Raw genomic sequence first — 55322 nt, 5'->3', positions numbered from 1 at the left:
GTGATCGGTTCGACCTCCTCGCGCGTCCCGGGACCGTGGATGGCGGGCACACCGGTCACGGTCACCGTGCCGCCGTCGGGACGGTCCAGCTCGATGGACTCCCAGTCCTCAAGGCCCTTGGCTCCGCTCCCCAGACGGCCCGCGCCGCTGGGGGTGGTGAGCGTGAGCGCGACGTCGGCGAGCAGGGCCCGACCGGAGTTGTCGAGATTGTCGGCGTGCTCGTCGTGCGAGAGCAGGACCACGTCGACGCGGCCGAGGTCCGCGGGGTCGACGGAGGAGGGTGTCGTCTTGGTCAGGACCGGACGGCCCGGCGCCCCGTACTCGCCGGGGGCGTCGAAGGTGGGGTCCGTCAGGAAACGCAGCCCGCCGTACTCGAAGAGGGCGGTCGGTCCGCCGAAGACGCGTACGGGGAACTGCTCACTGGTCGTGCCGGCAACAGCCATGAAACACCTCACGGATGGGAAGCGGTCTATCCGTGAGAGACCGTAGTCGGTTCTCACGGATGGGCGCAAGCTGTAACATGAGACCCGTGAAGGAGACCGTGACCGCCGAGTCCGCCGTGCCACCGGCACCGGGTGCGGAGCAGTACCCCGCCCTCGACTTCGCCAACAGCGCCATGGCACTGACCGGCGGCCAGTTCCTCGACCTCCTCGGGACCCCCGCGGCCGCCAATCAGTGGCTCATCGAACGCGACCTCGCCCCGGCGGACGCCGGATTGCAGGAGATGTGTGCGGCACAGCTGCGGACGCTGCGTGAACAGATCCGCGCCCTGCTCGCCTCCCGGGTCGACGGGCACCCCGCTCCGTCGAGCGCTCTCGCCGCCGTCAACGACGCCCTGACCCGGGCCCCCGCGGCGTCTTTGCTGCACTGGGATCCCACTCGCGGCCTGTACCGCGCCGCCGCGCACCCCACCGCCCAGATCGTCGACCACGCCCTGGCGACCCTCGCCGCCAGCGCCGCCGACCTGCTCACCGGCCCCGACGCCGAGCGCCTCACGGCCTGCGGCTCCACCCCGTGCAACCGCTACCTCTTGCGTCACGGCCGCCGCCACTGGTGCTCCACCCGCTGCGGCGACCGCGCCCGCGCGGCCCGCGCCTACGCCCGGCGCACCCAACCCAAAGCCGACTGAGACCGCCTCGAACACATCACGACCGGCAGATGAGTCAGACGGTCCGATCCCGCACGCTCAAGCGTCTTGCCGGGCAGCGTGACTCATCCAGCAACTCGTCATCTGGACCGCCGAGGTGGGCAGCCCCAGCCACGACGGACTCCGCGTCCTCGCCTCCTGGGCCGCCGATCAGGCGGGCGGTGCCGTCAACTCGTAGCCAAGGCCGGCGGAGGATCCGGGGCCTGGGCCGCGTCGGCAGCACAGCGCCGCGGCTGAGGAATTCCGCCGGTCAGCGCTCATCCGCCCGGCCCGACTTCCGCTGTGCGCTCCGGGCCAAGGAAACGTGCACCCGTTGCTAACGACGGCTCCGCTCGGCTCCAGCATCGTGGTCCGTGCCCGAAAGGCGAACACGTCACATCGCATCCGCGAAGCATCCGTCCTCCCATCAGGAAGACAGGGGAAACGCATGAAACTGTGGACCCGCGCGGCCGTCGCCACGGCTGCCATCGGAGCTGTCGTCGCAGGCGTGCCGATGGCCACCGCCGCGACCGCCGCGCCGACCGCCGCCCGAGGCGCCGCGGCGGAGGTGAAGGGCGCCGTCAGGCTGCAGCCCGACCCGGTCAAGGACGCGCCGGCCATCCGCACGTTCCGGCACCTCGTCAACGCCGGCACCGGCAAGTGCCTGGCCGTCCCCGGCGGCAGCAAGGAACAGGGCACCAGGCTCATCCAGTGGGGATGCGGTGCGTGGGCCGACCACGACTGGGACATGGTGCCCTACACGATCGACGGGACCAAGTACTACAAGGTGATCAACCGCAACAGCGGCCAGTGTCTGGCCGTGCCCGGGGCGAGTACGAAGCAGGGTGAACAGGTCATCCAGTGGCCGTGCGGTGACTGGGCGGACCACTTCTGGCGGTTCGACAACGTCGGGCCCAACAAGTACCGGGTGGTGAACCGCAACAGCAGACAGTGCCTCGCGGTCGAGGGCGGAAGCGGCGCCGCCGGTGCCCGTGTGATCCAGTGGCCGTGCGGAACATGGCCCGACCACTACTGGAACCGCGTCTGACGTTCCGGCGGACGACGGAGCGGACCCGGGCCGGCCGGGGACCGCTCCGTCACGCTGCCGGGCCCACTCACCTCAGGAGGCGGCCGATCTTCGGCGGCCGACCGCTGTCGTTGGTGTCTCCGTGCTCGCCGGTCAGTTCTTGACCGGCCACTCCAGCGGCTTCTTGTAGTAGCCCTGGGTCAGCTCCACCGCGGCAGGCTTCTGGCCCTCGGGGATGAGGAAGGCGGTGCAAATCTTCTCCGACTGCCCCGCGCTCATCTGCTTGCTGGTGTCCGGTGCCGGGCAGTCGGGCCACTTCGCCTCGCCCATCAGGACGAGGAGGGCACGGGTCCGCCGACCCGCGTCCGTCCTGATGACCAGGTCGTTGTCCATGTCGCCCAGCTCCATGGTCTTGCCGCTCTTGTGGGTGAGCGTCGACCAGACGTAGACGGGAATCTGCGGGCCCTCGTCCTTGTCCTTCTTCAGGCCGGAGTTCTCCATGTCGGCCTTGGTGCCGGTCTGCACCTTGGTCGGTGTGACCGTGAACTTGGCGCCCGCCGACTTCTGCATGGTGCTTTCCTTCTCCGGGCTCGTCTCACCCAGACGGAAGGTCTTCTTGCCGTCGGATGCGTCCGAACCGGAGTCCGACGAGTGGGAGCCGGAGCTGTTCCGGTTTTTCCCCGAACCCGAGTCGTTGCAACCGGTCATCGCAAAGGCCAGGGCCAGAGCACCTATCGTCGCCGGTACGGCACGAGTCCACGTACGCATCTGTTCTCTCTTTCCCCGTTGAATGTCCCCGTGGCCCGGCTGGGGCAGCTCAGCTCGCCCGCACGACCGGACCGCCGGATCTGCGGCCGATCCTGCCAGAGAAGGATCAACCCCTCGCGAGGGGCCCCGGCCGCTGAGTCGGCCGGCCCGGGTCACCGAGCCGGCGGAGCACACGGCTCGCCCGCACCGTCCCGATACCCGTCGCCGACCGGTGCCGGTCCCCGCGACGTGCCGGTCGGCGCCCCCCGAGGGCTCGCCGCGTGGATTGACGAGGAACGTCAATCCACGGCCCCCACCTGCGGAAAGAGAGGCATCATAGGGATCATGAGCGTGACCATCGAGATCGCGGGACTCCCACCCGAACGCCTGCTGTTCAGCCCGTCGCCCCTCGCCGAGCTGTGCGCCGCGCTGCACGCCCTGGCCGAGCCGGGGCATCACCCCGGGCTGCACGGTTGGACCACCGCGACGAACGCCGCCCTCAAACCGGCCCTCGCGGACCGGCTGTGCGAGGCGGACTTCCTGTGGAACTCCACCTTCTCCGACATCTCGATGCCGTTCGCCGCGCTGCCGGACTCGCACGGCCGCCCGGGGGCCACGCTCGCCGAGGACCTGGACCTGCTGGACCGGCTGGACGACGACGTCTTCGTCGACGCCGCCCTGGAGATCTCCTGCACCAGCAGCTACAGCAGGGGTGGCCCGTCCCCGCTCGTGAACGCCAAGGCTCGCGCGCGGGCCCTGGAACGCGCCACGGCGCGCGGCCCCCGGCAGGTGGAGTTCGCCAAGCGACTGCTGGAGGACCCGCCGGCCCTACGGGCCTGGATCCGCCGCCTGTTCGAGGACTGCGCGGAGGCGTTCTTCGACGACGTCTGGCAGCGGGTGCGCGTCCAGCTCGCCGCCGACGCCCGGCACAAGACGGAGTTGCTGCAGCGCAAGGGGTTGGCCGAGGCTCTGGCCGAGGTGTCCTCCGCCGTGACGCTGGAGGGCGGCGGGTCCCGGATCAGCGTCGACAAGATCGGCACCGGCCGTGCGAACGCGCTCGATCCGGCCGTCGGCCCGGGCGTCACCTTCGTCCCGTCCTCCTTCGGCTGGCCCCACCTGTGGGTGCTGCACGCGCCGCGCTGGCGCCCGGTGGTCCACTACCCGGCCGCCGCACCCGAAGTGCCGGGCCCCGGGTCCCTGGACCTGCTCAAGCTACGGCTGGAAGCCCTCTCCCACCCGATGCGCATCCGGATGTGCCGCTACCTGGCCCGGTCCGCCTTCACCACCACCGAGCTGGCCGCCTCGCACGACATCAGCCCGCCCGAGGTCTCCCGGCACATCGCGGTCCTGAAGAAGGCCGGCCTGATCACCACACGTCGGCGCGGCCGCTACGTGCTCCACCAACTGGACCTGACGGTGGTCGCCCGGCTGGGCAGCGACTTCCTGGAGGGGGTACTGCGCTGAGGTGCCCCGCACGGCTCGTGGACTTCCCTCACGGCTGGTGAACCTCCCTCACCTCAGCACGTTCCGTAACCGGGGCTCCGACCTTTGGCCTGGTCCTCAATCGCCGTACGGGCTATCGCCGTACGGGCTGTGGCGACGGGGCGACTCCAGCCACTGGCCGCGCGAGTAAGTGTCCGGGCGGGTCAGGTGGTGATCTCACTGCCCCGGGCCAGCAGCAGGGTCACGCCCACCGCCGCGACCGCCACGGCCGCGGCGAAGGGGGCTCTCGCGTGCGTCCGGCTCAGCACCGCCCCGGTGAGCGCTGTCGCCGCCGCCGTGACCAGGGCCGCTGCTCCCGAGGCGGGGAGCGGGCCCGGCGGACCGAGGGCCAGGGCCGCGGTCGCCGCTACGAGCGGCACCGGCAGCGCCCGGCGTGTCCCGGTCGTCCCGAGCCGGTGCGGCAGGCCGCGCACCCCCACCGTCAGATCACCGCCGATGTCCGGCAAGGTGTCGGCCAGATGGGCGCCCACACCCAGCAGGGCACCGGCCACCACCACCCACCACGGGGGCCACAGGCGCGTGTCCAGGCTCAGGGTGACGAAGGCCGGCAGGCTCGCGAAACCCACCGCGTAGGGCAGCCAGGACCAGACCGTGGCCTTCAGCCGGAGGTTGTACGCCCACGCCGCCCCCACACCCGCCAGATGCACGCTCCCCGCGAGGGGGCCAGACATCAGTGACAGTGGTACGCACAGCGCGAGCGCGGTGTGCGCGGCCGCCCATACCGTCTGCGGAGACACCGCACCCGTCGCGACGGGCTTGGGACGGCCCGCTGCGGCGTCACGGCGCGCGTCGAACGCGTCGTTGCACCAGCCCACCGACAGCTGACCGGTCAGCACCGCCGCCGCGAGCAGCGCGCAGCTGCCCGCGGAGTGCCCGGCGGCGCCGGCCAGCGCCGTCACCAGAACGGTGACCGCCGCCGACGGCCCCGGATGGCACGACGCGGCCAGGGCCACGACCGGCCGGCCGGTCCGGTTGGTGGTCTCCCCGGCGATCGGCATCCGGTCCGTTTCCACCACGTGATCGTAGAACGTGGAACGGACAGGCGGGCGGCGGAGGCCGCCGGACGGGCGACTGGGGGCGCACCCCCGCACATCCGCATTCCGCACGGGGAACAACAGTGCCGTCGGACACCCCGGCGCCCCTCATGGCGGGAGACGTATGACGACCCGGATCGCAGCCGTCCACGGCCTCCTGGCCCCCCACCGCCAGCCCCAGAAAGCCATCACCGATGAGGTCCGGAGGGCCTGCCTGCCGGAGGGGACCGGCCGCGCGGTCCTCGACCGCCTCCACAGCAGTACCCAGGTGCGCAGCCGCCACATGGTGCTGCCGCTGGAGGACTACGCCCGGCTGGACGGCTTCGGCGGCGCCAACGACGTCTTCATCCGCGCGGCCACCGACCTGGGTGCCCGGTCGGTCCGCGGCGCGCTGCGGACCGCCGGACTGCGGGCCACCGACGTGGACCTGCTGATCTTCACCTCCGTCACCGGCATCGCCACCCCCTCCATCGACGCCCGGCTCGTGGGACGCCTGGGGCTGCGACCGGACGTCAAACGCCTCCCCGTCTTCGGCCTGGGCTGCGTCGCGGGAGCGGCGGGCATCGCCCGCCTGCACGACTACCTGCGCGGCTGGCCCGACCACGTCGCCGTCCTCGTCTCCGTCGAACTGTGCACCCTGACGTTCCAGCGCGCGGACTCCTCACCGGCCAACCTCATCGCCACCGGCCTGTTCGGCGACGGGGCCGCGGCTGTTGTCGCCTGCGGTGCACACCGGCCCGCCCAGGGACCGGCGGTCGTGGCCACCCGCAGCCACCTGTACCCGGACACCGGGCACGCCATGGGCTGGGAAGTCGGCAGTTCCGGATTCCGGGTGGTGCTCGATCCGGTCGTGCCCGAGCTGATCCGCCGCAACCTGGCCGACGACGTCCGCGGCTTCCTGGACGAACACGGCCTGAAGACCAAGGACGTCACCGCCTGGATCTGCCACCCGGGCGGCCCCAAGATCCTGCACACCATCACCGAGACCCTCGACCTCCCCGCCGGCGCCCTCGACCTCACCTGGCAGCACCTGGCCGAGGCCGGCAACCTCTCCTCGTCCTCCGTCCTGCACGTCCTGCGCGACACCCTGGCCCGCCGCCTCCCGCCACCGGGCTCCTACGGACTGCTCCTGGCCATGGGGCCGGGCTTCTGCTGCGAACTGGTCCTGCTGCGCTGGTAGAAGGGAGGACACATGCTCTGGTACACAGCCCTGATGCTGGCCGTCGCGGCCGAACGCACCGGTGAACTCCTCCTGGCACGCCGCAACGCACGCTGGAGCCGGGCCCGCGGCGGCACCCCGGCCGACCACGGCCACTACCGGTGGATGGTCGCCCTCCACACCGGGCTGCTGGTGGCCTGCCCGCTCGAAGTGCTGGTCGCCCACCGGCCCGTCCCGCCGGAGCTCACCTGGGCGATGCTCACCGTCGTCCTCGCCGCCCAAGCACTGCGCTGGTGGTGCATCCGCACGCTGGGAAGGCAGTGGAACACCCGGGTCATCGTCGTCCCCGGACTGCGCCTGGTGACCGCGGGCCCCTACCGCCGGCTTCGCCACCCCAACTACGTGGCCGTGGCCGCCGAGGGCCTGGCCCTGCCCCTGGTGGGCGGTGCCTGGGTGACCGCGCTGGTGTTCACGGCTCTGAACAGCTGGCTCCTCACCGTACGCGTCCGGTGCGAGGACGCCGCACTGGCCACCGTCGCCGCGGGCGCGCGCACATGATCGACGTCCTCGTGGCGGGCGGCGGCCCCGCCGGCCTGGCGGCCGCCATCCACGCCGCGCTGCACGGCATGGAAGCGGTGGTCATCGAACCCCGCCAGCCTCCCGTGGACAAGGCGTGCGGGGAGGGCATCATGCCCAGTGGTGTCGCCGCCCTGCACGCACTCGGCCTGGACGTACCGGGCCGCCTCGTACGGGGCATCCGCTACGTGGACGGCGACCACAGCGCCGAGGCCGAGTTCCGCCACCACCCAGGACTGGGGGTGCGCCGCACCGTCCTGCACGCCGCCCTGCACCAGCGAGCGGCCGAGCTGGGCGTACGGTTCGCCGCGACCAGGACCGGGGCCGTGCGCCAGGACGAGCACGGCGTCAGCTCCGGGGAATGGCGGGCACGCTGGCTGATCGCCGCGGACGGCCTGCACTCTCCGCTTCGCCGCGCCCTGGGCCTCCACCTGCCCGCCGGCGGGCCCGCCCGTTACGGGCTCCGCCGCCACTACCGGATCGCACCGTGGACGGACTGCGTGGAAGTCCACTGGTCGGCAGGGGGAGAGGCCTATGTGACACCCGTGGCGCAGGATTGCGTGGGCATCGCCGTGCTCAGCCGCACCCGGCGCCCCTACGACGAACACCTGCGGGCGTTCCCCGCTCTGGCCGCCCGGGTGCACGGCCGGCCGGCGAGCGCCGTGCGCGGGGCCGGCCCACTGCACCAGCGGGCGCGCCACCGGGTGGCCGGCCGCGTCCTCCTCGCCGGTGACGCGGCGGGATACGTGGACGCCCTGACCGGCGAAGGCATCGCACTCGCCCTGGCCACAGCCCGGGCGGCCGTGGAGAGCCTGGCCGCCGGCACACCCCACACCTACGAAGCGGCCTGGGCCAGCCTGACCAGACGTCACCGCCTCCTCACCCACGCACTGCTCCGGGCCGCCCGGTACCCCGCCACCGCCCGCCTCGTCGTCCCGGCCGCCTCCCGGCTGCCCTCGGTGTTCACCGCCGCGGTCCGCGCGCTCCAATGACACGGGTGGTGGTGATGTCAGCACTGTTCCCACGCCGACGATCTCGCTCACCGCCCCGACGGGCTGGCGCTGACCGGCGCATACCGCCGTTTGGTCCTCCACCGCGGCGGCAACCGCAAGCCCTGTTCGCTCGGCCGCGGCCCGCGACGCGGGCGTGGTCTCGGCGGTTGCCGGGCGGCACCCGGTCAGGCGGCCGAGCCCCTGCCCGCCTCCGCCAGGAGGATCGCGCAGACGATCAGGACGGCGCCGGTGAGGTTGACGGCGGTGAAGGTGTCTCCCGACAGCCAGTAGCCACAGAGCCCGGCGAAGACCGGTTCCATGGTCATAATCAGCGCTATGCGGTGGGGCGACGAGGACGCGAACGCCTTGCTCTTGATGAAGAAGGCCAGGGCCGAGCCCGGGATCGCTGTGATGGCCAAGGCCGACCAGACGCTGCCCGCGCCGGGAACCATGAGCGCTCCGGTGGCGGCGGCCCACAGCAGACTTCCCATGCCCACCACGGTCAGCTGTACGAAGGTGAGGAGCGCGGTGCGGGCGCCCGGGCCGATGTGCGCGAGAACCACGTTGTGCACCGTGAACGAGAGGGCGCAGCCGAGCATCAGGACGTCACCGCGGTTGGCCGACAGCCCTTTCAATGTCAGCAGTGACAGGCCGATCAGGGCCACGGCGGCGGCCGCGGACCGGCGTGGTCGGGGTGCGATGCGCAGGACAAGTGCCCCGAGCAGAGGGGTGAAGACCACGGCGAGGCCGGATATGAACGCGGCGTTGGAGACGGTGGTGTGCTCGAGGCCCGCGGTCTGCAGCGCGTAACTCGCGAAGAGCACTCCTCCGGCGACGGTGCCGGCCCGTGCTTCCCGTGCCGTGATCCGGCTCGATCGGCCGACCTGGAAGAGACCTACGACGGCTGCGGCACCGAGGAAGCGGTAGGCGAGGAACGTCTGGACGGGGATGAGCGCGACGGCGTCCTGGACGACGACGTAGGTCCACCCCCACAGCGCGGTGACACCCAGCATGGCCAGCGCCCACCTGGTGGAGCCGCTACCGACCGGCGCGCGCGGTGGACGCGGGGGCCTTTCCGGTAACCGCAATCAGATACCTCTCCACGGATTGGCGGGAAAGGTAATCAGCGCGCCAGGTGAGGTCAAACCTGGGCGGTACGTCTCCGCCATGCGGAGCCGTGTTCCGCTGGCTGGAAACCGCTCCTGAAATTTCCGTACTGCCGACGGTACGGTGGACGGATGCCCCGGTGGCCCCTGCTGGGAAGAATGAGATACCGGAACCGCTCATGTTTCTGTGGAGGTGGGGAAGCCATGGATCCGGTCAACAATTCGGAACTTGCCGTACCTTCGGTGGATCTGTCCTCGGAAAAGGCCGCCTCCGAGATCGGTGAAGCATGCCGGCGGGGTGGGTTCTTCTTCGTGCGTCATCACGGCGTGCCGGCCGAACTCGTAGCGGCGGCGTTCGAGGAGACGCGAGCGTTCTACGGCAGGCCGCTCCAGGAGAAGGAGACGTTCGCGGCCGGCGCGCACTCGCAGTTCCTGGGCTACCGGAGAGTGGGCCAGGAGAGGAGCACCTCGCACGCGGGCGGGGAGGCCTGTGAGCAGTACCGGATCGGGATGACGAGCGGCGCCCTCGCGTCGGGCCGGCCTCCCGACTTCTACCACGAGCCCTTCCGGCGATGCACTGATCTCTTCGAGCGGATGGCTTTGTTGGGCGACGCGATTCTGTCGGCCTGTGCCGCGGACCTCGGCTTGGACGGCACATTTTTTAAGCCCTACATGAAGTCGCCGATGCACCGGCTGGGACTCAACTACTACAAGGTCGGATATGGCGACGAGATCGCCAATACGGTCGACTACGCGATGTCGCCGCATGTGGATCACGGCCTGTTCACCATTCTGGCCCACGACGAGCCGGGGCTGGAAGTACGCGATTCCGGCGACTGGGTTCCCGTACCCGTACGCACCGACGCGCTGTTCGTATTCCTTGCCGATTACCTGGAGCGGTGGACGAACGGCACGTACCGGGCGGCGATGCACCGCGTCGGTCCAGTGTCCGCCGACAGAATGTCCATTCAGTACAAGCACCGGCCTTCGTACAGCACGGTCGTCGCGCCGCTGGAACCGTTCGTCGACGAGGCGAATCCGCCGCGCTACGAACCGTTCGACACGGGGAGTCAGTACGCGTCCCTGCTGGCATCCCTTCTCGGGGAACGCGAGATCGCATCCTGAGACCGTTCAGGCGCGGCAGCGCAGCATCTCCAGTGGAGGATTGGCGAGATAGTCCGCCCAGAAGACCGCACCGACCTCGCGCAGGCCGGCGTCGGACACCTTCAGTGGGACCCAGGTCACCTCGCCGAATCCGGCCGCCCGCAGACAGTCTTCGTGGACCTCGCGGCGCGGGCAGGTGGTGACGAACGAGATCGGCGGGTCGAGCAGTGCCGTGATCCGGACCCGTGGTCCGGTCTCGCTCTCCTCGCCGGTCGGCTCGCTGAGGAAGCCGTATTTGCCCATGGACGGCCCGTCGAAGCGGTAGTCGGGTGACTGGTTGAGCACGAAGAACTCGGCGCCGGGCGCCAGGCTCCGGTGCACGTTGCGGCACATGCGCTCCATGGTGGCGACGTCCTCCGCGTAGTTGAGCAGTTGGACCGCCGTGGCGACGTCGAAGCGCTGCGCCCCCGCCGCAGCCTCTGGCGGGCAGCCTTCCCCCACCCCGGCAGACCGTCGCACTGGCAGAAGCCACAAAGATGCGGACATCGTCCCGGGCTCCTGTACAGGCGGACGGGTCGGCCCCGCCTGCTCCGGTGGGAGGGCGAAGCGTGCTCGAGATCCACCAGCCCGGTGCTGTCCTCGAAGGTGACGAGCCGCTGCGGTTGGTGTCGGCGCGCTTGCGGCAGGTCGTCTCATCAGCCGACCTTAGGGAGTCCCCTCCTGGGTCACGCCGATGTGCGTCCAGTTCCCGAACTGTCCAGCTGGAAAATCCTTGAGGTTGATGTAGTCGCCGTTGGCGTCGAGCTCGCCCGAGGCGGCAGCTCGCGTGTCCTTGTTGTAGAAGAAGAGCCTGCGGCGCGCGGGGGTGATGTGCGTCCAGTTCCCGAACTGTTCAGCCGGGAAATCCTTGAGGTTGATGTAGTCGCCGTTGGCGTCGAGCTCGCCCGAGGCGGCGGCCCGCGTGTCCCTGCTGTAGAAGAAGAGCTTGGAGCCACCTTCGTCGAAGGCGATGTGGGTCCAGTTGCCGAACTGTCCGGCGGGGAAATCCTTCAGATTGACGTAATCACCGTCGTCATGGAGGTCGCCCGTCGCGGCGGCTCCCGTGTTCTCGCTGTAGAAGAAGAAGCGGGGGAAGAGATCTCCGCCGGCGGAGACGATGTGAGTCCAGTCCCCGAACTGTCCAGCTGGAAAATCCTTCAGGTTGACGTAGTCGCCGCTGCCGTCGAGTTTGCCCGAGGCGGCAGCTTGCGAGTCCTTGCTGTAGAAGAAGACCAGGACGCCGTCGGGCGCGATGTGGGTCCAGTCCCCGAACTGCTCGGCTGGGAAGTCCATCAGGTTGACGTAGTCGCCGTTGGCGTCGAGTTTGCCCGAGGCGGCAGCTCGCGTGTCCCTGCTGTAGAAGAAGAGCTGGCCGTCGCCAGGAACGACGTGCGTCCAGTCCCCGAACTGCTCGGCGGGAAAGTCCATCAGATTGACGTAGTCACCGCTGCCATCGAGCTTGCCCGAGGCGGCAGCTCGCGTCTGCCTGTCGTAGAAAAACAAAAACACGGCATTGCCTCCTGTTCCTGCCATCGATCCGTTCATGTCAGCGCGGATGGCCGAGCAGATTTTGCCCGGATATGCCAACCCGAGCCCCCAGGGTCACCCTGCGATGGGAAATGCTCTACGGCCGCCCCGGAGACAATAGAACGCACAGACAGGATTATTGCTCCCTGGCAGCAAGAGGTCATGCGAGCGGGGCCGTGTGGGTGATAGGGGCCTGTCGACGGCGAATGAACGGCTGCCGTAGCCCGCGCCGACCCGTCGCACCGTTCCAGCCGCTGCGCCGGACGGTGTGACGACCAAGGGACGCGTGCAGGTTCTTGCGAAGGCGCGGAGGTGTTCGGTTGTGGAGGAAGCGGATCGCTGCGACGACGGCGGCCTTCCACGATGCGGTGGATCGATAGTCGGCTTTCCCGCAGCATGGTGTCGGCCGCAGCCCCCGCCGTTCGGCTTGGTCGAGAGCTCGGAGGCCGAGAAGGATCGGCACGTGACTACGCCGAATCCGCTCAGCTCACCGCAGGCGGCGCATGAAGACGTCGCTCGCCCCGTTGCCGTCCTTGGGCACGAGATTGCTCGCCGTGCTGTCGAACACGGCCGTGCGTCCGGCCAGGTCGACGCTGAAATTCAACGTGAACTCGTTGGCCTGCGTCCCGTCGGACGCGACGTTGACGCGCTCCACCGCGCCGGTGCGCAGGTCGCGTACGAAGACGTCCTCGTGGCCGTTGGTGTCGCCCGGCACCAGGTTGGAGGCAGTGGATGTGAAGAACGCGCGCCGGTTGTCGGCGCTCATGGCCACGCGCCCGTAGGACATGCCGTTGGCCTCGGCGCCGTCGGCAGCCACGCTGAGCCGCCGGGTGACGCCCGTGCGCAGATCCGTGGCGAAGGCGTCCGGGGTGTGATTGGTGTCGCCGGCGACGATGCCGCTGTTGAGGCTCATGAACAGCGCGTAGCGCCCGTCCGGGCTCAGGCCGATGTCGCTGAGGACCGCCACCTTCGAGCCGGTGAGGGTGTGCGCGGCCAACTGGGTGCGGCCTGTGCGCAGGTCGTGCGCGTAGAACACACGGGCCCGCGGCCGCGCCAGCAGATCCTCGTCGGCGCCCGCCCCGGGGACCAGATTGGACGCCCTGCTCTTGAACCCGACCCGGCTGCCGTCCGCGCTGATCACCGGGGAGATGGAATAGCCGTCCCCCTGCGTGCCGTCGGAGGCGACGCTGACCCGTTTGACGGTGCCCCGCCACCGGTCCTTCACGAACACATCCTGCGCATTGTTGGTGTCCCCGGGCACCAGGTCGCTGCGAGTGGAGATGAAGGCGACAAAGCGGCCGTCCGCGCTGATCGATGGTTCGCTGTTGTCGACACGCTCCTGCGCCCGGTCCCCGATGAGGATTTCGGTGCGCCCGGTCCAGCGGTCGCGCACGTACATCTCCGTACTGCCGGTGGGGTTGCCACCGGGCACGAGGTTCGTCGCGTCGGAGCTGAAGACGACATACCGTCCGTTGCCGCTGATCGCCGCGTCCCCCGTCGAGCCGTCGGCCGGTGTGCCGTCGGTGGCCACGCCGACCCGCTCGACCCTGCCGGTGCGCAACTCCTTGACGAAGAGGCCGCCCTTCCGAGGGTCGCCGGGAATCAGATTGCCCGCCCCCGAAAGAAAGAGGACGACGCGGCCGTCGCCGCTGATCTTCCCCTGCCCCGACTCGCCGTTCGCCTCCGTGCCGTCGGCGGCGACGCTCACCCTCTCGGTGCGCGCCCGGTGCCCCTCCGTCGCGACAGCCGCCGGCAGCACCACGGTCGCGCAGGCCCCTAAGACCGCCGTTACGACGACCGTGCGTCTGAAATGGCGCATGCGAATCCCCTTGTTGAAGCAGTGGATGGTGTACGAGCCGGGGGAAGCCAACCGCGAGGCTCCGGCCCGGGTCAACAGGGAGGGACCGGCTCCGGCCCGCACCGGCCGGTGATCAGCGGATACGGCAGGCATCATGTCCACCCTTGGGCTCAACAGCAAGAGGGACGGCATGGCCGTCGGGCGCGAAGTGCCTATGCGACGATCACGACGTGAACGATCTGCACTTCCGCCTCGCCGACGACACCGACCTCGCCACTCTCGTCCGCCTGCGCGACGACTCCGCCCGCTGGATGCTCGCCCAGGGCATTACCGGCCAGTGGCGGCCCGGCGAGCTGGACGAGGACCACTTCCGCCGGATCATGGCGAGTGGCGAGGTCTGGCTCGCCGAGGCCGACGGGCGCGTGGTCGGGGCCTGGGAGCTGTGGTGGGCGGACGAGGACGCCTGGGGACCGCAGCCGCCAGTGGCCGGCTATGTGCACCGGCTGATGGTGGACCGTGCCAACGCCCGGCCGGGGACGGGGCGTCTGCTGCTGCGAGCTGCGGAGCGCCGCGTGGCCGTGGCGGGGCGAGAGTTCATACGTTTGGACTGTCTGGCCGGCAACGCCCGCCTGAACGCCTACTACTTGGACGACGGCTACCAGCGCGTCGGCCACAAGGCGGGCAAGCCGCAGCCGGGCGGCGCACCCAAGTCGTTCACGCTCCTTGAGAAGAACCTGCGGGCCGGCCACAAGGGTTGAGCAATCTCGGCCAGGGCGGCGAGCCCGCTGAGAACGGCCATGGCGCACGGGAGGCCCCGGATAGCGCGGCCGCTCGCGGCATCCGGTCTGCCGCAACAGCGTCGTCAGTCGTCTCGGCCGTGAGGAGTCCGATCGCTGTGTCGTCGTTCGCCCCCGTGCTTCCGTATGCCCTGGTCCGGCTCGTCGGGTCGGGGGCGGAGGTGGAAGCGGAGGAAGGTGGAAAGCCATGGGGGAGCGCGCGAGTCACCGGACGCTCCGTCAGGCCGAGAGAGCGCCTCAACGCGCCTGCCCCTACCGCGTATGATCCGGGCCGCCCCGCGAAAGAACGAGGCATGAGCAGTGAAGCGGAATCGCCGGGCGCTCCCGTCGCACCGGATTTCTGGGACCGACTCCCTTTCGACGTGCGCAGCGAGGCGTTCCACGCCGATCCCTACCCGTTCTACGAAAGGCTGCGGGCCGCCACCGGACCGGTGACGCCGCTGCCCGACGGTGCGCTGGCCGTCACCGGCTATCGGGAGAGCCTTGCGCTGCTGGGGGATCCACGGTTCGGATTCGGTGATTTTCCGCTGGAATCGACGTCGTTCCTCCTGGTCGATCCGCCGGAGCACCGAAGGCTGCGGGCCCGTGTCGCCGCTCCCTTCGCGGTCCGTTCTGTGGAGCGGCTGCGTCCGGCGATCCGGCAGAAGACCGATGCGCTCCTCCTCCGGGCCGCCGACCGCGGCGAGGTGGACGTGGTCGCCGATCTCGGCGTCCCTCTGGCCCTCGACCTGATCTGTGCCCTGGTGGGTGTGCCGCTCGACGCCCGGTCGCGGTGGCACGGGGCGCTGTCGTGGCTCGCTGCCGGCTTCGACCCCGAGTCGCTGCGCGACCCCGCCACCGGGGCTCGCGTCGAACCCGCCAGGGTGGAGTTCGCCCAGTACCTCGATGCCCTGATCAAAGAACGCCGCCGGTCGCCGCACGACGATCTGGTCAGCGCCCTGCTGGCTCCGGCAGCGGACGGCACGCGGTTGACGGACCACCAGATCATCAGTGCCGTAGGGCAGTTGGTCGTGGCGGGCTACGAGCCCGTGGTCAATATGATCGCGAACGGGCTGCACGCGCTGCTTCGCCACCCCGAACTGCTGGAGCGTCTCGCCGGGAACCCGGCCGCCGCGCCCTCGGTGGTGGAGGAACTGCTGCGCTACGACCCCCCGATCCAGCTGCTGGCCCGGCTGGCGCTGACGGACGCGGACGTGGGGGGCGTGGGCGTGCGCGCGGGGACGGTGGTGGGAGTGCTGCCGGGTGCCGCCAATCGCGACCCCGCGGTCTTCGCCGACCCCCACCGGCTCGATGCCGGCCGTTCCCCGCAGCACCTGGCGCTGGGCCATGGCGAACACTTCTGTCTGGGGGCCCGGCTCGTCCGCGTGCAGGCGCAGGTCATGCTGAGCGCCTTGGCCCGTTGCCGGCCGGTGCCCACCGGAGAGCCGGTGCGCTACAAGCCGACGCTCGTCAGCCGTGGTGTCGAGAGGCTGCCCGTGGTCCTGACACACCGTTCGGACGAGGACGGCGACGGGGGATGGGCGTAGTCGGGCGGCTGGTGGTCAGGCGGGGGCTCCCGGCCTGTCCCGGCCGAGCCGTCGGACGCAGCTCCGCGCGAGACCGGTGACGTTCCCGCTGTTGAGGATCTCCATGGCGGGAAGGGCACAGCCGAGCTGCTGATGGATCGCGGTCATCAGTTCCGCCCCCATGAGCGAGTCCATGCCGAGCTGGTCCAGGGGCTTGTCGGGCGGAATGCGGTGGGGCGTGGTCTGCAGGATCCGGGCGAGAACGCCGGTGAGTACCTCGGTGACGAGGACCAGCGCCTCCTCCGGCGTCGCCGTCGCCAGCGTCTGGACGACCCGCCTGCCGGTTCGACCGGTGTCGTTCTCCTCGTCCGGCCGGACGGCGCAGAAGCGCGGGGCGTCGATGGTCGTGGCACCGTGTCGCGTCCGGCCCCAGTCGACCCCGGCCACGACGGCGACCTCGTCACCCCGGCCGATCAGTTCGCCCAGAGCGGCGAACGCCTCGCGCGGAGTCACCGGGTCGAGGCCCAGGTGCCTCATGAAGTCGGTCAGTTCGTTCCGCGCGACATAGCCGACTTCGGCCATGGCTCCCCAGGCGACCGCGAGGGAGGGCCTGCCGGAGCACCGCCGGGCGCGGGCGAGGGCTTCGAGGAACAGGTTGGCGCCGACGTAGTTGGCCTGGTTGTGGCCGCCCAGCACCCCCGTGATCGAGGAGTACGACACGAACAGGTCGAGGTCACGGTCGCGGGTCAGCCGGTCCAGGACGTCCGCGCCCAGAGCCTTGGGCGTCAGCGACCGCCGGACGCGGTCGTCGGTGAGCTCCACCAGCGGAGCGTCGTCGAGCACCATGGCGGCGTGGACCACTCCGCGCAGGGGGTGTTCCGGCCTGTCCACCGAGTGCAGTACGGCGCTCATCGCCGCCGCGTCGGCCGTGTCGGCGGTGTGGGCGGTGACGGTGACGCCCCGGTCCTGGAGCTCCTTGAGGAGAGCCGGGGCCTCGGGGGTGCCGGCACCGCGCCGGCCGACGAGCGCGAGGCGCCTGGCGCCGCGGTCGGCGAGCCAGCGCGCGGTGGCGGCACCGAAGCCGCTGAGACCACCGGTGACCAGATAACTCGCCCGCGCGTCCGCCCGGAAGGGCGCGGGCCTCACCCGCAGGCGTGGCGGCGTCTCCAGGGAGACGACCACCTTGCCGATATGGCGGGAGTGCTGAAGGGCCTCGAAGGCGTCCTCGACGCGGTCGGCGGGGTAGACGTGGTGGAGGATCGGGCGGTAGACGCCGTCGCGTACGTGCTGAACGACCTCCGCGAAGCACGCCGCGAAGGCCTCCGGACGGTCATGGGCGAGCGTCGCGAGGTCGGCCGTACTGAAGGTGATGTTCCCCAGGAAGGGCCGTAGCAGCAGCCTGCTGTTGGCGTACAGGTCTCGCTTGCCCAGTTCGATGAAGCGCCCGCCGGGCCGGAGCACCTCCAGGCCGCGGCCGATGGCCTCACCGGCCAGGGAGTTGAGCACCACATCGACGCCCCGGCCCCCGGTGAGGGACTTCACCCGCTCGGCGAACCCCAGGCTGCGGGAATTGAGCACATGCCGCACGCCGAGCAGCCGGAGCAGGTCACGCTTGGCATCCGTGCCGGCGGTTCCGATGACCTGGGCTCCGGCATGCCGTGCGCACTGCAGCGCGGCCAGCCCCACGCCACCCGCCGCCCCGTGCACCAGTACGGTCTCTCCGGGGGCCAGCCGCGCGAGATCACACAGGCTGTGATGGGCCGTCAGGAATACCACCGGCAGCGTGGCGGCCTCCTCGAAGCCCATGTCGTCGGGGATGCGGGCCACCGTGGCCCGGTGCACGGCGATGTGGGAACGCAGGGTGCCGCTGCCGAAGGCGAGGACGCGGTCGCCCGGGGAGAAGGACGTGACCGCGGAACCCACGGCCGTGACGGTGCCCACACACTCCATACCCATGTCGATGTCACCGGCGCGTTCGTCCTGTGTTCCGTCGAGCGTGATGGCGCCCAGGGCCTGAAGCACATCACGGTAGTTCAGCGCGGCCGCCCGTACCTGGACGACGACGTCGTCCGGGCCCGGATCCGGGAACTCGGCCGGCGACCAGACCAACTGGTAGGAACGGCCCGGCTCGCGCAGCCCCAGGGCGAAGGCGGACGTCTCGGACCCCGGCCGGTTCTCGCCGAGGTCGTCCCTGGCCCGCAGCCGGGGCACGAACCGCCCCGAGCGGGTGAGCAGCACCTCGTCCTCGGCCGTGGAACCGGTGAGTTCCGCCACTAGCCGAGTGGCGTCCGTCGCCGGTCGCCCGCAGAGCTCCAGGGAGATCCGGCGGACAGCGATGTCCGGGTGCTCGTTGGTGACGCAGCGGGCCACACCCCAGGCAACCGCCGTGGTAGGAGCCAGCGGCACCTCCGGCGCGGGCAGAACGCCGGAGGGGGGCGTCACCAGCCAGATCGCCACGTCCGATTCGTCGATGAGTCGGCCGGCGGCGACGGCGAGGGCGCGCAGCGCCGCCGTGTGCGTCAGGGCACGGTCCAGGTCCAGCCCACCGCCTGGGTCGGCACCAGGGGAGGCGCCCTCGTCCAGCAGGATCACCACACCGGTCCGTACCGTCCGTTCGGCCCGCCCGGCGAACAGCGCGGACCAGGCGTCGGCGTCGGTGGCGAGACCGGTACGGGCCACGGAACGCCCGGCGGGCGCACCGAGCCGCTCGGCGAGGGCGGCCGCCAGCTCCTCGCGGCCGGGCTCCGCCGCGACGATCCAGGCCCACGCACGGCAGCCATCGGACGGCGGCTCCCCGTCCGGCGGGCGCTGCCTCCTGGACGGGGCCGTGCCCGAGACCAGATCCGCCGGTGCGGCGCGGTGTACCTGTTGGGCGAGCAGGACCGCACTGTCGGCCTCGCCGGTCCGCCTGCCCCCGCCCGCGACCACGTCGCGCGGAACGACGGCGGTGTCCCGATAGCCCGTCTCCGACAGCAGGCGCACCCAGGCGTCGGCGTCCAGCAGCGGCCCGGCCGGGCGTGCCTCCGTGTCCTGCCCGCTCCAGAAGCTCGGCAGCTGTCCGAAGAGAAGAGCCAGCGCGGCGGGATCGTGTGTTTCGGCCATGAGCAGATGGCCGCCGTCGGCCAGCAGCCGACCGAGGTGCTCCAAGGAGGGCCGCAGGCGCCGGGTGGCGTGCAGGACGTGCCCCGCCACCACGACGTCGAACGAGCCTTCCGCCATGCCCTGGCCGACCGGGTCCCGATCCACGTCCAGAACCCGGTAGTCCACGAAGTCATAGGCGGCGAAGCGGCTCCGGGCCCGGGGGAAGAAGGCCGCCGAGACATCGGTGAACACATAACGCGTGCGTTCCGGGGGCAGTACCGGGAGCAGGAACGCGGTGGTTCCCCCGGTCCCCGAGCCGACCTCCAGGACACGGAGCGGCCGGTCGGCCGGCCACTGGCCGACGAGGGCCGCCATGACCGTACGAGCCGCCCGGTTCGTGGACCACGCCATGCCCGAATCGGTGTAGAACTCCTCCAGAAGGTGCCGGTTGGCATCGGAGAAGACCTGCTCCACGGGATCGCGGTTGCCCCGCAACACCTCGACGAGCTGCGTACCGCAGGTGCCGAGAAGGGTCAGTTCCACGGCGAGTCCGGGGCACTCTTCGGTGAACGCGCGGAACCTCTCCAGCGGTGCCGGGGCCCGCACCGCACGCCAACGGCGGTCTATCGGCGGTGTGTCGGCGAAGGCACCGGCCTTCAGGGGCTCGACGAGGCCGTGGGCGTGCGCGGTGCGGAGCATCAGGTCGAGGGCGCGGGCGTACTGAGGGAGGGCGCCCGCGCGGATGAGGTCGCGGCAGGTGAAGGCGGTCCGGCGGTCGGCGGCGTCCGGAAGCAGGGTGGCCACGGCCGCCGCGCCGAAGTGCGCCGCGAGTTCCCGTGCCACGTCGAAGGAATCCGCTTGACCGCTGCGCTGCCAGGCCGACCATGTGTGGCGCAACTCGTCGCGGCAGACGCGTGCGATCTCGCCGGGGGCCGGCAGCGGGGCGGCCCCCAGGTCCTGGTCGCGCGGAGCGGCCCGCATCACGGTCGTGTAGTGCGGGCCGGGCACGCGCGCGCCCTCGTCGAACTGCCGCAGCCGGCAACCTTCAAGGAGCAGGCAGACCAGGCCATTGGCGCTGAGCACGGTCACATCCCACAGCGGCTCCCGGTCCGTCCGGGCCCGGGCGCGCACATGGAACCAGCCGGTGGCGGGCATGGGGCGCCAGGCGCGCACACGGTCGATGGACACCGGCAGGAAGCGGATGCCTGCGGTGCCGGCCCGGTCCAGCAGGGGCGCGCCCGCCTGCAGCGCGCCGTCGAGCAGAGCGGGGTGCGCCTCGTAGCCGGAGCGGTCCGCCTCCCCGCCGTAGCGGGCCAGCACCTGGTCGTCGCCGTACAACAGGTCACCGGTGAGCACCCGGAAGGCGGGACCGTAGGACAGGCCGATCCGCGTGGCGCGCCGGTACCGCTCCTCCGAACTGCTCCGCCCGGTCAGGCTCGCCGCGATCCGGTCGATGTCGACGAGCGGGGGCGTGGGGGTGTACATCCGGCGGACCCGGCCCCGGGCGTGCTGCTGCCACGTTTCGCCGCCCTCGACGCGGCCGGCGATCTGCACCACGCCGTCGTCGGCCGAGACCGTGGTCTGGAGCTCGAGCTGCGGCCCGTCGTCGAAGGGCAGCAGCAGGGCTCGCGGAATGGTCAGGTCCGTGATCTCCACGCTCGCGTCGTGGATCCGTCGCCCGGCGGCCAGCACCATCTCCACCAAACCCGTGGCGGGCATGACGACCGTCTCCCCGACCTTGTGGTCGGCCAGCCAGGGTACGCGCGCCGGATCGAACGATCCGTGCCAGGCGGGCTCCGCGAAGGCGGCGCGTTCCCCGAGCAGCGGGTGGTCGATGGTCCCGTCGCCACAGCCGCTCACCCAGTCGGTGGGGCGGTACGTCCAGTGGCGCTCGCGTTCCCAGGGGTAGGCGGGCAGGTCCACCACCCGGCCGGGCCGGGGGAAGAACGCGTCGGGGTCGCTGCGGGCACCGGCGGCCAGCAGGTGACAGAGGGCGTGCCGGACGGCCGCCGGGCCCGGGGTGTCCCGGCTCAGGGCCTGCAGTACGGCGGCGGGCGGCGCGCCCTTGCGGGAGCCGGTCAACCGCCGCAGATAGCCGCGGAGCACGGGGTGCGGCCCCACCTCGACGAAGATGTCGCAGCCCAGTTCCAGCAACTGTCCGGCCGCCGCCGCGAACAGTACGGGCCGGCGCAGGTTGCGCCACCAGTAGGCGGCGTCCAGCTCCCGGCCGTCCAGCAGGGTCCCCGTGGTGGCGGAGGCGTAGTGAAGGAGTGCCCGCTGGGGCTCGAGGCCGTTGAGGGCGTTCGCCAGCCGGCCCTCCAGCGGGTCCATGGCGTGACTGTGGAAGGCGTATCCCAGGCCGAGATCGTGGAAGAAGACCCCCTGTGCCCCGAGCTTGTGTCCCAGCCGGGCCAGGGCGGCCCGGTCACCGCTGACCGTGACGTCCCGGCCGCTGTTGATCCCGGCGATCTCCAGCAGGCCCTCGTACGGAGCGAGATGGCGCCGTGCCTCATCCTCGTCGGCGCCGATGGCAGCCATGCCCCAGTCGCCGCCCGTGGTCGCCTGCGCGCGGGAGCGTTCGACGACCACGCGAGCCGCCGCGTCCAGGCCGAGGGCTCCGGCCGCCCACGCGGCGGCCATTTCGCCCGAGCTGTGCCCGACGACTCCGGTGGGCCGGACGCCGTGCGCGCGCAGCAGCGTCACCAGGCCCACTTGCACGGCGAAGAGCAGGGGCTGGGCGACGTCGGTGGTGTCCGGACGCCGGTGCCCGGGCGGTGCGGTGAGCTCCTCCAGCACCGACCAGCCGAGCACCGGACGCAGGGCATCGGCGGCGTCGGCGACGGCCGTACGGAACACCGGCTCCGCCTCCAGCAGGTCCGCGCCCATGCCCGGCCATTGCGAGCCGTTGCCCGAGAAGGCCAGGGCGACGCTGCCGCGTTCGGCGGCGGGCACCAGCGCGCCGGCCATCGGGTCGTCCCCGGCGGCCAGCCGGCGCAGCAGGTCCGCGGCTTCCGGCGGATCGGCGGCCAGGACCGCTGCTCGTTGCTCGTGCCGGCCGCGCCGCCGGGAGGCGGTATAGGCGAGGTCGTAGAACTCACCGGGATCGCACCGGTCGAGCCGGTCGGCCATGCGCCGGGCAGCCGTGATGGCCGCGCCACGGGTCCGGGCCGAGACGACGACCGGCAACCGCGTGCCCGCAGGGAGCTCCGGTGGCGTGGCCTCGGCGGGCTCCGGACCCGCTGTGAGGACGACATGCGCGTTGGCACCGCCGAAGCCGAAGGAATTCACGCCGACCACGGCCCGGCCGGAAGGCACGGGGGCGAGGGGACGGGTCTCGGTGACCGGGGCGAGGCGCAAGCCGGCGAAGTCGATCCCGGGGTTGAGCGGGTGCGCGTGGAGGCCGGCGGGCACCTGGCCGTGCCGGAGCACCAGCATGGCCTTGAGCAGGCCGGCCATGCCCGAGGCCGGCTCCAGGTGGCCGAGATGGCTCTTCACCGACCCCACCGGCAGCTCCCTGTCGGGCGATCGGCGCATCCCGAGCGCCCGGCCGACGGCCCGGCACTCCACCGGGTCACCCACGGGCGTGCCGGTGCCGTGCATCTCCACGTAGGCGACGTCGTCGGCGCTGACGCCCGAGGTCGCGTACACCTGGCGCAGCAGGGCTTCCTGGGCGTCCGCGCCGGGCTGGGCGAGCCCGGGGGTGCGGCCGTCGGTGTTGACCGCGCTGCCGAGGATGACGGCGTGCACCGTGTCGCCGTCCGCCGCGGCGCGGGCCAGCGGCTTGAGGACGACAAGGCCGCCGCCTTCCGCACGGACGTAGCCGTCCGCTTCGGCGGAGAAGGGGCGGCACCGCCCCGTGGGCGACAGCATCGACGCCTGTGCGAAACCGATGAACTCGAAGGGGCTGAGCAGCACATTGACCCCGGCCGCCAGCGCCATGCCGCAGTGGCCCGCGCGCAGGGTCTCGCACGCGTGGTGCAGCGCCACCAGCGACGAGGAGCAGGCGGTGTCCACGACCAGGCTGGGTCCTCGCAGGTCCAGGAAATGCGACACCCGGTTGGCGATGATCGAGGCGGCGCCGCCCGTCATGGTGTAGGCGTTGCTCGACCGCGGCGTCATGCCCTGCAGGTAGGCGAACGCCTGGCTGGAGGCCCCGACATACACCGCGGTGTCCGAGCCCGCGAGAGCATCGGCCGTGATACCGGCGTGGTCGAGGGCCTCGACGGCCATTTCCAGCAGCATGCGTTGCTGGGGGTCCATCCGGCCGGCCTCGCGCGGGGACACGTTGAAGTACGCGGCGTCGAAGGCCTGGATGTTTTCGAGGAAGCCGCCGGCCGTGACGTAGGTCTTGCCGGCGCGTCGCGGGCGCGGGTCGAGCCAGCGCTGGGCATCGAACCGGTCCGGAGGGAGCTCGCCGATCAGGTCGCGTCCGTCGACGAGTGCGGACCACAGGGCGTCGACGGTGCTGATGCCGCCGGGCAGCCGGCAGGCGATGCCCACCACCGCGATCGCATCGTTCCCCATGAACTCCCCCGATCGTTGCCAAGATCATGGCCGGAAGGCGATACGCCAATAGGGGGGAATTCTTTCCGCCGCCATCTCGATGAAGCACCTCATCGAGAATTCATATGAACCGATGAAATGACATACGCCCCTGCGGGAACGGCCGAATCTTCCGACTGATTCCGGGCAGACCCCCTCGGGGAGGGGATTACGATGGGAGAACACGCACAGGAGGGCAACGGCGCGTTCATCGCCGCCATTTCGGGGTGTGCGCCGGACATTCATCCCACAGCGTTCATCGCGCCGACCGCGGTCGTCCTCGGCCGGGTCGCTCTCGCGGCCCGGAGCAGCGTGTGGTTCCACGCCGTACTGCGCGCGGACGGCGATTCGATCACCGTGGGAGCCGCGTCGAACATCCAGGACGGTGCGGTTCTGCACACCGACCCCGGGTACCCCATCCGCCTCGGCGCCCGGGTCTCCGTCGGTCACCACGCGACCCTGCACGGCTGCGAGGTGGGAGACGACGTGCTGATCGGCATGGGCGCCACCGTGCTGAACGGCAGCCGCATCGGCTCACGCTGCGTCGTGGCGGCGGGCGCCGTGGTGCGGGAGAACCGCCGGATCCCGCCCGGTTCCCTGGTGGCGGGATCCGATACGCCCGTCGTCCGCCCGCTGGACGACCAGCACTTCGACCTCATCGAGGCAGCCGCTCAGTGGTACCTCGCCCTTCCCGGGCTTCACCGGTCCACCGGAGACCCGCCGTCCGGAGCGGATCCCCACCCATGACCGGGGGAGTCACCGACGACCGGGCCACCACCGTCCGACGACCTCGGTACGTCCTCGGCGTGCTCTCCAGTTCCGTGTTCATGGCCATGCTCGACAACCTCGCGGTGAACAACGCGCTGCCCCACATCGGAGCGGAACTGGGCGTAGGGGTCAGCGGACTCCAATGGGTGGTGGCGGGCTACACGCTCGTCCTCGCGGCCACCCTGCTGTCCGGATCGGCCATCGGCGGCCGGATCGGCCACCGGCGGGCGTTCCTCGTCGGGCTGGTCGTCTTCATCGTGGGCTCCGCCTTCGGCGCCGCGGCGGCCGACTGGCCCTCCCTCGTGGCCGGCCGCGCGGTGCAGGGCCTGGGGGCCGCCATGGTTCTGCCGGCGAGTACCGCCCTGCTCCGGCATGCCTTCGCCGAGGACCGGCGGCGCGCCCGGGCCTTGGGGATCAGAGGCGCGGCCGGAGGCCTCGGCGTGGCGCTGGGTCCTTCGGTGGGAGGACCACTGGTCGACTGGCTCGGCTGGCGCAGTGTGCTGTGGATCAACATCCCCATCGGCGCTGCCGCACTGGTCCTCGCGCTGTGGGTGCTGCCCCGTCCGGCCCCGGCCCCGGCCCGCTGGGACCCTGCCGGGCAGTCGCTCGCCGTCCTCGGCCTGGGGAGCCTGGTCTACGCCCTGGTCCAGGGCCCTGTCGACGGCTGGCGGGCCCCTCCCGTCATCGTCACTCTCATGATGGCGGCGCTGGCACTGCCCGTCTTCGTCCTCGTCGAGTCACGAGGCGCCGATCCCCTGCTGGATGTGCGGCTGCTGTACGACCGGCTGTGGGCGGGAGCGGCCCTGGCGTGCTTCACCGCCAGCGCGGGCCTGTTCGGCGGCCTGTTCTTTCTGACCCTGTATCTCCAGGGCATCCTCGGCTGGTCGGCCACGGGGGCGGGCCTGTTGTTCCTTTCCGCCTCGGCGTTCATCATTCTCACGGCCCCCGCCGCCGGGGTGCTGACCGTGCGGTACGGGGCGCGGACGCCCCTTGTCGCGGGGCTGGCGCTGTGTGCCCTGGCCCTGGCGGGCATCAGCCGGTACGGCCGGGACGCCGCGTACGCCGAGTTCTGGTGGCTGCTCCCGCTCCTCGGCGCCGGGACCGGGCTGGCCTTCGTCCCCGCCGTGGTCGCCGTCGTCCAGCGGTCGCCGGTCGATCGGACGGCCGTGGCATCGGCGGTCATGGACACTCTGAGGGAGCTCGGCGGGGTCGTGGGTGTGGCCGCACTGGGCGCGGTCCTCACCGCCCGGATGCGCCAGTCGCTGTTCGAACGGGCCGCAGAGGCCGGCCTGTCGGACCCCTCGGCTCATGAACTCGTCCGGTCGGTCGTCTCCCTGGGCTCCGCCGCGAACCTCGACTCGCCGGGCGCGGCCCCGGTAGCGGCGCGGGTGGCAGGCTGGGTGGAGGAGTCCTTCGTCGAGGGCCTGCGGCTGGCGTTGTGCTGCACCGCGGCGGCCCTCGGGTGCGCCGCTGTCGCGGTCACGATCCTTCTCCGGGAGCCGCGGCCCCCTCGCGGTGGCCGTGTGCGATGACGGTGGCCAGCATGGCCCTGCCGAGTGCGGTGTGCGGATTCCCCACATCACAGGGGAGGCCGAAGTGGCTTCGTGTCGCCCCAATGGCCGTGCGGAGTTACGATATTTCCGAGTGTATCGCGATCCCATGGGCGGTTTCCGGGGGAGAGTCATTCGTCCCGGCCGGCGCCAGGGGCGGCGGCTCCAGTCGTGCTCGTGCCAGAACTGGCCGCCCCCAGCCGTGCCCATAAGGCGAATCTCCAAGGCGAATCCAAGACGAATCTCCCCTCCACACCTGTTGAGGAGGGCATCATCATGGCCCAGGAATACGGCGACCAGCAACGGAACCAGCCCGGCCCCGAAGCCGGGAAGCCTCTGAGGATGGTTCCTGATGTGGGGGAGCACACCGACGATGCGGGCGTGCTGCGGAAATACGTCGATCCGGGAGCGACGCTGACGCGGGCGCCGACCGCCCGGAAAGCCATTGAGCAGTTCCTGAAGGCGCGCACGGGCGACCTGAAGTCCGGGACCATCGATCTGCGCGAGGTGGAAGCGAGTGAAGGCGCGGCAACGCTGAGGATTCGCTACCAGCAGTTCCACCACGACATCCCCGTGTCAGGTGCCACCGTGCAGGCCGTGGCCGACGTCAAGCAGGCCGGCGTCATTCAGGTCGATCACGGGGGAGAGCTCGATATGACGGATGCGCCCGATCCGGGCGCCGCCCAGGCCCTCGATGCTCTCAAAGAGGTTGCCCTCGCACCTTTCGACGGGGAATTCGAGGCCGCAGAGGTGATCAAGGACGAACTCGCCTACATCCGGGACACGTCCAGGCCCACCGTGCCGCACACTGACTATCCCAGCGCCTCGACCGCGCTGCTGCAGAAGGGCGAGAAGCCCGACGACGCGCTGCATCTCGTGCGGGATTTCCTCGTGGAGACCACCGGGCCCTTCGAGCACTTCCGCGTCGTCGTGGACGCCGTATCCGGCGAACTGCTGTGGATCGCGCTCGCGGGCAAGTACGTGACGGCGACCCTCAAGGTCTTCTCACCGGACCCGGTGACCGAGTCGGACGACAGCACGCTGCACGGAGCGTCCAGCGCGGCGACGCTCGACGCTTTCCGTCATGACGTCCAAGCCGAGATCGCTCCCGCCGACGGCGGCAAATTCCGACTCGACGGACAGTGGTTCCAGTGCAAGGACTGGGACACCCCCGTCTTCGCGCAACCGCAGGAGACAGCGCCCAGCTTCGTCTACCGGACGTTTCCGATCAATCGCGCCTTCCTGAGTGCCAACGCCTACTTCTGGCTCGACTCCGCCGCGCGCTATCTCCGCGGCCTGGGGAACACGACGCTGAACGCCAACATGGAGAAGGTCGAGGTCGACGCCCAGGCGTTCAACGGTCAAGACAACAGCCAGTGGTTCGGGACGACGACGCCCCCGCGGATCCGCTTCGGCGAAGGCGGCACACCCGATGCCGCCGACTTCGGTGTCATCGTCCATGAGTACACCCACGGTGTATTCCAATGGCTCGGTTCGGACCACGGCGGGTCGGGGTCGTACGAGCACAGCGTCTGCGACGCCCTGCCCGCCATCTACCGGGACAGGTTCAATCCCTCCGGGCACCGACGCGTCGAGACGTTCCCCTTCGACAACAACGCCACCAACCAGTGGAGCACGGTGCGCCGGCTGGACCGCGCCGAGCGGTTCGACGACGCGGAGTTCGACACTGCTTTCGATGACCCCGACCTCCGCAACTCGATGCTCGGCACAGCACTGTGGCGGTGCTACCTGGGCATGGGAGGCGACTCATCCGATCCCGCCGAACGGATCGAGGCGGCCGATGCCATGATCAAAACGATGATGGAGATGCTGCTCATCGTGCCGGACGCCCAAGACAACAGCGCGGCGCATGCCCGCAGCATGGCCCAGGGCTGCGTCGCGGCGGACACGACGCTCACCGGTGGCCTGTTCAGCAAGGTGATGGACGAGGCCTTCATCGGCCAGGGACTGTGGAAGCGGCGCCCCGTGGACGTCTATGTCGCGGACAACCCGGCCGACACCGGGGCCCTGCCGAGCCCCCGCCCGCAGCTGGCCTCTCCCGACATCTGGGTCCGCAACAACGACATCAGTACGGGCGACAATCCCGACCTCGGGCACCAGGCGCCCGTCAACGACCAGCCGAACCACGTGTACGTGCGCGTCCACAACCGGGGAACCCAGGCGGCCGCAAGTGGAGCATTCCAGCTCGAAGTTTTCCGGTGCGACCGGGGCTCCGGGATGATCTGGCCGACGCACTTCCAGTCGATCGGCACGCTGGTGATCGACCAGGCGATTCCGGCCAACGGTTCGGCGCGCGTCGGCCCCCTGACGTGGACGCCCCACCTCGCGGATCACGAATTCCTGGCGGCGGTCGTGCACGGCGCCCCGGATCCGGCCCTCACCGCCACTCTCAACGGACCGGTGCCCGCCGATCGGATCGTCCGGTTCGACAACAATGTGGGGATGCGCGATGTCGCCTCCTGACACCCCGTATGAGGGCCAGCCGTTCCCCGTCCCGGACAAGCGTCGACCGCCGAGCCCGCCCGTACGGATCGCGCCGGCCACACGCAAGTGGACCGGCACGCTGCCGGACAAGTTCATCGCGACACTTGTCGAATTGGTCTCGGCGGAGGCTCTCCGCGACACAGTGGAGGCACTCGCGGCCTTTCACACGCGACACACGTTCTCGCCGCACCTCGGGGAGGCCGCCGCACGGATATCGGACCGGTTCACGGCGGCGGGATACACAGACGTGGTCAGACGCCCCTGGTCCCATGCCGGTCACAGCGGGGACAACGTCGTCTGCACCAAGCCGGGGACGGGAAGCGGCAATCCCGTCGTCATCGTGTGCGCCCATTACGACTGCCGAATGGAAGATCTGGAGAACGCGACCGCACGCGCTCCAGGAGCCGACGACAACGGCAGTGGTGTGGCGGCGATCCTGGAAATCGCGCGCCTGCTCGCGCCGGTCGCTCTGACCGCCACGATTCGCTTCGTGGCCTTCTCCGGAGAGGAACAGGGACTGTGGGGGTCCACGGAGTACGCCGCGCAGCTCCACGCCACGGGCTCCGACGTCTACCGGGTCATCAACCTGGACATGGTCGGAAGGCCGCCGGAGGACGGTTCCGTGACGGTGGAGCGCGACGAGGGCAACGCCGTCCCGGGCAATGACGCCGCCTCGCAGGCGCTCGGTACGGTGATGGCGCAGGCCGCCGCGTCCTACACGGCGCTGCCGGTCAAACTCGGCCCCATCTACGCCAGCGACTACATGCCCTTCGAAGCGCACAGCGACGTCACGGTCGGCGCCTACGAAGGAGAGGGCAACCCGCACTACCACCGGACCTCCGACAAGCCCGCAACGCTCGACTACGGCTATCTCGCCGCCGTCACCAAGACGGTACTGGCGACCTTGCTCGCCGAAGCGCTGGACGTCGCAGACGAAGCGAGTTCGGCCGTGGACCTCTACATCCGGGACAGCCAGGCCGACACCGGATCCCAACCGAGCGGTGCCCCGAACGGGGCCTCTCCCGACCTCTGGGTCCGCAACAGCGACATCACGGTCGGCGACGACCCCGAACTCGGCCACCAGACACCCGTCAACGGCGTCCCCAACTTCCTGTACGTGCGCGTGCGCAACCGGGGCACGGCCGCTCTGGGAGGTGGCGTGGCTCAGGTCCGCACGTATCAGGGTGACCCGGGCGCCGGGGCGACGTGGCCGACACGCTTCCAGCCGATCGGCACGCTGGTGATCGACCAGGCGATTCCGGCCGGCGGCTCGGTGCGCGTCGGTCCCTTCGAATGGACACCTGGCAGCGTGGACGACCACGAACGCCTGCTGGCGATCGCGTCGGCCCCCTCCGACCACTCCGTTCCCGATGTCTACACAGGCGAGCTCGACACCGACCTACTGGTCCGGTTCGACAACAACGTGGGTCGGCGCGATGTGGCGCCGGAGGGGTAGGGGTAGACCTGGGCTCACCAGGCATCCTCCTGGGATCCGCACGCTGATCCAAAGAGCGGCCCTAATCTCCGGACGGACTTAGAAGTTCTTCCAACCGCCGCACCTCGACAGGGAGGAGCCGTTCCATTCGCAGACCCGGGCCCGTTTGATGTTGGAGCTGTACCGCGCCTCCACGATGTCGTGGCTTTGGGTCACGATTCGGGGGGAACCGCCGTCATACGTTCTGATGTCGAGTGCTGCTCCGATGCTGTCCCAGCTCTGGTCCCAGATCGTTGCGTAGTTTCCGTCGACGTAGCCCCAGTCACAGGAGTTGCCGTCGCAGCTCGACCAGCGGGTCGAGGCGCTGGCGGGGCCGGCGGTCAGGAGTATGGTCGCCGCGAGGGCAGGTATTACCGTCGCCGCTATGCGCTTGATCATGAAATCCTCCTCTGGTTGTTTTCAGGCGAGGACCGTAACTTTCATGTCCTGGTGAATGGACCACCTGAACCAGACAAATCTTGCACTGCGTACGAAGGTTTCCTTTGCGACATCACCATTCCCAACGCTGCGGGCGGGTCGGAGCAGGCAAGCGGGTGAGGCCCCCCGGGGGCTGGGGTGTGGTCGGGGCGCTCGATGTCCGGTAGCTCGTCTGGCTCCGTCCAGCGACTCAGTTGGCGGCGCCGCCCTTGGGGAAACGGGGGGAGCAGTCCCGACCGTAGGAGTGTGTGTTGCCGTCGGCGTCGTTGTCCTCAGGGTCCGGCAGGAGTTCCTCCGCGATCACCGCCCGCATGCTGCCGTCGGGGCCGGTGCACCGGGCTTCGCGGATCTCGGCGGCCTCCTGGGGGTCGGCGTGCGCGGCGACGGCACAGGCGGGTCCGGCGCCGGCGGTAACAGGGGGGCAATGCCACCAGCGGTAATGCCACGCACTCACCCACGCCGCGTGCGCCGCGGGTTGGACGTCAGCCTTCCCGGCCCCCGGCCGGGGAAGAGCGGGCGGCCGGTCAGAAGTGCGCGATCAGGAAATCCCGGAGCTCGGTGTGGGTCATCGGCCCCGCGCTGCGTGCCGCCACCTCACCTTCCTTGAGTAGGACGACGGACGGAGCCCCGGTGACGCCGTACCGCTTGGTCGCCACCGGACAGCGGGTGATGTCGATCTTGACGGCCGTCAGGAGGTTCGCGTACTCCTCGGCGATCCGACCCACGACGAGGTCCATTGCCCGGCATGCCTCGATCGCCTTCGGCCACGTCCCCGAGAAGTAGGCGAGAACCGGGCCTTCGCCCATCCTGAGGACAAAGTCGACCTCCGCGTCCTCCAGTGGTTGATGCACCCGTCTTGGCATCGGAGCTCCTGACCTCGTGATCGACGTATCGGGCACCATCATCGCCTGTGACACGCGGAGCCGACTTACAGGTCATCGCAGATGAGGGTGCAGGCGCGATGCCGGCGATGCTGGTGAAGGCCAGGAAGCGCTCGGCTTTGCGCTCGTAGCGACGGTGGAGACGGCGGCGGCCGGCGAGCCAGGACATCGTGCGTTCGATGGTCCAGCGGTGCCGGCCCAGTCGTTGTGAAGTCTCGATGACCTCACGAGCGCATGGGCCGACTGTCCGCAGAGCGGTGCGTGGCCGCGCCAGTGCGCTCCGCAAGGCACCGCGTCCGGGTCGAGGTGAACGTCAAGACGCACCTGCTGCGTCGTGGGCCGGCCGGCGCGTGGCGTGCCGACGTGTTGGGCGGGTGCCGCCGCGAGCAGCGCGGTGGTCCCCGTCCGTCCCGCCCGGCCGCGGTGCGGCGTGGGTGGTGCCGCCGCCGGTATGGCGGCGGCCGGAGCCGTCCCGGCGCGAGGCTCACCCGCCGATGCGCACCGCCTGCCCGGTGACGCGTACGCGCGCGTCGGCGGGGTCCACGGTCACCAGCAGATCGCTGGGGCGGCCCATGTCCTCGCCCTGGCGAATGCTGATCGCCGTTTCCTGGCGGATCTGTCCGGTCGCCCGCAGATAGCCGCCCAGTGCGGCGGCCGCCGCGCCCGTGGCCGGATCCTCCACCACGCCGCCCACCGGGAACGGGTCGCGCGCGTGGAAGAGAAGTTCGCTCTCCCGCCACACCAACTGCACGGTGGTCCAGCCGCGCGCTCGCATGACGTCGGCCAGGGCGTCGAAGTCGTAGGCCAGGTCGGCCAGTCGCGCGCGGGAACCGGCGGCCAGCACGAGGTGTTCGTTACCGCCGAAGGCCACGTGCGGCGGCAGCGCCGGGTCCAGGTCCTCGCGCGTCCAGCGCAAGGCGGCGAGCGCCGCGTCCAGTTCGGCGTCCTCGGTCGGCCGGGAGCGGGTGGGCGCACTGGTGAGGGTCGCCCGCACCGCGCCCCGCCCGTCGACGACCGTCTCCACCCGGATGTCACCGACGGGCGTGTCGAAGACCATCTCGCCGGGGCCGAGGCGCTCGGCGAGCGCCACCGCGGTCGCGACGGTGGCGTGACCGCAGAACGCCACCTCGGCCAGAGGGCTGAAGAAACGCAGCCGGAAACGGCGCGAGGACTCGTCGCCGGCGGTGATGAAGGCGGTCTCGGAGTACCCCACGCCCGCGGCTACGGCCAGCATCCCCGCCTCGTCGAGCCGGGCGGCGTCGAGGACGACGCCCGCGGGGTTCCCACCCGCCGGGTCGGAGGTGAAGGCGGCATAGCGCAGGATCTCGACGGAACGGTCGGCAACGGTCTCGGTCTCAGTCGTCATGAGGCTTACTCTCCCGCCGAAAAGGCATCATGACAAGCGATTGATCATGATGAAACCCATCGATGTATCCGATGGATGCCGCTAGGCTCGCCCGTATGGACACCCGACTGCTGCGCACCTTCACCACCGTGGCCGGCACCGGCAGCTTCACCACGGCGGCCGCCGAGCTGCACCTCGCCCAGTCGACGGTCACCGCGCAGGTCCAGACGCTGGAGAAGGAGCTGGGCACCCGGCTCTTCGACCGGCTGCCCCGGGGTGTGGCGATCACCGAGGTCGGCAGGCGGCTGCTCGCGGAGGCCGAAGGCGTACTGGACGCCGAGTCACGGCTGCGCGCGGCGGCCGCGGCCGACGGCCCTCCCGTCGGCCGGGTCGTCATCGGCGCGGGCGAGACGCTGTGTTCGGCGCGGCTGCCCGGCGTCATCGCCGCCCTGCGCGGGATCCACCCCGACCTCGAGGTCGACTTGTCGCCCGTAGGAACCGCCGAGGCGGCGGAGGGCCTGCGCACCGGCCGCCTCGACATGGCACTGATGCTGGAGGAGGACGTCTTCTTCCCCGACATCGACACCGAACACCTCGCGCACGAGCCGCTGGTGCTCCTGTGCGCCCCCGGACATCCCCTCGCCCACCGGACGGATCCGGTCACCTGGGAGGAACTCGCACAGGAAGCGTTCTTCCTCCACGAGCAGGGCTGCTCCTACAGCGACCGGCTCGCCCGCCGTCTCCTGTCGACCCCGGGCGTACGACCCCGCCTGACCCGCTTCGGCAGCATCGAAGCCGCCCGCTCCTGCGTGGCAGCCGGCCTCGGCCTCACCCTCCTGCCGCGCTCCACCGTCGAGCACGCCCTGCGGGAAGGCCGTCTGGCCGAGGTGACGGGACCGCCGATCCCGGACGTGCCCGTACAACTGGCGCGCCACCGCAGGCGCTGGACCTCTCCCGCGGCACGGGCGGTCGTGGCCGAGCTCGTACGGAGTTTCCGGGCCGGCGAGGAGAGCATTCCCGCGGGCCGGCCTTAGACGTCGTCTAGCCCGCACCACTGACAGTCGGGCATGGCGGCGCAGGGCAGGCCGATATCCGCCCCCGCCACGTGTCCGCACCTGTGGACGCCGCCCACGGGTGCGGATCAGCCGCGTACCTGGAACCGGGAGTCGCAGGGGGTGGGCCACGGGTGTGAGTAGTCGCGGTACAAAAAGTGCCGCCGAGGTTGATCATGGTCCGGCTGGCGTCGAGGTGAGCGGGGCATCCGGCCGCCGGATGCGGACTCGGCGGGAGCAGGTCTCGTCGGCGTCCTGGAGGTCGGCGAAGCCGCCGCGGGCCGCCGCGACGGCTTCGGGGTACGCCTCCCTCTTCTCATGCTCGGCGAGCGTGCGGTAGATGCTCGCGACGCTGGGGGCCTGTCCCTTGCGTTTGCCCGCCGTTCGCGCGGCGACAGACCGCCCGGCCCGCTGGGGCCGTGCCCGGACGCGGGTGCTGATCTTCTCGGAGAACACCTTGTCGCGCGGGATGCCGTGCTTGGCGAGCGCGTCGAGCTGCGACTGGAGCGCCGGTCGGACCGACAGGGGCGGGTCCACTATCTGGTGTGCGGCGGGGGCCCGGGGGGTCGTACCATGAGCGGGTTCCTGTGCCGAGGTGTCGGTGGCAGTGACCGGATTTCCTGTTCCATCTGTGTCGATCTTGAGGTGACGACCTATTAACCAGGCCATGTAGTCGTCCGCGTTCCCCACGTGCTGTTTTGTCGCACGTGTCCGGGGGCGGACGTCGCGCTGGCCTGAGTTGCGTCACCCTCCCCCGCAGTTTTCCGTCTTTCCCGGGTGCAGCTCTGCCGTCTGCCCCGGGTTTCGTGTTTTCCGGCCCCGGCGCGGCTGTCGGCAGGGCTCCCCGATTCCTTTGGATCAGGAGTTCCCGTCGTGTCTTCCTCCGCGCTCGGTAACGAGCCGCAGCACACCACCCAGCCCCCGGAGCACCCAGCACCTCACCACCCGAAAATGGCCTTGGCGGCCCGGATCGCCCTCTTGGTGCTGCTGGTCGCCGAGCTCATGGACATCCTCGACCAGTCGGTCGTCCTGACCGCCCTGCCCGCGATCCAGGAGTCGACCGGCGCCGGACCGGCCGCGGTGCAGTGGCTGACCACCGGCTATTCACTGCCCGTCGCCGTCGGACTGATCACCGGCGGGCGCCTCGGCGACCTCTACGGCCGGCGCAGGATCCTCCTCATCGGCACCGTCGTGTTCACCACGGCCTCGCTGCTGTGCGGCCTTGCTGCCGGGCCGGGCGTGCTGATCGGCGCCCGCGGGCTCCAGGGCGTGGGAGTGGCCCTGATGATCCCGCAGGTCCTGGCCACCCTCCATGTCACCTTCGAGGGGCAGAACCGCAGCAAAGCGTTCGGTCTGTACGGCGCCGTCCTCTCCCTCGCCAACGTCCTGGGCCCGGTGATGGGCGGTCTGCTCACCGAGGCCGACCTGTTCGGGCTGTCCTGGCGACCGATCTTCCTGGTCAACGTGCCCGTCGGCCTCACCGTGCTCCTCCTGGGCCGCAAGTTCATCCCCGAGTCGACCGTGAAGAGGGCCGACCGGCCCGACCTGACCGGCATGGCTTTGTCCGCACTGGCCATCGTCCTGATCGTCTTCCCCCTCACCGAGGGACACCTCCATCACTGGCCGCTGTGGTGCTACGCCCTGCTCGCCGCAGGTCTCCTCACGCTGGGCGTCTTCCTGCGCCACCAGCAGCGCAAGCAGGACAACGCCCCGCTCGTGCCCGTGTCCCTCTTGCAGGGGCGGCAGTTCTCCGGCGGCATGGCCGCGCAGCTGACGCACGGCCTGCTGTGCGGCCTGTTCTTCATGACCTGGACCCTCTACCTCCAGCGCGGCCTGGGCATGAGCCCCTTCCACGCGGCCCTGGCCTTCGTATTGCTCTCCCTCGGAGAGCTGGCCGGCGCGACGATTGCGGCGAAGAGCAGCGGGCGCTTCGCCCGTCGGTTGCCCCAGGCCGGAGCCCTCATCACGCTCGCTGCGATGGCCGCCTACGGACTCCAGGCCCACCGAGGTCAGGCGGACCTGACCCTGCTGGCGATGACCGCTCCGGTGGTACTGATCGGATTCGGCCTCGGCATGGTCGGCGGCCCGCTCGCCGACATGTCGCTCGCCAAGGTCCCACACCAGGACGCCGGGTCCGCATCGGGCCTGTTCAACACCGCCATGCACCTGGGCATCGCCCTCGGCACCGCGCTGACCGCCCTGGTGTTCTTCGCCACCACCGACGGCTCACCCGACGCCGGACTCAATCGCGACGCGTTCATCACCGTGCTGTGGTGGGTCGGTAGCCTCCTCGCCCTGATGTGGGTCCTGATGTTCTGCCTCCCCAAGCAGGCCAACAGCCGGGCCGACTGAGCCACTCCCGGGCTCCGGCCACGACGTCGGCCGGGGCCTGGGCCCTCAGCCTTCCTCGACCTCGCCGTCCTCGGCGGCATCGGGGTCCCGGAAAGGGCGCAGGCCCCGGCCCGGTCCGCTGGCGGTGATGTTGAACAGGTAGCGGCCGAGAGAGTTGATGTGCCGGTCCCTGAGCGGGGAGAGGCGGGCGACGTCCTCGTCCTTGATGTCGTGGCCCTCCGCGGGAAGGGCGGCGATGGCCGCGTCCAGGTAGCGGGTGTTCCACAGCACGACCGCGTTGAGGACCAGGCCCAGGGCGGCGAGCTGGTCCTCCTGGCCCTCGCGGTACGCCTGGCGGATCTGGCCCCGGCCGCCGTGGCAGAGCGCGCGGGCGAGCCGGTGGCGGGATTCCTGGACGGTGAGCTGCCGGTTCATCAGGCGCCGGTAGGTGTCATCGACCGGGTCGACCAGGGCGAGCAGGTGCATGGTCTCATCGATGCCCGTACTCGGCGAACGCCGCCCCAGCGGGGTCGGGTGCCCTTCGCGACCGAACATCCGCAACAGGTCGTAGGCCCTCACTCCGACACCCCCGGCAGCAGCACCCGGTTCTTCCGCAGCCACGTCACCGCGTGGTTGAACAGCGCCACCGGCCCCTCCGCTGCGTCAACGCCCGCCCGTACAGGAACCCGCGGAACTCCCGCCCTCACCGGCGGTCGGTGAAGTCGCGGTACCGGCACCGCTCCTGGATCTCCTCCGCGTGCTCGTACGGCGTCCTGCGCCGCTCGGGATACCGCTTCACGCACGACGCGTCCTCGATGCCGAGCTGCCCGGTCAGGTACTCCACGCCCCCAACGGCCACCGCCAGCGGATCGTCGCCCAGGAACCGGCCGATGTAGCGAACGGTGCAGATCCGCACCGCCATGCCCAGCCGGTGCGCGTCCGTACGCCGCAGCGCGATCAGGTCACGGTCGTCGTCATCGAGGAAGGCACGGACGGCCTTTTCCTGCAGCTCCGCCAGGAGCCCCGCGTCGGCTCGCCCGGCTCCCTGTTCAGGTCGTCACGAGCGAGAACTGTTTCATGGAGCAGGTGCCAGTCCGCGGAGCCGAGGAGGCCGACCACGACGTGCCGGAGGTCCGATGGCTCGGCCATGACCTCGGCCAGGCCCTGGAACTCCACGCTTTCCAGCCGGGCTGGACGTAAAGGGTGACCTCGGGTTCGCCGTCCACGGTCTGCGCGGTGCGATACGCCTCGACGCCCGAGGCGACATCAAGGCGGTCGACCTCGATGATGACCGGCTCGTCGGGCTGGGCTACGACGCGGACACGATGGGGATCAGGGTAGGGGCTCACGAAAGCGACCATAGGTGCGACTGGGGGTAGGTACGAGACGGTGCCGCCGATGGAGCCGCGAGCGGTTCCATCGGCGGCACCGCCGCCGTACCGAGCGGGACTTACGGCCTACAGGAGGGCGTACGAACTCGCCTGGTCGTTCATGGCATCGCCCACATAGGGCGTGGAGTCGCGGTACTCCTGGTGCGTGCCGGTCTGGTGGGGGTCGGCCCAGAGCTCGACCCAGCAGGCGACGGGGATGACCGAGCTGAACGTGTCCGCCCAATCGGTGAACTCACCCACGTAATCCCGGCCGTTGCCGCTCTGGCATGCGTTGCCGTTGAGAATGATCGACTTGCCGCCGAAGTTCCAGTCCTGGTAGAGGATGGCGAGCTCGGTGCTCGGCTTCCCGCTCGCGGCGGAGGACACCCGGAGTCTGTCGACCAGCCCCCGATCCCGTGCGGCGTCCTTGCCGGACAGAGGCGCATCGGTGATCCGTCCCTCCGTGGAGGCGGCGACGGCCTCACGGAACGTACCGAAGCACCGGGTGGTGTTCGTGTCGACGTTGACCAGGCAGGTCCCGGCGCCGGACACAGGCTCCGTCCGGGCCTGCGCGGTGGCGCTCCCGGCGGCCAGGACCAGCAGGCCGGCCCCGGCCGTGATGGCGATACGTGTCACACGTGAACTCATGGGGCAACTCCCGAATCTTGGAAGGTCTGCCAACACCGGGATCCGCTCCGCCGCGCCAGGTAGATCCGAGCACCGCCCCGTCCGGGGGGGGGGTCTGTCTTCCGGCCCGTCGGCGGCCCGGCGTGGCAGGGTGGGTGCCATGTGCGGCCGCTACGCCTCGACCCGCAGCCCCCAGGACCTGGCCGGGCTGTTCCAGGTCACGCGCTGGAATCCGGAGCATCTCCTGGAACCGAGCTGGAACATCGCTCCGACCGACGAGGTGTGGGCGGTGCTGGAACGCACCGACCGGGGGAGCGGTGCACTGGAGCGGCAGCTGCGTGCGTTGCGGTGGGGCCTGGTGCCGTCCTGGGCGAAGAGCCTGGACGCCGGCGCGAAGATGATCAATGCCAGGGTGGAGACGGTGCATGAGAAGCCGGCCTTTCGCCGCGCTTTCGCCACACGCCGCTGCCTGCTCCCCGCCGACGGGTTCTACGAGTGGGTCGCTGTCCCGGCGACCGCGACGGCGAAGGCCCGCAAGCAGCCGTATTTCATCAGCCCCGCGGACGGCCAGGTGATGGCGATGGCGGGGCTGTACGAGTTCTGGCGCGACCCCGCGGTGGCCCAGGACGACGATCCGGCGGCGTGGTGGACCACCTGCACCATCATCACCACCGAAGCCACCGACACCGCCGGCCGGATCCACCCCCGCATGCCGCTGGCCATCGCCCCGGCCGACTACGAGGCCTGGCTCGACCCCGCGCACCAGGACGCCGACGAGCTCCGCGCGCTGCTGGCCACGCCCGCCCAAGGCCACCTCGACGCCCGCGCGGTGACCACCGCGGTCAACAACGTCCGCAACAACGGCCCCCACCTCCTGGACAACGCCCCCGATCCGGACCCCCGCACCTGACCACACACCGGAACAAGCGCGGCAGCGCCGGCGCCGCCTCCGACCGAGTGCCACCCGCCCGGATCCTCAGCCGACGGCCGACCAACAAGACCCTGGCCTGGCGGGTGTGACCGTTCCCGGGGTGCTCACGCTGATCGTGGGCGATCCGGCGCATAGGTCCCGAGCTGTTGGAACGGCTCACCGCGCGGCGCGCGGAACGGGAGAACGCGAAGAACAGCCGGCCGAGGTAGGGACTCAGCGAGGTGCGGCCAGGAGGTTCTCCCTCAGTCAGATGTTCTTCGTCGAGTGACGTAACTTCAGGATTCCTGAAGCGTTCTCGCTGTCTCCGACCATCCTTCGATCGAGGCGAAGATGAGGGCTCGGGTTGGTCGCGGGGAGCCGGACGACCGGGAGCCGGCCAGGGAGCATACGAACACGTGAGCCTGGCCAATGATCGCTCGCCGGGTCAGGGGGTCTGGCCGGGAGCCTGCAGGGAGTCGAGCCAGTGCAGGAGGCGGGCGCCCTGGCGGGTCATGATGTCCGGGTCGCGCAGGGCGTTGGCCAGGAGCGACATGCCCTGGTAGCCGGAGATGAGGGTGACGGCGAGGTCGTCCGGGTCGGGCAGGCCCAGGGCGCGGAACTGGTGTCCGGCCCAGTCGAGCAGCCGCCGGATCACCGCACCGGCCTCCGCGTCCAGGGTCCCGTCCGCGCGCTTGTCGACCTCGACGGCCAGAGTGCCGGTGGGGCAGCCATAGCGGGCGGCGGTGTCGCGCTGGCCGACCCAGGCTTCGATCAGGGCCTTGAGGCGGTCGAGCGGGTCGGGCAACTGGTCCAGTCGGCCTGTGAGTTGGTCCAGGTGGGCGCTGTGCTCGGACAGTGCGGCCCGGACCAGTTCGTCCTTGGTCTTGAAGTAGTAGTAGACGTTCCCGACGGGGACATCGGCCACGCGCGCGATGTCGGCGAGGGTGGTCCGCTCGACGCCCTGCTCGTGCAGGACCTGGGCCGCCGCGGCCGTGAGCCGTCGGCGCTTGTCGGCCGCCCGCGCCGCCCGGGGCTTCACTGAGTCAGTCACCCAACCAACTATAGACAGCGCCCCTTGGGGTCATGCTAGATTCCTTCCAAGTCAGCCAACTAACTAACTTGGGGGATCGCAATGATCGTGGTGACTGGTGCGACCGGCAACATCGGGCGGACGCTGGTGCCGCTGCTGGCCGAGGCGGGCGAGGAGGTCCTGGCCGTCTCGCGGCAGCCGCAGCCCGCCGGGCTTCCGGCCGGTGTCCGGCACGCCCAAGCCGACGTCGGGGACGCCGCGAGCATGCGGCCGGTTCTCAAGGGCGCCGACGCCTTCTTCATCCTGCTGGGCGGCGAGCTCAATGGCCACGGCGAAAGCCCGCAGGCCCTTCTGGACGCGGCCGCGGCCGCCGGGGTCAAGCGGGTCGTCCTGCTCTCCTCCCAGCTCAACTCCACCCGGCCCAAGGCCCTTTCGCACGCCCGCCTGCGCGAGTTCGAGGCCGCCGTGCACGCGTCCGGAGTGGACTTCACCATCCTGCGCCCGGGTGGCTTCGCCTCCAACGGCTTCGCCTGGGCCGAGTCGGTCCGTACCAAGCGCACGGTCTTCGCCCCGTTCCCAGATGTGGCACTGCCCGTTATCGACCCGGCAGACATCGCCGAGGTCGCCGCTGCCGCGCTGCGCGAGGACGGCCACGCGGGCCGTACGTACGAGCTGACCGGCCCCGAGGCCATCAGCCCGAGGAGGCAGGTCGCGGTGATCTCCGAGGCCCTGGGCGAGGAGGTGGCCTTCGTGGAACTTTCCCGCGAGGAAGCCCACGCCCACATGGCGCAGTTCATGCCGCAGGAGGTCATCGGCGGCACCCTGGACGTCCTCGGTGTCCCGCTGCCGGCCGAGCAGGAGATCAGCCCCGACGTGGAGAACGTCCTCCGCCGTCCGGCCAGGCCCTTCGGCGCGTGGGTCGCGCGCAGCCTGCCGGCCTTCCGATAGAACCTGCCCCGGGCGCGTGGAAAACGGTGCGCGCCCGGGACAGCGCCTTTGGCGGCCGGGCTGAAGCAGGACCGGTCCCGTGAGTTGACCCCGAACCCACGGGTCTATCCCGCCACGGACTGCCGGTGCGGAACCACCACATCACGGCGTTGAACTGCCGCCGTAGGTCGGGGACCGGGCCCCGCTCGCCCAGCGGCGGGAGGTGCGGCTCGACCAGGGCCCACTCATCGTCCGTCAGATCGCCACGCGCCATGCCCCCGGCCTACCAGGCTGCGGGACAGGGCGCAGCCGAATCCACCAATCCCTGATCGCAACTACGAACACGCTCTAACGGCGTCCAATGGTCATGAGGGTGGTGCCGCCGGTGAGGCGCAGTGCGCGCTGGACCAGGTCGGGGCCGTAGATCCACTCAAGGGCGGTCCGCCCGAACGAGTCGACGGTGTGGGTGACAAGGGTGGTCTCGCCCGCCATGCACTCCAGTTGTGCCTGGGTCTTCATTTCTTGCCGGAGCTCGGGGGGCAGGTCCTCAAGGCCCGTGAGCTCCGGCAGGGTCTCGTCCTCATGGACGGCCGGGGCGGGGCCTTGGGGGGGCGAATGCTTCGTCGACCAGGCGCTGGACGGCGTGGGACTTCGGTCCCTGCCAGTTGCCCTCCCACTCCTGGTGACGGGCCTTTTCCGCGCGGCGGGAGTCCCGGTAGGCGCGCCCGGCTCTCCGGCGTCGGCCACAGGGTCACCGCCCCCGCCAGCCGCCGGGCGAGGAACCCGGACGGACGGTGCACCTGGTCCGGGGCGTCACCGCAGTCCAGGAGGGCGATCACATCGTCGGCACTCCACCCGGCATCGGCGACCTCCCGCAGGATCCAGGCGATCCGGGGCACCGAGGCGCGGCCCATCCATGGCAGCTGGCGGATCAGCTCTCCGGCCAGTTGGAAACGGCGCCCGACGTCGTTGAGCGACGATCTGCAGGGCCCACCAACACGCTGCGGGTGCCCGTCACCCCCCGACGGTACCGGGCAGACGAGCCCGGCCAGACCACCACCGGGACGATGAAGGCCTTGGCCGCTCCTGCGGCGGCCTCACCACAAAGATCCACGTGGTGGGTGAGGGCGGCCTGCGGCCCCTGGCCCTACTGATCACACCCGGACAATGGGGCGACGCGCCTCAGATGATTCCGGTCCTGGAGCGCATCCGCGTCCCGCGGCCGATGGGCGGGCACCCGCGCACCCGCCCGGACCACCTGAGCGGCGATCGTGCCTGCAGCTCTCGGCGCAATCGCCGTTACCTGCGGCGCCGACAGATCAAGCACACCATCCCTGAGCCGAGGAATCAGCAGGCCAATAGCTTGCGCCGTGGAAGCCGAGGTGGCCGGCCCACCAGCTTCGAGAAGGCCCGCTACGTTCGCAGGAACGAAGTGGAGCGGTTGATCGGAAAGTTGAAGATGAATCGAGCGGTTGCCACGAGGTTCGACAAGCGGGTCTATGTCTTCTGCGGCACTGTGACCGTCGCGGCCATACGCCTGTGGCTTCGTGCATGACCCGTCAGACGGAACCTGGCTGGCCCCTGGTCTGCCTCCCCGGGTGCCCGGGGAGGCAGATCCGCCGCCTACGCGTCGATGATGACCTCGAACGCCTCGCCCTGCATGATGCGGTCGGACGTCACCGCCCTCCCGAACTCGGAACCCGCAGCGGAGTTGTCCTTTTCGTCGACATGGGCCCGGATGCAGGGCGCGTTGGGCGGGGTGCCCCGGTCGACAGTCACGTTCGCCACGTCCCACACCCCGCCGACCTCGCGCGGGGTGATGTCGATACACAGTTCACCCTCGTTGCCGCCCTGCACCGACTTGGCGAACGGGTACTCGTCACACGAGTCGTTGGGGATGCCCGTGGCGCCCCGGGGGAACTTGTACTTCCCACGGTCACAGGTCAGGGCACGCCTGCCCTCGGCCTCCGGGTCAAGCGGGTCAACATACCACCGGTTCAGCAGGTGCCCGGGGGTGCCGAACTTGCCCGTGAGGTTCTTCTGCGCCCACTCGTAGGCGACGGCCGCCCCCTTGTAGAGCGACCGGTGGAGTGTCACGTTGGCCGTGTGCCCGTCGACAATGCATCCGGGCGGCGATCCGTCCTTCGGTGAGACCTTGTCGTCACAGCGCACCTTGGGGCCGGGCCAGTCCAGGAACCTGTTCACGGGCCTCCCGCCGCCCTTGACGGTGATAATGGTCCCGTTCACGTGGTAGGAGGGCTGGACGATCGTGTCAAAGCCCTTGCCGACCGACGAGCTGTAGGAGAGGGTTCCGTCCTCCCTGCCCTGGCCGTTCTTCAGGAGCACGGGCGCGCCGCCCCAGGCCGGTGCCCCCGCCGTGCACTGGCCGCTGCACGTGGCGCTCAGAGCCATCGTCACAGCGGCGATATTGGGCGTCATGTCGGTGACTTGGATCACGATGTCCTCCTTCCACTGTGCATTGGGCAGGGAGTTCATGGCCGCTGCGGCGAAGACCAGGACATGGGCCTGGCCGTTCACCTTGTTGTCCTCGCCAAGGGTCACGTACTCGGCCAGGTACCGCATGCAATACGCCTTGCGGTTCGAGGGGATGGGCTCGATGGGCTTATTCGGGTCGGGGTCTTTTTCGAGGCAGAGGTCCGCCCCCGGGTTGGCACGGGCGACCCGGGGGGCTGCGGCGGGCACGGCGGCGAGGGCGGAGGCGGTGGCCGGTCCCGTCTTGATGCAGGTCCAGGTCATGCCCTCGCGCCGGAGGTCGGGCCCGGCTTCCGTACAGTCGCCGTGGCCCTGGGGGACTGTACGGCTCGTGGGCGGTTGGGCGGCGGCCGGTTGGGCGCCCACGGTGCACAGGGCTGCGGTGAGGGCGAGCGAGGCTATCGCTGCCAGGCCGCGTCTGACGTGTTTCAAAAGGTGGTCCCTTCCTCGGGTGGCCCCGTTGCGGGCACACCGAAGGCATGGAACCGGTCAACTCCCTTCATGCCAACCGAGAACGCGACAGTTCGTGATCGTATTTGGCCAGTTGTGGTACAGACCTGCCGCCCCCGACGGCGCTAGTTTCACTCACACTCACCTCACAGATCACACACAGGGGGAAAGCAACGATGCGCCGCACAAGAACCCGCCTGGGCAGAGGGCTCGGAGCGCTCATAGCCACCGCGACGGCCGCCGTGGGCCTGGCCGCCACCCCGGCCGCCGCCACCCCGGCCGCCTCCGGGCAGACGGTCCAGCCCGGCCAGACCTGTGCCGCAGCCGATCTCGGCACACGCCACCCGGTCATCAAGACGACCGAAGTCACCCCGACGATCACCCACTTCAAGGGCTGGTACGTCACCCAGGGCTCCACCGGCAGCCATACCGTCACCACCAGCACCCAGACCACCATCTCGGTGTCTGTCGGCCTCAACGGCACCGTTCAGGGAAGCTTCGCCGTCGAGGCCCTCGGCAGCGTCGGCGCGAGCCTTGGCCTGAACGTGCAGGTCAACTACTCCTCCACCAGCAGCGAGTCGAACTCCGTCTCCTGGAACTTCTTCGAGCCCGGCTACTACGGCCTCTACAAGGGCACCAAGAAGGTCACCGGCACCTACGGCAGCCTCAACTGCAACCGCGTCCAACAGGGCGACGGCAGCTGGGCACTGAAGTGGACCGAGGGCCCCGACAGCGGCAGCTACACCACCTACACCGCCCTCGAAGAAGGCGCGGTGCGCTGCGAGGACAAGGTCCCCGCCAACAGCATCATGGCCAAGGCCCAGGGCCTGTTGGACTGCGGCTCCCCCGCCGCCACCGCGAAGCACCCGGCAGGTCCCGTCCCCTCGATCAAGGCCGACCAGGCCAAGCACGACGCCGACAACGCCGCAACAGCCGCCAAGGCCACCCAGAACATGAAGGCCACCCCGCGCGCCGCCCTGAACTGCCAACCCGGCGCCTACAAGATCGACGTCCCCGGCAAGCCTCTGAACTGGAGCGCACCGCTCTTCGCCAACGACGGCATCCGCCTGCGCGAATCCAACTTCACCAGCGCCCACCTGGACAACTGGCGACTGTGCAACGTGACCGAGCACAACGGCGTCATCGAGGCGTCCCTGTGGAACTGGGGAAACGGCGGATGCGCGACCATCCCCGCGAACATCGCCAACCAGGAGCAGGCATACCTGACAACGGCCACCTGCGGGGAAGACGACCTCCAGCGGTTCTACATCTACCGCGACGTACCCGGCAGCACGAAGATCGGACTGCAGAACAAGTACACCGGCTCCATGCTGGGCCACAACCGGTACGCGGACGGGGAACTCATCCGCCAGTACTCCAGCGGCAGGCAGGACGGCACGGGTACATACACCCTGACCGGAGTCTGACGACCCCCACCCCGTGAGCGCGGCCCCGCACGTGAACCCCCGGCCTCCCGGTTCCGTGCGGGGCCCTCCGCACCTCTACCCCGAGCCCAGCCTCAGGGACCGGTGCCCGCGGCCGAACGTCTCCTGCTGCATGCGGCGAACCCCTGCCAAGGTGATTCGCGCTTCACTCCGATGACAGCAGCGAGCTCAACTCATGGGAAGAGGTCAACTCATGGGCATACGAGTCCTGTTGACGGTGGCCAACGAGTCTCGCCTCGGTTCGTCACCGACCCATCAGACAGGCCCTAGGCAGGACCGGCCGCCTCAGTTTCCTTGGGCGAGCCGGCCACATGACCCAGGCAGGGGCATGAGCGTCCGGCACTCAAGCTGAACACATGGACTTGACAGGGAACGGGCCCGGGGCTCGAACGCTATGCGATACCTGCTGGGAAATCGTCGAGGCCGCCCGCAAGTCTCCGAGGTCTGCTTGAGGTGGTCGCTGAAGGCTGACGGCCCAGGTCAGACGGCGCTCTTGCCAGGCTTCTTGGTGAGGGCCTTGATCGGCTGGTCGCGGCTCATGGAGGAACGCCCCCTGGTGCCCGCCTTGGCCGCCCGCTGGTAGAGCTCGGCCTTGCTGAACCCGGCCAGGTCACCCCGGCTCTTCGCGGCGCTGGCCCGGCGGCCCCGGCTGGCGTTGCTAGGAGCGGGCCGGGTCTTGGCGGGCTTCTTGCCCGCGGCCGGCTTGCCGGTGGCCGCCTTCCGCGACGGCGCCCGCTTCCGCCGGGCCGGGCCGGCGCCACCGGTCCGCTGCTGGGCCTGATCGATGCTGCTCTGCAAAGCCGCCATCAGGTCGACCACGTTGGTCGCCTCCGGCGGCGCAGGGGAGGGCTCCATCTCTTGGCCTTCGGCCTTCGCCCGGACCAGCTCCTCCACCTGCTCGTGGTACGTATCGTGGTACTCCTCGGGTTTCCAGTCCGTGGCCAGTGCCTCGATCAGCTGCACCGCGCTCTCCAGCTCCTTGCTCCGCCCCACTGGGCTGCACGCCGTACCGCCACGCTCACATCGGAGCGCGGGCAGCGCACAAGTGGCGGGCAGCCGGATGACCGGCGGGACATGTACCGCGATGGGGTAGTGACATCCAGGCGAGGCCGGTCGTGGCGCCCCCTGAACCCACCCGGCGCCGGGGTCCGCTGGCGAAGGCGCCCAGTTCGTCACTGCCATGGGAGCCAGCTGGGGCAATTCGGGGCAAGCTCGAGTGGTCGGATAGTATCCACGCTGCGGCGTTCAGCAAACTCCGCCGGTTGGATCGCCGGGCGCACTGACCTCCTACCTTCTCGATCAGGTCCGCATGGGTGTGGTTGCCTGCGACGTGCCGCCATCGTTCGATGACGAACACCGTGCCCTGTATCTGCAGAGCAATTTCTTCACGACTGGTGTGGCGCAGCTCGCTGAGGGGGTGGCTCATCTTCTTCTGGCTCTTGCGCATCATCCCGAGGTCCAGCAGCGCATGGCAGCAGAGCCCGGCGACGCGGCCTTCTACGACCGTGCCATCAACGAGTCATTGCGTATGTACCCGCTGTTCGGTATCTCCCAGCGCATCACCACGGGCCCGATCGATGTGGGTGGTGAGACCCTTCCCACGGGATCTGTCCTGTTCGCGTGGGACCTGTCCGCGATACCGCCGGGCCGCCTCCAGAGCATGGTCCGCTTCGCGCGCGCCGCCCGCCCCAGGCGGTCGCCGACCTGGCCGGAGACCGACGCCTGGCCACCCTGGTCGCGTTCACCTCGGTGAGCCGCAGATCGCTGCGGACGAGGCGATCGAGGTCTTCGACCTGGTGATAGGGGGACGTCATCCGCAGCTCCGCCGCCAAGATGACCAGGAAGCGGCTGCGGCCCCTCAAGGTCCTGGACGCCGCCGCGATCCTGCTGCGCGAGGTGTGGTGAGCTGGGGGGCGATCGTGCTGGGCGTGGCGGCTTGGGTGGCGGATCGGCAGAGCTCAGCGGTCCGCCCGGCAGGCCACCCGTCTCCTGGCATGGAGCCGGCGATGTACTGCGGCATAGGTCATGATGCCGTGAAAGGGGTGCGTATTGCGTGCCGTTCCGTTCTTCTCTCTCACCCTCCGGCCTCGACGTACCGGAATTCCGGACCAAAGGTCATCTCGCTGCCACCCGGCAGCGGCATCTGCATCAACTGCCGAGCTGGTTCCTCCAGTTTGCGCATCTCCCCGACGGCTTTGCTCAGCAATTGTGCCGGTGTTGGCGTACTTGACGGATCAGCCTGCCAGGTTTGTTCGAGGAATCGAAGCATCGAGCTGTAGTGCTGATTGAAGGTGCCCAGGGCCCCGCGCACCTCACTGGAGACCGGAACCCCACCCTGCTCCCAGCCGCCGCTGGGGACCGTTCCCATGCGGGAGGTCCGTGGCATGGGAATCTCGTCGCCCTGGAAGTCGAACCGCTGCGGGTCGCTCGACACCAGGACCAGTTTTCGGCCGTGGAAAATCTCCCGGAAAGAGTAGAAGTGGGCCAGCTCCCCCGGCGGCCCAGGGAACGGGTTGTCCGGCGACGCGGCAGTTCCTTCACCCTGTTCCTTGATGATGGTGATGGCAGCCTCTACATCTTCCAGTGATGTGAGTGCGACGACATCGTTCCCCTTGCCGTGGGACGACATGTTCCTGATGACCTGCTTGGTTCCCTTGATGAGCTGCGGCTGGTTCCGGAACGCTTCAAGGATTTGCGTGTAGAAGGCCCCGATGGATGTGTGGACTTCCTCGGCCTCGACGACAGGGTGGTCGGGCCTCTCGATCTGGGAGTACATGTCGACCGCCTCCCTGGTCAGGCCGGTGAGGGAAACGGACAGCTCGGGCCGTACGCCGCCGGGCAGTGGTCCGGGATACTTCGGCACCAGTGCCGCGTCGGCGATCCGGGGGGCGCCGCCGATGGTGGTGAGCATGTTGCAGACCAGGCCCATGTGGGACATCTCGTCGAAGACGATTTCCTTGATTGTTTCGGAGACCTCGCCGTCACGGTCCGGATCCTCGATCGACCAGAGACCGCACAAGTAAGGGGGAAGCGTCGCCAGCTCCAGCAGGACCGCCTGCTGCAATGCGTTTTTGAGCCACAGCTCGTCGTGTTCCTCGGCGGGCATCCGCATCAGTTCGACGATCATATTGCTTCGATAGTTGAGAACCGTGGACACAGTGCTCTCCTTCTCGCTTGTGGGGATTCTGAATTTATTGTGAAACGCAGTGCGTGTGCGTCATTGGACGCGCGAGACCGCGCTGGCAGAGTTCATCCGTACGGTCGGAGTGGGTTGCGATACGCCGGAGCAGTGCTCGGGGAGGAATTCCTGCAGCCCGGTAGGGGTTCCCGTGTTGGTCACTACCACTTTCACCTGTTTGGCCGCGGCTCGTCGGAGTGCGAACCGGCACGGATGGACGTACGAGCGTCGTGGGCACCGCACATCTCGAAGAAGGCGGGCCTTCGCGGAGGTGACCGTAGAAGAGCAACGGTGCTTCTGGAGCCCGCCGCCTTCACTCGCGACGCCGTCGGGCCTCGTGCTCAGGTGGACGCAAGTCGGGAGTCGGGAGTAACCGAGGACGTGACGGCCAAGTCGCGCATCACCAAAGAATCCACCAGGCTGGACATCAGGTCCTGCACCGCCCCACGACAGCCTTCTGCTGCCTCCGACTGATCCAGGTCAGCCGGACCCATCCACGGTGAGGGCCTCTGTTCCGGCACCGGCCGCCCTGCAAGCCGGCCCGGAAACGTCATGTTCCAGGCTCGATGAAAGGGGCCGGCATGCCCGTCGATCTCAGCAATCCCCTGTCGTGGAAGAACGCCACCGGTGATGCCGACACGATGCTGCAGAATCTGCAGGCCAATATCCTGAAGGGTCACGTACGCGAGCACCTTCACATCCTGCTGCTGCAGTTCGGCCAGGGCGCGGAAGGCACTGCGGAGGCGCGGGCTTTCCTGACCGGGCTGGCCCAGCTGGTGAAGTCGGCCAAGACGCAACTTCAGGAAGTGAAGGCCTTCAAGGAGAACGGGCCGAACGACGTGTCGGACGTGCCCTATGTCGGTGTGGGGCTCACGTTCGCAGGCTATGGCCGGCTGGATCTGAAGGACCGGGCCCCCATCGATGACGCTTTCAGGAGGGGGATGCGGGACGCCGGGACCCGGGAAAAGCTCGGAGACCCGGAGGTCGCGCAGTGGGAATCCGGCTTTCAGGAGGAGATCCACGCCGTCGTCCTGGTCGGCGGCGCCGAAGCAGGCCCGGTGGACTCCAAGCTCCAAGAGATCGAGGGTCTGCTGACGGGCTCGATCCGTGTGCTCGGCAGGGAGACGGGCCGCGGCATGCACAATGCGAACGGTGACGGGATCGAGCACTTCGGCTATGTCGACGGCCGCAGCCAGCCGCTGTTCCTCACCGAGGATCTGGAGGAAGAGCGCCGCCGGACCGACGGAGTCTCCGTATGGGACCCGGCCCAGCCACTGGAACGCGTACTGGTCGCGGATCCCGCTGCTCCCGACCCTGCGACGGACTTCGGCAGCTACTTCGTGCTGCGCAAGCTGGAGCAGAACGTCCGGGCGTTCAGGCAGGCGGAGGAAGCCCTCGCCGATGTGTTGAAGCTCGAGAACAACGACCGCGAGCGGGCCGGTGCGATGCTCGTCGGCCGCTTCAAGGACGGGACTCCGCTCACGTTGCAGGCCACGCCCGGAGCACACAGCCCGGTGATGAACAACTTCAACTACGCCAGCGACGACGCCGCCGACAAGTGTCCGTACCAGGCACACATCCGCAAGACCAACCCGCGCGGGTCCGGCGGCTTCGGGCAGCCACCGGAGGCCGAACGCCGCCACCTGATGGCGCGGCGCGGGCAGACCTATGGCGAGCGGTCCGAGGGCGACCTTCCCGAGACCGGCGTCGGCCTGCTGTTCATGGCATTCAACTCGGATCTGAACAGGCAGTTCGAGTTCACGCAGAACACCTGGGCCAACAACCCCGGCTTCCCGGAGCCCGGTGAAGGTGAGGCGGCCCCCGGCCTCGACCAGGTCATCGGGCAAGGCGATCGCCCCCCGGCGACCTGGCCGCGGGTGTGGGGCGAGGTGGAGGGCCAGGAAGTCCCTGCCATGGCGCAGGCCGTGACCATGAAGGGCGGCGAGTACTTCTTCATGCCCTCGCTCTCCTTCCTGCGCAGTCTGTGACCGGCACGCACCGACCACCACGAGCTGGAGATCTCCTCGTAGCCTTCACGGACCCTGTCCAAGGACCCGGTACTGCTGCTGGTGACGATGTACTGCTGCATCGACACCAGTGATCTCTACCTGGAGAAGCCATCCGACGTGCAGCACTACGGCGTGATGTTTGGCCACCTCCAGGCCCTGGCCCTCAGTCCCGACAGCAGTCGCGGCTTCATCACCGACGTCACCAAGACGTACATCGACGCGGCGAGCTGCCTCTGAGTGCGGTTTGCGAAGTTCTGGGCGTCTGGCTGACGGTCTCGCCGTGGTGATGGGACGAGTGGTCGGGCAGGTACGGCGCGACGGCGGCCGCGATATCCGGCCAGCGGTCCAGCACGCTGCCGCCGGCGGCCGGGAGCTCCCAGGCCGGTCGGCCATCAAGCCTTGGAGCGCGGCAGCGAACCCGCCCGTCGCGCTGCACCACGCGGGTACGGCGGCGGCGCGGGGCGCAGGCCTCGCTGGCGCCGCGCTTCTTGGCGGCTTCGCGGGCCTGGTGCAGCGCGACCCGGGCCAGCTCGACGCCGGACAGCTCATGGCGCGGCGGCGGGTACCGGGTGAGGTGGGCGACGAGGTGAGGCGCGGCGGCGGTGGTGAAGGCGAACGGGCCGGTGCGGTTCCTCAGGCGCTCGACGGTCATGACGATCGGCTGGCGCCAGTCCTCCACGAGTCCGCCGGAGGCCTTGCTGATCCTGCTGTTCGGGTGGTGACCAGCGGCGGACGCAGCGTGACCTTGCCGAGCAGCGGGTGCGAGGCGTCCATGGCGAAGTCGAGGATCTCGTAGCGGGCGAAGTCGATGCCGCCGGGTGGGACGGCCAGCGTCCTGAAGCCGGTGAAGCGCAGGCCCGGGTGCGGTGACGGGGCGTCGCCCGCGAGCGTGGCGCCGGTGGCGTGCAGGCCGAGCCGGTAGACCTTCCCCACGGTCGGCAACTGTCCGGTGCGGTCCTTCGGGGCCGCGACGGCGGCGCCGGGCAGGACGAGCCCTGCGCCGGCGGCCGCCACACCACGGAGCAGGCGGCGTCGGCTCATGGGGGAAATGTGCTGATTCATGCAGGCGAGTGTGCCCGGGTCGCCGCCCGGGGCGGGGCCGATGGGCGACGGGCCCCGCCAACGGGTGACGCCGGGCGCCGCTACGCCGGTGAGGGGCCGGCGACGCGCCTGGCGTAGTCGGCGAGGGAGGGTTCGAGGGCACCGAAGACATGGGCGGCGTCATCGGTGACGGCGGCCGCGATCAAGGCGTTGTCGTGCCCCGCGAGCGTGAGTTCCTGGATCCGCCGGAACAGCAGCCGGTGCGCGGCCCCGAGCTGGGCCGCCGCGCATCGCGGGGCGATGTCGGCGGGGTCGGCGTCCGTCGCCGCCGCCAGCGCACGGGCGAGGGCGTCCTCGCGCAGGTCGTGGAGGTCGCGGAGGCGCGCCGTGAGGGTGGGGCTGTCCGCGATCATGCGGCTGAACTCCGGCCCCGCGAAGCCGGCCACCGGGTTGTGGTCGCGGGCGGCGGCCTCGAATTCCCGGCGCAGCGCGGCCAGCGCGGATTCGCCGGGCGCACGGGCGTCCAGGGCCCGCGCCAGGCTCGCCACGAACTCCTCGTGGTGGTCGAGGGCCAGGTCCTCCTTGCGCGGGAAGTAGTTGGTGACCGTCTTCTTCGCCACCCGGGCCGCCGTGGCGATCTCGGCGACGGTCGTCGCCTCGAAGCCCTGGGCCATGAAGAGCCTGGTCGCGTGAGCGGAGATCAGTTGCCGGGTCTCGTGCTTCTTGGACTCCCTGAGTCCCATGGGTGCGGTGGTCATGGAGGGAATCTTACCCTCGGGATAAATTTCCACTTGACCTTTCACTACCCCCGTACTACTTTTACGCCTGTTGCAAGATCACCCCGGTGGTCACCGCCCTTCCGAGGAGCCACTTGAACGTCACCGCCAGCACCCTGTCCCTGACCGTCGACGACGTCGCGGCCTCCCGCGACTTCTTCAGCGCGCACTTCGGCTACGCGCAGACCGCGGCGGCCGACGGGTTCGCCGCCCTGTCCCGCGAGGACGCCGCCGTCGACCTGGTCCTGCTCCAGCGCGGCACGCCGGTCCTGCCCGCGGACCAGCGCGACCGGCGCGCCTCGGGCCTGATCCTCGCCTTCACCGTCACCGGCATCGAGGACCAGGAGCGGCGGCTGCGCGTCGAGGGCGTCACCCTCACGATGCCGCTGCGCGACGAGCCCTGGGGCGAGCGGCTCCTCCAGGTCACCGACCCCAACGGCGTGGTCGTCCAGCTCGTGGAATGGGTCACCCCCGCCGCCTGACCCCGGCGGCCGCCCCGCCGTCCCACCGCTTCATCGCCCCGCCGCCTCACCGCTTCGCCGTGACCCCGCCGGACCACAGGAGAGAGCACCGCATGCGCAAGCTGACCTACTTCATCGCCTCCACGCTCGACGGTTTCATCGCCGGCCCCGACGGCGCCGACCCCACGGGCCCCGGCGGCTTCTGGACCCCCGCCGAGGACTACCTGCACCACCTCATCGGCGAGTACCCCGAGACCCTCCCCGGCCCGGCCCGCGCCGCGTTCGGCATCACCGCCGAAGGCACCCACTTCGACACGGTCGTCGAGGGCCGCAAGAGCTACGAGATCGGCCTCGCGGCCGGCGTGAGCGACGCGTACCCCCACCTCCGGCACCTGGTCTTCTCGCGCACCCTGACCGAGAGCCCGGACCCCGCCGTCGAACTGGTCGCCGCCGACCCGGTCGCGACGGTGCGCGAACTGAAGCGCGCCGGCTCCGGCGACGGCAAGGGGATCTGGCTCGTCGGCGGCGGCGAGCTGGCCGGAGTGCTCTACGGCGAGATCGACCGCTTGATCGTCAAGCTCAGCCCGCTGACCATCGGCACGGGCATACCGCTCTTCGGGCGCGGCACGGCCTTCTCGCCGGGTGCGTGGCAGCTCACCGACCACACGGTCCTGAAGTCGGGGGCGGCGTTCCTCACGTACGACCGGGCCTCGGGGGAGTAGGGCGGGGGTCGTTGACGAGCCAGCAAGTCAGCTAGCTGGCTAACCCGCAGGTGAGTGGGCGGGTGGTTGGGGCCGGTGGGTGCTGGGGGCCTTCGCCGGCCAATAACGGCAACACCTCGACGGTCCCTCGACCAGCGGCACGCCGTTCGGCTTCCCGTAGGTGCGCGCCGTTGTGCTCGCGGAGATCGGCACCCACGCCGTCCTTGACGCCGGCCTGGGCGGCTACCGGGACGGCGAGCGTCGCCTGGCCTACCGCTGGCCAGCTCGACGAGCGCCGGTGATCTCGTCATCGCCGACCGCGGCTTCCGGTCGGTCGAGTTCGCCCACGCCTTCACCACGTCCGGCGCCCACCTGCTGGTCAGGCTCCAGTCCAACCACCTCGGCACCACGCAGGCCGACCTCCCGGACGGCTCCCGCCTGACGCTGATGCGACCCGGCAAGGAGGTCCGCCTCCGGGCCGCCCGCGAGGGGCGGGTGCTGCCGAAGGAGATCACCTACCGCGTCATCACCTTCGCCAGGGGCGACATGCACCTGGGCACCTCCCTGCTGAACCACGAGCAGTACCCGGCGGATGAGCTGGTTGCCCTCTACCGGCAACGCTGGGAGATCGAGCCGACCTTCGACGAGATCAAGAACCACCTCGGGCCCGGCGGACCGCTCCGGTCGCGGACCCCGGAGGCCGTGCGACAGGAGCTGTGGGCCCTGCTCGCGGTCCACCAGGCCGTACGCCGGTTCGTGCACGCCGCCGCGGCGAGCGGACCGGTTTTGGACGCTGACCGGCTCTCCTACCTCCGCTGCGTCCGTATCGCCCGCCGCAGCGTACCGTTCCAAGCCTGTTCGCCCCGGTGATGTACGGATCGCGCTGGTCGGTTCCTGTGGGTCTCGGCTATTCCGCTGTGGTGGGTATGTGCTGGCGTTATTGATCGACTTGCTTCAGTTTATGAGGAGAAGTAGCACGTCTCGATGTAAGGCTGAGTGGGAACCTTCAGGTGGTGGGGGCTGTGGTGTTGCCGTATTCGTCTACTGCCCGCGCCACGATTGCCTGGAGGTGGGTGTGGTGGGTTCCGTGCCAGTAGACCTGTTTACACACGGTGCATTGTGCGAACACGTCATACGTCGTCCGTGTGCCGTGTTCCAGCCTCCCGGCGACCGCGTTTTTGTCGGTTTGGTGTAGGAGTCCGTTGCAGTGTGTGCAGCGTGTCCAGGGTGCGAGTGGGGGCGCGAACCTGCTCAGTGCGTCGTGGAGTTGTTGTTCGGGGTGGTGGCTGTAGATATAGGCGCCGGCCCATAGTTCTCGGCGGCGCAGTAGTCCTCGGTCGCGGGTGAGCAGGGTGCGGTGTTCGGTTGCTGATTGGGTGGCGAGGGCTTGGTCGCCGATGTCGGTGTTGTGGTAGGCGGTGTCTATGCCGAGGAGGCGCAGGCGTCGGGCGAGGGTTCCCAGGTGTATGTCGAGGAGGAACCGTAGCGGCGCCCCGGGTACGGCCTGTGGCCGTGTGACGGCGCGTACTTCGACCTGCTCGCCTTCGCGGGGTATGTGTGAGGGATCCGCTGTTCGGCCGTCGACGAGCAGGGCGCCGATCTCGGTGCGTGGTATTCCGAAGGATTCCAGGGTGTGACCGAGGGTGGAGCGCCCGTCGGTGGTGAGTGTGGTCTTCTCTCCGCGCTGGTGGGTGGGGGCGAGGGGGCGTAGCTCGGGGGCGAGGAGGAGGTCGATTGCGGGGCCGTTCACCTTTTCAGCATGCATCGCCTGCTCATTGTCGGGCCACCCTTCTTTTTTCTCTTTGTCGTGGTGGGTGTTGGCCGTGTGCTTGTTGGTGTGGAGGGGTGGGTGTGGCCCCCCTTGTCTGGGTGGCGGCTGTGTCTGCCCGCCGCCGGG

Annotated in this window: 50 protein-coding genes and 4 pseudogenes (1 of these 54 running past the window's edge); 27 read left to right on the top strand and 27 right to left on the bottom strand. The window is 70.0% G+C overall.

Annotated elements, in window-relative coordinates:
- Nucleotides 1-443, bottom strand: partial view of an MBL fold metallo-hydrolase gene (locus ACZ303_RS23330; protein WP_467341974.1) — the 5' portion only. The gene continues 340 nt to the left of window position 1, outside the view; only the first 443 of its 783 coding nucleotides appear in the window; it begins with the start codon at nt 441-443; its stop codon lies off the left edge, out of view.
- A 77-nt stretch (nt 444-520) separates the two neighbouring features.
- On the opposite strand from ACZ303_RS23330, the gene ACZ303_RS23325 reads away from it, so the two are divergent.
- The 3 genes and pseudogenes from ACZ303_RS23325 (at nt 521) to ACZ303_RS23315 (ending at nt 2174) form a co-directional block, all read left to right on the top strand.
- Nucleotides 521-1129 (top strand): CGNR zinc finger domain-containing protein, encoded by a 609-nt coding sequence (locus tag ACZ303_RS23325; RefSeq protein WP_467341972.1) that lies wholly within the window; start codon nt 521-523, stop codon nt 1127-1129.
- 88 nt (nt 1130-1217) lie between these two features.
- Nucleotides 1218-1325, top strand: a pseudogene (locus tag ACZ303_RS23320) (transcriptional regulator); the annotation flags it as partial.
- Between the two features lie 249 nt (nt 1326-1574).
- A complete protein-coding gene (locus ACZ303_RS23315; RefSeq protein WP_467341970.1) occupies nt 1575-2174 on the top strand; it encodes an RICIN domain-containing protein in 600 nt (199 codons plus the stop codon).
- Between the two features lie 132 nt (nt 2175-2306).
- On the opposite strand, the gene ACZ303_RS23310 is transcribed toward ACZ303_RS23315, so the two are convergent.
- Nucleotides 2307-2723 carry a hypothetical protein gene (locus ACZ303_RS23310; protein WP_467341968.1) on the bottom strand — a complete coding sequence of 139 codons (417 nt, stop codon included), beginning with the start codon at nt 2721-2723 and terminating at the stop codon, nt 2307-2309.
- 522 nt (nt 2724-3245) lie between these two features.
- Here ACZ303_RS23310 and ACZ303_RS23305 point away from each other — a divergent pair.
- Nucleotides 3246-4364 (top strand): DUF5937 family protein, encoded by a 1119-nt coding sequence (locus ACZ303_RS23305; protein WP_467341966.1) that lies wholly within the window; start codon nt 3246-3248, stop codon nt 4362-4364.
- 182 nt (nt 4365-4546) lie between these two features.
- Here the strand turns inward: ACZ303_RS23305 and ACZ303_RS23300 are convergent, their stop codons facing one another.
- Nucleotides 4547-5401 (bottom strand): UbiA family prenyltransferase, encoded by an 855-nt coding sequence (locus ACZ303_RS23300; protein WP_467342320.1) that lies wholly within the window; start codon nt 5399-5401, stop codon nt 4547-4549.
- Nucleotides 5402-5561: 160 nt separating this feature from the next.
- Here ACZ303_RS23300 and ACZ303_RS23295 point away from each other — a divergent pair, with 160 nt between their 5' ends.
- From ACZ303_RS23295 to ACZ303_RS23285, 3 genes are read left to right on the top strand one after another with little or no spacing between them, the layout of a single operon-like run.
- Nucleotides 5562-6617 (top strand): type III polyketide synthase, encoded by a 1056-nt coding sequence (locus ACZ303_RS23295; RefSeq protein ID WP_467341964.1) that lies wholly within the window; start codon nt 5562-5564, stop codon nt 6615-6617.
- Nucleotides 6618-6629: 12 nt separating this feature from the next.
- On the top strand, nt 6630-7154 hold the full coding sequence (locus ACZ303_RS23290; protein WP_467341962.1) for an isoprenylcysteine carboxyl methyltransferase family protein: 525 nt from the start codon (nt 6630-6632) through the stop codon (nt 7152-7154).
- Complete coding sequence (locus tag ACZ303_RS23285; protein ID WP_467341960.1) at nt 7151-8164, top strand: NAD(P)/FAD-dependent oxidoreductase; 1014 nt, start codon at nt 7151-7153, stop codon at nt 8162-8164. Before ACZ303_RS23290 ends, ACZ303_RS23285 begins: the two co-directional genes overlap by 4 nt.
- A gap of 185 nt (nt 8165-8349) precedes the next feature.
- Here the strand turns inward: ACZ303_RS23285 and ACZ303_RS23280 are convergent, their stop codons facing one another.
- A complete protein-coding gene (locus tag ACZ303_RS23280) occupies nt 8350-9252 on the bottom strand; it encodes a DMT family transporter (protein WP_467341958.1) in 903 nt (300 codons plus the stop codon).
- Between the two features lie 222 nt (nt 9253-9474).
- Between ACZ303_RS23280 and ACZ303_RS23275 the strand changes: the two genes are divergently transcribed.
- Complete coding sequence (locus ACZ303_RS23275; protein ID WP_467341956.1) at nt 9475-10395, top strand: 2-oxoglutarate and iron-dependent oxygenase domain-containing protein; 921 nt, start codon at nt 9475-9477, stop codon at nt 10393-10395.
- A 6-nt stretch (nt 10396-10401) separates the two neighbouring features.
- Here the strand turns inward: ACZ303_RS23275 and ACZ303_RS23270 are convergent, their stop codons facing one another.
- The 3 genes from ACZ303_RS23270 to ACZ303_RS23260 form a co-directional block, all read right to left on the bottom strand.
- A complete protein-coding gene (locus ACZ303_RS23270; protein WP_467341954.1) occupies nt 10402-10875 on the bottom strand; it encodes a hypothetical protein in 474 nt (157 codons plus the stop codon).
- 204 nt (nt 10876-11079) lie between these two features.
- Complete coding sequence (locus tag ACZ303_RS23265; RefSeq protein WP_467341953.1) at nt 11080-11922, bottom strand: hypothetical protein; 843 nt, start codon at nt 11920-11922, stop codon at nt 11080-11082.
- Between the two features lie 505 nt (nt 11923-12427).
- Complete coding sequence (locus tag ACZ303_RS23260; RefSeq protein ID WP_467341951.1) at nt 12428-13759, bottom strand: hypothetical protein; 1332 nt, start codon at nt 13757-13759, stop codon at nt 12428-12430.
- Between the two features lie 209 nt (nt 13760-13968).
- Between ACZ303_RS23260 and ACZ303_RS23255 the strand changes: the two genes are divergently transcribed.
- Both ACZ303_RS23255 and ACZ303_RS23250 read left to right on the top strand, forming a co-directional pair.
- Nucleotides 13969-14496 carry a GNAT family N-acetyltransferase gene (locus ACZ303_RS23255; RefSeq protein WP_467341949.1) on the top strand — a complete coding sequence of 176 codons (528 nt, stop codon included), beginning with the start codon at nt 13969-13971 and terminating at the stop codon, nt 14494-14496.
- 332 nt (nt 14497-14828) lie between these two features.
- A complete protein-coding gene (locus ACZ303_RS23250) occupies nt 14829-16061 on the top strand; it encodes a cytochrome P450 (protein WP_467341947.1) in 1233 nt (410 codons plus the stop codon).
- A 15-nt stretch (nt 16062-16076) separates the two neighbouring features.
- On the opposite strand, the gene ACZ303_RS23245 is transcribed toward ACZ303_RS23250, so the two are convergent.
- A complete protein-coding gene (locus ACZ303_RS23245; protein WP_467341945.1) occupies nt 16077-23645 on the bottom strand; it encodes an SDR family NAD(P)-dependent oxidoreductase in 7569 nt (2522 codons plus the stop codon).
- Between the two features lie 192 nt (nt 23646-23837).
- Here ACZ303_RS23245 and ACZ303_RS23240 point away from each other — a divergent pair, with 192 nt between their 5' ends.
- The 4 genes from ACZ303_RS23240 (at nt 23838) to ACZ303_RS23225 (ending at nt 29942) form a co-directional block, all read left to right on the top strand.
- Nucleotides 23838-24410: a gamma carbonic anhydrase family protein gene (locus tag ACZ303_RS23240; RefSeq protein ID WP_467341943.1), complete on the top strand. Its 573-nt coding sequence runs from the start codon at nt 23838-23840 to the stop codon at nt 24408-24410.
- Nucleotides 24407-25963, top strand: coding sequence for a DHA2 family efflux MFS transporter permease subunit (locus tag ACZ303_RS23235; RefSeq protein WP_467341941.1), 1557 nt, complete (start codon nt 24407-24409; stop codon nt 25961-25963). The genes ACZ303_RS23240 and ACZ303_RS23235 overlap by 4 nt, the downstream gene beginning before the upstream one ends.
- Before the next feature lie 294 nt (nt 25964-26257).
- Nucleotides 26258-28465 carry a hypothetical protein gene (locus ACZ303_RS23230; protein WP_467341939.1) on the top strand — a complete coding sequence of 736 codons (2208 nt, stop codon included), beginning with the start codon at nt 26258-26260 and terminating at the stop codon, nt 28463-28465.
- The gene (locus ACZ303_RS23225; RefSeq protein ID WP_467341937.1) at nt 28437-29942 is read left to right on the top strand and encodes a M28 family metallopeptidase; all 1506 of its coding nucleotides are present in this window, start codon (nt 28437-28439) and stop codon (nt 29940-29942) included. Before ACZ303_RS23230 ends, ACZ303_RS23225 begins: the two co-directional genes overlap by 29 nt.
- Before the next feature lie 78 nt (nt 29943-30020).
- Here ACZ303_RS23225 and ACZ303_RS23220 read toward each other — a convergent pair whose 3' ends face one another.
- The 5 genes and pseudogenes from ACZ303_RS23220 to ACZ303_RS23200 form a co-directional block, all read right to left on the bottom strand.
- Nucleotides 30021-30359 carry a hypothetical protein gene (locus ACZ303_RS23220; protein ID WP_467341935.1) on the bottom strand — a complete coding sequence of 113 codons (339 nt, stop codon included), beginning with the start codon at nt 30357-30359 and terminating at the stop codon, nt 30021-30023.
- A 229-nt stretch (nt 30360-30588) separates the two neighbouring features.
- Complete coding sequence (locus ACZ303_RS23215; RefSeq protein WP_467341933.1) at nt 30589-30852, bottom strand: hypothetical protein; 264 nt, start codon at nt 30850-30852, stop codon at nt 30589-30591.
- A gap of 70 nt (nt 30853-30922) precedes the next feature.
- Nucleotides 30923-31261, bottom strand: a complete 339-nt coding sequence (locus ACZ303_RS23210; RefSeq protein WP_467341931.1) for a thioredoxin family protein — start codon at nt 31259-31261, stop codon at nt 30923-30925.
- 103 nt (nt 31262-31364) lie between these two features.
- A pseudogene (locus ACZ303_RS23205) lies at nt 31365-31511 on the bottom strand (IS5/IS1182 family transposase); the annotation flags it as partial.
- 252 nt (nt 31512-31763) lie between these two features.
- Nucleotides 31764-32645, bottom strand: a complete 882-nt coding sequence (locus ACZ303_RS23200; RefSeq protein WP_467341929.1) for a PhzF family phenazine biosynthesis isomerase — start codon at nt 32643-32645, stop codon at nt 31764-31766.
- 95 nt (nt 32646-32740) lie between these two features.
- Between ACZ303_RS23200 and ACZ303_RS23195 the strand changes: the two genes are divergently transcribed.
- Nucleotides 32741-33658, top strand: coding sequence for a LysR family transcriptional regulator (locus ACZ303_RS23195; protein WP_467341927.1), 918 nt, complete (start codon nt 32741-32743; stop codon nt 33656-33658).
- 192 nt (nt 33659-33850) lie between these two features.
- Here ACZ303_RS23195 and ACZ303_RS23190 read toward each other — a convergent pair whose 3' ends face one another.
- The gene (locus ACZ303_RS23190; protein ID WP_467341925.1) at nt 33851-34213 is read right to left on the bottom strand and encodes a hypothetical protein; all 363 of its coding nucleotides are present in this window, start codon (nt 34211-34213) and stop codon (nt 33851-33853) included.
- Nucleotides 34214-34549: 336 nt separating this feature from the next.
- On the opposite strand from ACZ303_RS23190, the gene ACZ303_RS23185 reads away from it, so the two are divergent.
- Nucleotides 34550-36028, top strand: coding sequence for an MFS transporter (locus tag ACZ303_RS23185; protein WP_467341923.1), 1479 nt, complete (start codon nt 34550-34552; stop codon nt 36026-36028).
- A gap of 45 nt (nt 36029-36073) precedes the next feature.
- Here the strand turns inward: ACZ303_RS23185 and ACZ303_RS23180 are convergent.
- Both ACZ303_RS23180 and ACZ303_RS23175 read right to left on the bottom strand, forming a co-directional pair.
- A pseudogene (locus ACZ303_RS23180) lies at nt 36074-36586 on the bottom strand (Tn3 family transposase); the annotation flags it as partial.
- A gap of 124 nt (nt 36587-36710) precedes the next feature.
- Nucleotides 36711-37016, bottom strand: a complete 306-nt coding sequence (locus tag ACZ303_RS23175; protein WP_467342319.1) for a DUF4158 domain-containing protein — start codon at nt 37014-37016, stop codon at nt 36711-36713.
- A 68-nt stretch (nt 37017-37084) separates the two neighbouring features.
- On the opposite strand from ACZ303_RS23175, the gene ACZ303_RS23170 reads away from it, so the two are divergent.
- Nucleotides 37085-37207, top strand: coding sequence for a hypothetical protein (locus ACZ303_RS23170; protein ID WP_467341921.1), 123 nt, complete (start codon nt 37085-37087; stop codon nt 37205-37207).
- Nucleotides 37208-37464: 257 nt separating this feature from the next.
- On the opposite strand, the gene ACZ303_RS23165 is transcribed toward ACZ303_RS23170, so the two are convergent.
- Nucleotides 37465-38025: a hypothetical protein gene (locus tag ACZ303_RS23165; RefSeq protein ID WP_467341919.1), complete on the bottom strand. Its 561-nt coding sequence runs from the start codon at nt 38023-38025 to the stop codon at nt 37465-37467.
- Nucleotides 38026-38164: 139 nt separating this feature from the next.
- Between ACZ303_RS23165 and ACZ303_RS23160 the strand changes: the two genes are divergently transcribed.
- Nucleotides 38165-38914, top strand: coding sequence for an SOS response-associated peptidase (locus tag ACZ303_RS23160; RefSeq protein WP_467341917.1), 750 nt, complete (start codon nt 38165-38167; stop codon nt 38912-38914).
- 445 nt (nt 38915-39359) lie between these two features.
- Here ACZ303_RS23160 and ACZ303_RS23155 read toward each other — a convergent pair whose 3' ends face one another.
- A complete protein-coding gene (locus ACZ303_RS23155) occupies nt 39360-39965 on the bottom strand; it encodes a TetR/AcrR family transcriptional regulator (RefSeq protein ID WP_467341915.1) in 606 nt (201 codons plus the stop codon).
- An 81-nt stretch (nt 39966-40046) separates the two neighbouring features.
- Here ACZ303_RS23155 and ACZ303_RS23150 point away from each other — a divergent pair, with 81 nt between their 5' ends.
- A complete protein-coding gene (locus ACZ303_RS23150; RefSeq protein WP_467341913.1) occupies nt 40047-40892 on the top strand; it encodes an SDR family oxidoreductase in 846 nt (281 codons plus the stop codon).
- Here the strand turns inward: ACZ303_RS23150 and ACZ303_RS23145 are convergent.
- Together ACZ303_RS23145 and ACZ303_RS23140 are read right to left on the bottom strand one after the other, a co-directional pair.
- On the bottom strand, nt 40807-41145 hold the full coding sequence (locus tag ACZ303_RS23145) for a transposase (RefSeq protein ID WP_467341911.1): 339 nt from the start codon (nt 41143-41145) through the stop codon (nt 40807-40809). The two genes, ACZ303_RS23150 and ACZ303_RS23145, sit on opposite strands and share 86 nt — an antisense overlap.
- Before the next feature lie 74 nt (nt 41146-41219).
- Entirely contained in the window at nt 41220-41390 is a 171-nt protein-coding gene (locus ACZ303_RS23140; RefSeq protein ID WP_467341909.1) for a hypothetical protein, read from the bottom strand.
- A 454-nt stretch (nt 41391-41844) separates the two neighbouring features.
- On the opposite strand from ACZ303_RS23140, the pseudogene ACZ303_RS23135 reads away from it, so the two are divergent.
- Nucleotides 41845-42426, top strand: a pseudogene (locus ACZ303_RS23135) (IS5 family transposase); the annotation flags it as partial.
- Nucleotides 42427-42494: 68 nt separating this feature from the next.
- Here ACZ303_RS23135 and ACZ303_RS23130 read toward each other — a convergent pair.
- Nucleotides 42495-43796 (bottom strand): NucA/NucB deoxyribonuclease domain-containing protein, encoded by a 1302-nt coding sequence (locus tag ACZ303_RS23130; protein WP_467341907.1) that lies wholly within the window; start codon nt 43794-43796, stop codon nt 42495-42497.
- Nucleotides 43797-43990: 194 nt separating this feature from the next.
- Between ACZ303_RS23130 and ACZ303_RS23125 the strand changes: the two genes are divergently transcribed.
- Entirely contained in the window at nt 43991-45241 is a 1251-nt protein-coding gene (locus ACZ303_RS23125; RefSeq protein WP_467341905.1) for a hypothetical protein, read from the top strand.
- Between the two features lie 498 nt (nt 45242-45739).
- Here ACZ303_RS23125 and ACZ303_RS23120 read toward each other — a convergent pair whose 3' ends face one another.
- Nucleotides 45740-46252 carry a hypothetical protein gene (locus tag ACZ303_RS23120; protein WP_467341903.1) on the bottom strand — a complete coding sequence of 171 codons (513 nt, stop codon included), beginning with the start codon at nt 46250-46252 and terminating at the stop codon, nt 45740-45742.
- Nucleotides 46253-46568: 316 nt separating this feature from the next.
- Between ACZ303_RS23120 and ACZ303_RS23115 the strand changes: the two genes are divergently transcribed.
- Nucleotides 46569-47012 (top strand): cytochrome P450, encoded by a 444-nt coding sequence (locus ACZ303_RS23115; protein WP_467341902.1) that lies wholly within the window; start codon nt 46569-46571, stop codon nt 47010-47012.
- A 321-nt stretch (nt 47013-47333) separates the two neighbouring features.
- On the opposite strand, the gene ACZ303_RS23110 is transcribed toward ACZ303_RS23115, so the two are convergent.
- Entirely contained in the window at nt 47334-48416 is a 1083-nt protein-coding gene (locus ACZ303_RS23110) for a ferritin-like domain-containing protein (RefSeq protein WP_467341901.1), read from the bottom strand.
- Nucleotides 48417-49018: 602 nt separating this feature from the next.
- Here ACZ303_RS23110 and ACZ303_RS23105 point away from each other — a divergent pair.
- A complete protein-coding gene (locus tag ACZ303_RS23105; protein WP_467341900.1) occupies nt 49019-50425 on the top strand; it encodes a Dyp-type peroxidase in 1407 nt (468 codons plus the stop codon).
- 87 nt (nt 50426-50512) lie between these two features.
- Complete coding sequence (locus ACZ303_RS23100) at nt 50513-50683, top strand: Scr1 family TA system antitoxin-like transcriptional regulator (RefSeq protein WP_467342317.1); 171 nt, start codon at nt 50513-50515, stop codon at nt 50681-50683.
- Here ACZ303_RS23100 and ACZ303_RS23095 read toward each other — a convergent pair.
- The 3 genes from ACZ303_RS23095 to ACZ303_RS23085 all read right to left on the bottom strand — a co-directional run bounded on the left by ACZ303_RS23095 (nt 50646) and on the right by ACZ303_RS23085 (nt 52245).
- Nucleotides 50646-51098 (bottom strand): DciA family protein, encoded by a 453-nt coding sequence (locus tag ACZ303_RS23095; protein ID WP_467341898.1) that lies wholly within the window; start codon nt 51096-51098, stop codon nt 50646-50648. The two genes, ACZ303_RS23100 and ACZ303_RS23095, sit on opposite strands and share 38 nt — an antisense overlap.
- Nucleotides 51095-51508: a hypothetical protein gene (locus ACZ303_RS23090; protein WP_467341896.1), complete on the bottom strand. Its 414-nt coding sequence runs from the start codon at nt 51506-51508 to the stop codon at nt 51095-51097. The genes ACZ303_RS23095 and ACZ303_RS23090 overlap by 4 nt, the downstream gene beginning before the upstream one ends.
- Before the next feature lie 80 nt (nt 51509-51588).
- Complete coding sequence (locus ACZ303_RS23085) at nt 51589-52245, bottom strand: TetR/AcrR family transcriptional regulator (protein ID WP_467341894.1); 657 nt, start codon at nt 52243-52245, stop codon at nt 51589-51591.
- Between the two features lie 113 nt (nt 52246-52358).
- Here ACZ303_RS23085 and ACZ303_RS23080 point away from each other — a divergent pair, with 113 nt between their 5' ends.
- The 3 genes from ACZ303_RS23080 to ACZ303_RS23070 all read left to right on the top strand — a co-directional run bounded on the left by ACZ303_RS23080 (nt 52359) and on the right by ACZ303_RS23070 (nt 54295).
- Nucleotides 52359-52745 (top strand): VOC family protein, encoded by a 387-nt coding sequence (locus ACZ303_RS23080; protein WP_467341892.1) that lies wholly within the window; start codon nt 52359-52361, stop codon nt 52743-52745.
- A gap of 92 nt (nt 52746-52837) precedes the next feature.
- The gene (locus ACZ303_RS23075) at nt 52838-53446 is read left to right on the top strand and encodes a dihydrofolate reductase family protein (protein WP_467341890.1); all 609 of its coding nucleotides are present in this window, start codon (nt 52838-52840) and stop codon (nt 53444-53446) included.
- A 255-nt stretch (nt 53447-53701) separates the two neighbouring features.
- Nucleotides 53702-54295, top strand: a complete 594-nt coding sequence (locus ACZ303_RS23070; protein WP_467342315.1) for a transposase — start codon at nt 53702-53704, stop codon at nt 54293-54295.
- 136 nt (nt 54296-54431) lie between these two features.
- Here the strand turns inward: ACZ303_RS23070 and ACZ303_RS23065 are convergent, their stop codons facing one another.
- A complete protein-coding gene (locus ACZ303_RS23065; RefSeq protein ID WP_467342314.1) occupies nt 54432-55175 on the bottom strand; it encodes a Mut7-C RNAse domain-containing protein in 744 nt (247 codons plus the stop codon).
- Nucleotides 55176-55322 lie beyond the last annotated feature (147 nt).

The organism is Streptomyces sp. NPDC023527, assembly GCF_055560115.1.
This window is presented reverse-complemented; position numbering and strand designations above follow the sequence as displayed.

What these genes read in the sequence shown, in the direction of transcription:
- ACZ303_RS23325 (WP_467341972.1), top strand. Translation starts at nt 521, where the DNA reads ATGAGACCCGTGAAGGAGACCGTGACCGCCGAGTCCGCCGTGCCACCG.
- ACZ303_RS23315 (WP_467341970.1), top strand. Translation starts at nt 1,575, where the DNA reads ATGAAACTGTGGACCCGCGCGGCCGTCGCCACGGCTGCCATCGGAGCT.
- ACZ303_RS23310 (WP_467341968.1), bottom strand. Translation starts at nt 2,723, where the DNA reads ATGCAGAAGTCGGCGGGCGCCAAGTTCACGGTCACACCGACCAAGGTG.
- ACZ303_RS23305 (WP_467341966.1), top strand. Translation starts at nt 3,246, where the DNA reads ATGAGCGTGACCATCGAGATCGCGGGACTCCCACCCGAACGCCTGCTG.
- ACZ303_RS23300 (WP_467342320.1), bottom strand. Translation starts at nt 5,401, where the DNA reads ATGCCGATCGCCGGGGAGACCACCAACCGGACCGGCCGGCCGGTCGTG.
- ACZ303_RS23295 (WP_467341964.1), top strand. Translation starts at nt 5,562, where the DNA reads ATGACGACCCGGATCGCAGCCGTCCACGGCCTCCTGGCCCCCCACCGC.
- ACZ303_RS23290 (WP_467341962.1), top strand. Translation starts at nt 6,630, where the DNA reads ATGCTCTGGTACACAGCCCTGATGCTGGCCGTCGCGGCCGAACGCACC.
- ACZ303_RS23285 (WP_467341960.1), top strand. Translation starts at nt 7,151, where the DNA reads ATGATCGACGTCCTCGTGGCGGGCGGCGGCCCCGCCGGCCTGGCGGCC.
- ACZ303_RS23275 (WP_467341956.1), top strand. Translation starts at nt 9,475, where the DNA reads ATGGATCCGGTCAACAATTCGGAACTTGCCGTACCTTCGGTGGATCTG.
- ACZ303_RS23260 (WP_467341951.1), bottom strand. Translation starts at nt 13,759, where the DNA reads ATGCGCCATTTCAGACGCACGGTCGTCGTAACGGCGGTCTTAGGGGCC.
- ACZ303_RS23250 (WP_467341947.1), top strand. Translation starts at nt 14,829, where the DNA reads ATGAGCAGTGAAGCGGAATCGCCGGGCGCTCCCGTCGCACCGGATTTC.
- ACZ303_RS23245 (WP_467341945.1), bottom strand. Translation starts at nt 23,645, where the DNA reads ATGGGGAACGATGCGATCGCGGTGGTGGGCATCGCCTGCCGGCTGCCC.
- ACZ303_RS23240 (WP_467341943.1), top strand. Translation starts at nt 23,838, where the DNA reads ATGGGAGAACACGCACAGGAGGGCAACGGCGCGTTCATCGCCGCCATT.
- ACZ303_RS23235 (WP_467341941.1), top strand. Translation starts at nt 24,407, where the DNA reads ATGACCGGGGGAGTCACCGACGACCGGGCCACCACCGTCCGACGACCT.
- ACZ303_RS23230 (WP_467341939.1), top strand. Translation starts at nt 26,258, where the DNA reads ATGGCCCAGGAATACGGCGACCAGCAACGGAACCAGCCCGGCCCCGAA.
- ACZ303_RS23225 (WP_467341937.1), top strand. Translation starts at nt 28,437, where the DNA reads ATGTGGGGATGCGCGATGTCGCCTCCTGACACCCCGTATGAGGGCCAG.
- ACZ303_RS23220 (WP_467341935.1), bottom strand. Translation starts at nt 30,359, where the DNA reads ATGATCAAGCGCATAGCGGCGACGGTAATACCTGCCCTCGCGGCGACC.
- ACZ303_RS23210 (WP_467341931.1), bottom strand. Translation starts at nt 31,261, where the DNA reads ATGCCAAGACGGGTGCATCAACCACTGGAGGACGCGGAGGTCGACTTT.
- ACZ303_RS23200 (WP_467341929.1), bottom strand. Translation starts at nt 32,645, where the DNA reads ATGACGACTGAGACCGAGACCGTTGCCGACCGTTCCGTCGAGATCCTG.
- ACZ303_RS23195 (WP_467341927.1), top strand. Translation starts at nt 32,741, where the DNA reads ATGGACACCCGACTGCTGCGCACCTTCACCACCGTGGCCGGCACCGGC.
- ACZ303_RS23170 (WP_467341921.1), top strand. Translation starts at nt 37,085, where the DNA reads ATGGAGCAGGTGCCAGTCCGCGGAGCCGAGGAGGCCGACCACGACGTG.
- ACZ303_RS23165 (WP_467341919.1), bottom strand. Translation starts at nt 38,025, where the DNA reads ATGAGTTCACGTGTGACACGTATCGCCATCACGGCCGGGGCCGGCCTG.
- ACZ303_RS23160 (WP_467341917.1), top strand. Translation starts at nt 38,165, where the DNA reads ATGTGCGGCCGCTACGCCTCGACCCGCAGCCCCCAGGACCTGGCCGGG.
- ACZ303_RS23150 (WP_467341913.1), top strand. Translation starts at nt 40,047, where the DNA reads ATGATCGTGGTGACTGGTGCGACCGGCAACATCGGGCGGACGCTGGTG.
- ACZ303_RS23145 (WP_467341911.1), bottom strand. Translation starts at nt 41,145, where the DNA reads ATGGCGCGTGGCGATCTGACGGACGATGAGTGGGCCCTGGTCGAGCCG.
- ACZ303_RS23140 (WP_467341909.1), bottom strand. Translation starts at nt 41,390, where the DNA reads ATGAAGACCCAGGCACAACTGGAGTGCATGGCGGGCGAGACCACCCTT.
- ACZ303_RS23125 (WP_467341905.1), top strand. Translation starts at nt 43,991, where the DNA reads ATGCGCCGCACAAGAACCCGCCTGGGCAGAGGGCTCGGAGCGCTCATA.
- ACZ303_RS23115 (WP_467341902.1), top strand. Translation starts at nt 46,569, where the DNA reads ATGGGTGTGGTTGCCTGCGACGTGCCGCCATCGTTCGATGACGAACAC.
- ACZ303_RS23105 (WP_467341900.1), top strand. Translation starts at nt 49,019, where the DNA reads ATGCCCGTCGATCTCAGCAATCCCCTGTCGTGGAAGAACGCCACCGGT.
- ACZ303_RS23100 (WP_467342317.1), top strand. Translation starts at nt 50,513, where the DNA reads ATGTACTGCTGCATCGACACCAGTGATCTCTACCTGGAGAAGCCATCC.
- ACZ303_RS23095 (WP_467341898.1), bottom strand. Translation starts at nt 51,098, where the DNA reads ATGACCGTCGAGCGCCTGAGGAACCGCACCGGCCCGTTCGCCTTCACC.
- ACZ303_RS23090 (WP_467341896.1), bottom strand. Translation starts at nt 51,508, where the DNA reads ATGAATCAGCACATTTCCCCCATGAGCCGACGCCGCCTGCTCCGTGGT.
- ACZ303_RS23085 (WP_467341894.1), bottom strand. Translation starts at nt 52,245, where the DNA reads ATGACCACCGCACCCATGGGACTCAGGGAGTCCAAGAAGCACGAGACC.
- ACZ303_RS23075 (WP_467341890.1), top strand. Translation starts at nt 52,838, where the DNA reads ATGCGCAAGCTGACCTACTTCATCGCCTCCACGCTCGACGGTTTCATC.